Annotated in this window: 42 protein-coding genes and 7 pseudogenes (1 of these 49 running past the window's edge); 20 read left to right on the top strand and 29 right to left on the bottom strand. The window is 42.8% G+C overall.

Annotated features, from left to right (window positions below):
• Positions 1 to 272, bottom strand: the 5' portion of a protein-coding gene (locus ACYRY3_RS08660; RefSeq protein ID WP_460201287.1) for a fasciclin domain-containing protein. It extends 130 nt beyond the left edge of the window; the window shows 272 of its 402 coding nt (coding positions 1-272); its start codon is at positions 270 to 272; the stop codon falls past the left edge of the window.
• A gap of 90 nt (positions 273 to 362) precedes the next feature.
• Here ACYRY3_RS08660 and ACYRY3_RS08655 point away from each other — a divergent pair, with 90 nt between their 5' ends.
• Both ACYRY3_RS08655 and ACYRY3_RS08650 read left to right on the top strand, forming a co-directional pair.
• A complete protein-coding gene (locus ACYRY3_RS08655) occupies positions 363 to 1,304 on the top strand; it encodes a putative 2-dehydropantoate 2-reductase (protein ID WP_460201286.1) in 942 nt (313 codons plus the stop codon).
• Between the two features lie 120 nt (positions 1,305 to 1,424).
• A complete protein-coding gene (locus ACYRY3_RS08650) occupies positions 1,425 to 3,785 on the top strand; it encodes a glycoside hydrolase family 31 protein (RefSeq protein WP_460201285.1) in 2,361 nt (786 codons plus the stop codon).
• A 291-nt stretch (positions 3,786 to 4,076) separates the two neighbouring features.
• On the opposite strand, the pseudogene ACYRY3_RS08645 reads toward ACYRY3_RS08650, so the two are convergent.
• Positions 4,077 to 4,517, bottom strand: a pseudogene (locus ACYRY3_RS08645) (3-isopropylmalate dehydratase small subunit); the annotation flags it as partial.
• A gap of 249 nt (positions 4,518 to 4,766) precedes the next feature.
• Entirely contained in the window at positions 4,767 to 5,312 is a 546-nt protein-coding gene (locus tag ACYRY3_RS08640) for a helix-turn-helix domain-containing protein (RefSeq protein WP_460201284.1), read from the bottom strand.
• A 193-nt stretch (positions 5,313 to 5,505) separates the two neighbouring features.
• Between ACYRY3_RS08640 and ACYRY3_RS08635 the strand changes: the two genes are divergently transcribed.
• Positions 5,506 to 7,806, top strand: a complete 2,301-nt coding sequence (locus ACYRY3_RS08635) for a WD40 repeat domain-containing protein (protein WP_460201283.1) — start codon at positions 5,506 to 5,508, stop codon at positions 7,804 to 7,806.
• 192 nt (positions 7,807 to 7,998) lie between these two features.
• Here ACYRY3_RS08635 and ACYRY3_RS08630 read toward each other — a convergent pair whose 3' ends face one another.
• The 3 genes and pseudogenes from ACYRY3_RS08630 to ACYRY3_RS08620 all read right to left on the bottom strand — a co-directional run bounded on the left by ACYRY3_RS08630 (position 7,999) and on the right by ACYRY3_RS08620 (position 12,687).
• Positions 7,999 to 11,166, bottom strand: a complete 3,168-nt coding sequence (locus ACYRY3_RS08630; RefSeq protein ID WP_460201300.1) for a WD40 repeat domain-containing protein — start codon at positions 11,164 to 11,166, stop codon at positions 7,999 to 8,001.
• A gap of 26 nt (positions 11,167 to 11,192) precedes the next feature.
• Positions 11,193 to 11,972 (bottom strand): annotated as a pseudogene (locus ACYRY3_RS08625) (alpha-amylase family glycosyl hydrolase); the annotation flags it as partial.
• Between the two features lie 346 nt (positions 11,973 to 12,318).
• Complete coding sequence (locus tag ACYRY3_RS08620) at positions 12,319 to 12,687, bottom strand: DUF1823 family protein (RefSeq protein WP_460201299.1); 369 nt, start codon at positions 12,685 to 12,687, stop codon at positions 12,319 to 12,321.
• Between the two features lie 110 nt (positions 12,688 to 12,797).
• On the opposite strand from ACYRY3_RS08620, the gene ACYRY3_RS08615 reads away from it, so the two are divergent.
• Positions 12,798 to 13,094: an acylphosphatase gene (locus ACYRY3_RS08615; protein ID WP_460201282.1), complete on the top strand. Its 297-nt coding sequence runs from the start codon at positions 12,798 to 12,800 to the stop codon at positions 13,092 to 13,094.
• Positions 13,095 to 13,113: 19 nt separating this feature from the next.
• Here the strand turns inward: ACYRY3_RS08615 and ACYRY3_RS08610 are convergent, their stop codons facing one another.
• Positions 13,114 to 14,406, bottom strand: a complete 1,293-nt coding sequence (locus ACYRY3_RS08610) for a proton extrusion protein PcxA (protein ID WP_460201281.1) — start codon at positions 14,404 to 14,406, stop codon at positions 13,114 to 13,116.
• 204 nt (positions 14,407 to 14,610) lie between these two features.
• Between ACYRY3_RS08610 and ACYRY3_RS08605 the strand changes: the two genes are divergently transcribed.
• Positions 14,611 to 16,260 carry an ABC transporter substrate-binding protein gene (locus ACYRY3_RS08605; protein WP_460201280.1) on the top strand — a complete coding sequence of 550 codons (1,650 nt, stop codon included), beginning with the start codon at positions 14,611 to 14,613 and terminating at the stop codon, positions 16,258 to 16,260.
• 82 nt (positions 16,261 to 16,342) lie between these two features.
• Positions 16,343 to 17,368: an ABC transporter permease gene (locus ACYRY3_RS08600; protein WP_460201279.1), complete on the top strand. Its 1,026-nt coding sequence runs from the start codon at positions 16,343 to 16,345 to the stop codon at positions 17,366 to 17,368.
• Between the two features lie 24 nt (positions 17,369 to 17,392).
• On the opposite strand, the gene ACYRY3_RS08595 is transcribed toward ACYRY3_RS08600, so the two are convergent.
• The 7 genes and pseudogenes from ACYRY3_RS08595 to ACYRY3_RS08565 form a co-directional block, all read right to left on the bottom strand.
• The gene (locus tag ACYRY3_RS08595; protein ID WP_460201278.1) at positions 17,393 to 17,557 is read right to left on the bottom strand and encodes a hypothetical protein; all 165 of its coding nucleotides are present in this window, start codon (positions 17,555 to 17,557) and stop codon (positions 17,393 to 17,395) included.
• A 226-nt stretch (positions 17,558 to 17,783) separates the two neighbouring features.
• Positions 17,784 to 20,054 (bottom strand): heavy metal translocating P-type ATPase, encoded by a 2,271-nt coding sequence (locus ACYRY3_RS08590; protein ID WP_460201277.1) that lies wholly within the window; start codon positions 20,052 to 20,054, stop codon positions 17,784 to 17,786.
• A gap of 214 nt (positions 20,055 to 20,268) precedes the next feature.
• Positions 20,269 to 20,391, bottom strand: a pseudogene (locus tag ACYRY3_RS08585) (DUF4351 domain-containing protein); the annotation flags it as partial.
• Positions 20,392 to 20,578: 187 nt separating this feature from the next.
• Positions 20,579 to 21,394 carry a hypothetical protein gene (locus ACYRY3_RS08580; RefSeq protein WP_460201276.1) on the bottom strand — a complete coding sequence of 272 codons (816 nt, stop codon included), beginning with the start codon at positions 21,392 to 21,394 and terminating at the stop codon, positions 20,579 to 20,581.
• Positions 21,395 to 22,048: 654 nt separating this feature from the next.
• A complete protein-coding gene (locus ACYRY3_RS08575) occupies positions 22,049 to 22,837 on the bottom strand; it encodes an SDR family oxidoreductase (protein WP_460201275.1) in 789 nt (262 codons plus the stop codon).
• Positions 22,838 to 22,982: 145 nt separating this feature from the next.
• Entirely contained in the window at positions 22,983 to 23,804 is an 822-nt protein-coding gene (locus ACYRY3_RS08570) for an NADPH-dependent oxidoreductase (protein ID WP_460201274.1), read from the bottom strand.
• Between the two features lie 49 nt (positions 23,805 to 23,853).
• Complete coding sequence (locus tag ACYRY3_RS08565) at positions 23,854 to 24,480, bottom strand: aliphatic sulfonate ABC transporter substrate-binding protein (RefSeq protein ID WP_460201298.1); 627 nt, start codon at positions 24,478 to 24,480, stop codon at positions 23,854 to 23,856.
• Between the two features lie 44 nt (positions 24,481 to 24,524).
• Between ACYRY3_RS08565 and ACYRY3_RS08560 the strand changes: the two genes are divergently transcribed.
• Positions 24,525 to 24,881 carry a hypothetical protein gene (locus ACYRY3_RS08560; RefSeq protein WP_460201273.1) on the top strand — a complete coding sequence of 119 codons (357 nt, stop codon included), beginning with the start codon at positions 24,525 to 24,527 and terminating at the stop codon, positions 24,879 to 24,881.
• Between the two features lie 223 nt (positions 24,882 to 25,104).
• Here ACYRY3_RS08560 and ACYRY3_RS08555 read toward each other — a convergent pair whose 3' ends face one another.
• Positions 25,105 to 26,664, bottom strand: a complete 1,560-nt coding sequence (locus ACYRY3_RS08555; RefSeq protein ID WP_460201272.1) for a phytoene desaturase family protein — start codon at positions 26,662 to 26,664, stop codon at positions 25,105 to 25,107.
• A 76-nt stretch (positions 26,665 to 26,740) separates the two neighbouring features.
• Here ACYRY3_RS08555 and ACYRY3_RS08550 point away from each other — a divergent pair, with 76 nt between their 5' ends.
• Together ACYRY3_RS08550 and ACYRY3_RS08545 are read left to right on the top strand one after the other, a co-directional pair.
• Complete coding sequence (locus tag ACYRY3_RS08550; protein WP_460201271.1) at positions 26,741 to 27,070, top strand: hypothetical protein; 330 nt, start codon at positions 26,741 to 26,743, stop codon at positions 27,068 to 27,070.
• A 41-nt stretch (positions 27,071 to 27,111) separates the two neighbouring features.
• Complete coding sequence (locus tag ACYRY3_RS08545; RefSeq protein WP_460201270.1) at positions 27,112 to 28,008, top strand: phosphodiester glycosidase family protein; 897 nt, start codon at positions 27,112 to 27,114, stop codon at positions 28,006 to 28,008.
• Between the two features lie 233 nt (positions 28,009 to 28,241).
• Here the strand turns inward: ACYRY3_RS08545 and ACYRY3_RS08540 are convergent, their stop codons facing one another.
• Positions 28,242 to 29,876 (bottom strand): alpha-D-glucose phosphate-specific phosphoglucomutase, encoded by a 1,635-nt coding sequence (locus tag ACYRY3_RS08540; protein ID WP_460201269.1) that lies wholly within the window; start codon positions 29,874 to 29,876, stop codon positions 28,242 to 28,244.
• A gap of 108 nt (positions 29,877 to 29,984) precedes the next feature.
• The gene (locus tag ACYRY3_RS08535) at positions 29,985 to 30,920 is read right to left on the bottom strand and encodes a calcium-binding protein (protein WP_460201268.1); all 936 of its coding nucleotides are present in this window, start codon (positions 30,918 to 30,920) and stop codon (positions 29,985 to 29,987) included.
• Between the two features lie 227 nt (positions 30,921 to 31,147).
• On the opposite strand from ACYRY3_RS08535, the gene ACYRY3_RS08530 reads away from it, so the two are divergent.
• Positions 31,148 to 32,170, top strand: coding sequence for a PPC domain-containing protein (locus ACYRY3_RS08530; RefSeq protein WP_460201267.1), 1,023 nt, complete (start codon positions 31,148 to 31,150; stop codon positions 32,168 to 32,170).
• Positions 32,171 to 32,207: 37 nt separating this feature from the next.
• Here ACYRY3_RS08530 and ACYRY3_RS08525 read toward each other — a convergent pair whose 3' ends face one another.
• From ACYRY3_RS08525 to ACYRY3_RS08495, 7 genes and pseudogenes are all read right to left on the bottom strand, one after another.
• A complete protein-coding gene (locus ACYRY3_RS08525; protein WP_460201266.1) occupies positions 32,208 to 33,272 on the bottom strand; it encodes a WD40 repeat domain-containing protein in 1,065 nt (354 codons plus the stop codon).
• A gap of 169 nt (positions 33,273 to 33,441) precedes the next feature.
• On the bottom strand, positions 33,442 to 35,547 hold the full coding sequence (locus ACYRY3_RS08520) for a protein kinase domain-containing protein (RefSeq protein WP_460201297.1): 2,106 nt from the start codon (positions 35,545 to 35,547) through the stop codon (positions 33,442 to 33,444).
• Positions 35,548 to 36,118: 571 nt separating this feature from the next.
• The gene (locus ACYRY3_RS08515; protein WP_460201265.1) at positions 36,119 to 37,168 is read right to left on the bottom strand and encodes a protein kinase domain-containing protein; all 1,050 of its coding nucleotides are present in this window, start codon (positions 37,166 to 37,168) and stop codon (positions 36,119 to 36,121) included.
• A 132-nt stretch (positions 37,169 to 37,300) separates the two neighbouring features.
• Positions 37,301 to 37,819 (bottom strand): annotated as a pseudogene (locus ACYRY3_RS08510) (glycoside hydrolase); the annotation flags it as partial.
• Between the two features lie 80 nt (positions 37,820 to 37,899).
• Complete coding sequence (locus ACYRY3_RS08505) at positions 37,900 to 39,072, bottom strand: CO2 hydration protein (RefSeq protein ID WP_460201264.1); 1,173 nt, start codon at positions 39,070 to 39,072, stop codon at positions 37,900 to 37,902.
• 99 nt (positions 39,073 to 39,171) lie between these two features.
• The gene (locus ACYRY3_RS08500) at positions 39,172 to 40,674 is read right to left on the bottom strand and encodes an NADH-quinone oxidoreductase subunit M (RefSeq protein ID WP_460201263.1); all 1,503 of its coding nucleotides are present in this window, start codon (positions 40,672 to 40,674) and stop codon (positions 39,172 to 39,174) included.
• A gap of 90 nt (positions 40,675 to 40,764) precedes the next feature.
• A complete protein-coding gene (locus ACYRY3_RS08495) occupies positions 40,765 to 42,621 on the bottom strand; it encodes an NAD(P)H-quinone oxidoreductase subunit F (RefSeq protein WP_460201262.1) in 1,857 nt (618 codons plus the stop codon).
• Between the two features lie 627 nt (positions 42,622 to 43,248).
• Between ACYRY3_RS08495 and ACYRY3_RS08490 the strand changes: the two genes are divergently transcribed.
• The 4 genes from ACYRY3_RS08490 to ACYRY3_RS08475 all read left to right on the top strand — a co-directional run bounded on the left by ACYRY3_RS08490 (position 43,249) and on the right by ACYRY3_RS08475 (position 45,303).
• On the top strand, positions 43,249 to 43,557 hold the full coding sequence (locus ACYRY3_RS08490; protein ID WP_460201261.1) for a carbon dioxide-concentrating mechanism protein CcmK: 309 nt from the start codon (positions 43,249 to 43,251) through the stop codon (positions 43,555 to 43,557).
• A gap of 191 nt (positions 43,558 to 43,748) precedes the next feature.
• Positions 43,749 to 44,096, top strand: a complete 348-nt coding sequence (locus tag ACYRY3_RS08485; protein WP_017747342.1) for a carbon dioxide-concentrating mechanism protein CcmK — start codon at positions 43,749 to 43,751, stop codon at positions 44,094 to 44,096.
• Positions 44,097 to 44,102: 6 nt separating this feature from the next.
• Positions 44,103 to 44,405 (top strand): EutN/CcmL family microcompartment protein, encoded by a 303-nt coding sequence (locus ACYRY3_RS08480; protein ID WP_460201260.1) that lies wholly within the window; start codon positions 44,103 to 44,105, stop codon positions 44,403 to 44,405.
• 172 nt (positions 44,406 to 44,577) lie between these two features.
• Entirely contained in the window at positions 44,578 to 45,303 is a 726-nt protein-coding gene (locus tag ACYRY3_RS08475) for a Nif3-like dinuclear metal center hexameric protein (RefSeq protein ID WP_460201259.1), read from the top strand.
• A gap of 46 nt (positions 45,304 to 45,349) precedes the next feature.
• Here ACYRY3_RS08475 and ACYRY3_RS08470 read toward each other — a convergent pair whose 3' ends face one another.
• Together ACYRY3_RS08470 and ACYRY3_RS08465 are read right to left on the bottom strand one after the other, a co-directional pair.
• A complete protein-coding gene (locus ACYRY3_RS08470; protein ID WP_460201258.1) occupies positions 45,350 to 46,279 on the bottom strand; it encodes a tetratricopeptide repeat protein in 930 nt (309 codons plus the stop codon).
• A 406-nt stretch (positions 46,280 to 46,685) separates the two neighbouring features.
• Positions 46,686 to 49,238, bottom strand: a complete 2,553-nt coding sequence (locus ACYRY3_RS08465; RefSeq protein ID WP_460201257.1) for a U32 family peptidase — start codon at positions 49,236 to 49,238, stop codon at positions 46,686 to 46,688.
• A 279-nt stretch (positions 49,239 to 49,517) separates the two neighbouring features.
• Here ACYRY3_RS08465 and ACYRY3_RS08460 point away from each other — a divergent pair, with 279 nt between their 5' ends.
• Positions 49,518 to 49,673, top strand: a complete 156-nt coding sequence (locus ACYRY3_RS08460; RefSeq protein WP_460201256.1) for an MAE_28990/MAE_18760 family HEPN-like nuclease — start codon at positions 49,518 to 49,520, stop codon at positions 49,671 to 49,673.
• Between the two features lie 594 nt (positions 49,674 to 50,267).
• Positions 50,268 to 51,062 (top strand): annotated as a pseudogene (locus ACYRY3_RS08455) (DUF1350 family protein); the annotation flags it as partial.
• Here ACYRY3_RS08455 and ACYRY3_RS08450 read toward each other — a convergent pair.
• Positions 51,061 to 51,267, bottom strand: a pseudogene (locus ACYRY3_RS08450) (hypothetical protein); the annotation flags it as partial. The pseudogenes ACYRY3_RS08455 and ACYRY3_RS08450 sit on opposite strands and share 2 nt — an antisense overlap.
• Before the next feature lie 237 nt (positions 51,268 to 51,504).
• Between ACYRY3_RS08450 and queA the strand changes: the two are divergent.
• Positions 51,505 to 52,686: a tRNA preQ1(34) S-adenosylmethionine ribosyltransferase-isomerase QueA gene (gene queA / locus ACYRY3_RS08445; protein ID WP_460201255.1), complete on the top strand. Its 1,182-nt coding sequence runs from the start codon at positions 51,505 to 51,507 to the stop codon at positions 52,684 to 52,686.
• A 116-nt stretch (positions 52,687 to 52,802) separates the two neighbouring features.
• The gene (locus ACYRY3_RS08440) at positions 52,803 to 53,966 is read left to right on the top strand and encodes a tetratricopeptide repeat protein (RefSeq protein WP_460201254.1); all 1,164 of its coding nucleotides are present in this window, start codon (positions 52,803 to 52,805) and stop codon (positions 53,964 to 53,966) included.
• Positions 53,967 to 54,157: 191 nt separating this feature from the next.
• On the opposite strand, the gene ACYRY3_RS08435 is transcribed toward ACYRY3_RS08440, so the two are convergent.
• Both ACYRY3_RS08435 and ACYRY3_RS08430 read right to left on the bottom strand, forming a co-directional pair.
• Complete coding sequence (locus ACYRY3_RS08435) at positions 54,158 to 54,853, bottom strand: potassium channel family protein (RefSeq protein WP_460201253.1); 696 nt, start codon at positions 54,851 to 54,853, stop codon at positions 54,158 to 54,160.
• A gap of 137 nt (positions 54,854 to 54,990) precedes the next feature.
• Positions 54,991 to 56,325, bottom strand: coding sequence for a TrkH family potassium uptake protein (locus ACYRY3_RS08430; protein ID WP_460201252.1), 1,335 nt, complete (start codon positions 56,323 to 56,325; stop codon positions 54,991 to 54,993).
• 144 nt (positions 56,326 to 56,469) lie between these two features.
• On the opposite strand from ACYRY3_RS08430, the gene ACYRY3_RS08425 reads away from it, so the two are divergent.
• Together ACYRY3_RS08425 and ACYRY3_RS08420 are read left to right on the top strand one after the other, a co-directional pair.
• A complete protein-coding gene (locus ACYRY3_RS08425; RefSeq protein WP_460201251.1) occupies positions 56,470 to 57,312 on the top strand; it encodes a methyltransferase domain-containing protein in 843 nt (280 codons plus the stop codon).
• A 156-nt stretch (positions 57,313 to 57,468) separates the two neighbouring features.
• Positions 57,469 to 57,671, top strand: a pseudogene (locus ACYRY3_RS08420) (homogentisate phytyltransferase); the annotation flags it as partial.

Here is a 57,671-nt window from a genome sequence, read left to right as displayed (position 1 = left end):
ACAGATGTCACAGTACCCAATTTTGCCAAATCAGCCTTCATCAGTTTTCCAGAAACAACATGGTATTTCAAAATTCGTGCTAGCTGAGGGGTATTCTGCACGAGGGTTTGTATGGTTCCTGGTGGTAATTTACTGAAAGCATCGTCATTTGGTGCAAAAACAGTGAAAGGACCAGGACTTTTTAACGTTTCTACTAACCCCGCAACTTGTACGGCGGTTACGAGAGTTTTGAAAGAATCCGCACTAACTGCAATATCAACAATATCAGGCATTTCTTTTTCCATTACCCCAACAGATAAAGATTTTAAACTAAGTGGATAGTGGTTATAAAATTATTGCAGCAAACATCCTTACTGAACTTCATGTCCGAGCTTACATACGCCATTCTAGGAACTGGCGCATTAGGGGGCTTTTACGGAGCCAAACTTCAAAAATCAGGTCAAAACGTCCACTTTTTGTTGAAAAGCGACTGCGAACATGTCAAAAAACATGGTTTAGTCATAGAATCTATAGATGGGAACTTCACCCTACCCCAAGTCAACGCGTATAATGATGTCGAAAAGATACCGCCTTGTGATGTCGTGATTGTTTCACTCAAGACAACGCAAAACCATTTACTACCAAAGTTGTTACCACCTGTTATAAAAGATAATGGCGTTGTGCTGGTGTTACAGAATGGGCTGGGTGTGGAAGAAGAAGTTGCCCAAATTGTTGGCAGCGATCGCGCTATGGGTGGACTGTGCTTTCTGTGTTCAAATAAAGTAGGACCGGGACATATCCATCACTTGGATTACGGGCAAATAACCCTAGGCGAGTATGCTTCTGGCTATCAACCAACTGGGATCACACAACGGATGCGGCAAATTGGTGAGGATTTTGAAACTGCTGGTATCCGGATTGAATTTGCTGAAGATTTGCTGCAAGCGCGTTGGAAAAAACTAGTATGGAATATCCCATACAATGGGCTTTCTGTTATTCTTAACGCCACAACAGCAGAATTAATGGCAAACCTTCACACCCGTAAGTTAGTAGAACAGTTGATGTATGAAGTGCTAGAGGGGGCTAGAAGTTGCGGGCGAGTTATTCTCGATAGCTTTGTTCAAACAATGCTTGACTATACGGTAAAGATGACACCTTATCGCACGAGTATGAAAATCGACTATGATGAATGCCGTCCACTGGAAGTCGAGGCAATTTTGGGCAATCCTTTACGCATGGCACAAGCTGCAGGCGTGAATTTACCGCAGATAGATTGTTTATACTACCAGCTTAAGTTTTTAGATGCCAGGAACATTGGGGGCTAAGCCCGGTTGTCTTTTTGGGTTTTTTACCTGAGAAAATTCCTCCATCAGTAGGGTTATACCAATTGTTCGCTGTACTACAGTTGCAATTGTTGTCAGATACACAACTGCATTGGAGGGTGAATGCCGCAATACTTTGGAAAGCTTCCCACAACTGACCAACCTTGGACTACTATTGGCACGGTGCAAACTGTACAAAACAGCGATCGCGAAATTCACCTTAAGTGCGGTGGCACCCGTGTTAATATTAGTATACTGGCATCCAACTTAATTCGCGTGAGAATGTCACCAAACGGTGAATTTATGCCTCGCCGTCCTTGGGCAGTGACACAGGACGATACAGAATGGGAAGTCACACCCTTCCAGGTACGGGAAACCGACACAACAGTAGAAATTGAAACAGAGCAAATACGTGTGAGCATACACCGGCAAAACTGCCACATCACCTGCTTTGATAAAGCGGGTCGTCCCTTTGCCCAAGATGCACAACAAAACATGGGCTGGCGTTTGGGTGCAGTCGCCGCGTGGAAACAGATAGAAGCCGACGAGCATTTCTACGGCTTTGGGGAACGTACAGGCTTACTTGACAAATTGAGCGAAGTCAAAACCAACTGGACGGTGGATGCCCTAGATTACAGTACCCAAACCGATGAAATGTACCAGGCAATCCCGTTTTTCATTGCCTTGCGTCCCGAAGTTGGCTATGGTATTTTCTTCAACACAACTTTTTGGAGCCAGTTCGACATCGGCGCAGAGCAACCGGGTGTCTGGAAAATGGAAACTCGTGGCGGCGAATTGGACTACTATATTATATATGGTCCGGAACCCGCAGAAATTCTTCGCACCTATACCCAGTTAACAGGTAGAATGCCACTCCCGCCAAAATGGTCGCTTGGCTATCACCAATGTCGTTGGAGTTACGAGTCAGAAACTGTAGTGCGCGAACTAGCCAGAGAATTTCGATCGCGTCAAATTCCCTGCGATGTCATCCACCTTGATATTGATTATATGCGGGGTTATCGCGTGTTTACCTGGAGCCCGAAACGTTTTCCCGACCCTGGCAAACTGATTGGTGACCTAGCAGATGCTGGCTTTAAAACAGTAACAATCGTAGACCCAGGAGTTAAATACGAACCAGAAGCCAATTATCATGTTTTTGACCAAGGCATAGAACATGACTATTTTGTACGTCAAGCTAATGGTCGATTATTCCACGGCTATGTCTGGCCTGAAAAATCCGTGTTTCCTGACTTTTTACGTTCTAACGTCCGTCAGTGGTGGGGAGACTTACACAAAAGCTTAACTGATGTGGGCGTAGCAGGAATATGGAATGATATGAATGAACCTGCCATAGACGATCGCCCCTTTGGCGATGGGGGAAATAAAATTTGGTTTCCTCTAGATGCACCCCAGGGTGGAGACGGGGAAGAAATGACGTCCTTGTCCCCAAATAAGGCGACTCATAGCGAATTGCATAACCTGTACGGTTTGTCAATGGCAAAAGCGAGTGCAGAGGGTTTGCAAAGGTTACGTCCCAACGAACGGTCTTTTGTGCTGACTCGCTCTGGTTTTGCAGGGGTGCAAAGATGGTCATCGGTGTGGATGGGCGATAATCAATCGCTGTGGGATCACTTGGAAATGTCCCTACCAATGCTGTGCAATATGGGGCTTTCTGGCGTAGCCTTTGTAGGTTGTGATATTGGTGGGTTTGCTGGTAATGCGACATCAGAATTGTTTGCTCGGTGGATGCAGGTAGGGATGCTCTACCCTCTGATGCGCGGTCACTCCGCTATGAGTACAGCACGTCATGAACCGTGGGTGTTTGGAGAGCGTACAGAGAAAATCTGTAAGGAATACATAAATCTGCGTTACCAGTTACTCCCATATTTTTATACCCTCTTTTGGGAAGCCGCAACCACAGGTGCTCCCATTTTAAGACCCTTGCTTTACCATTACCCCAACGATCCCAAAACTTACACAATCCACGACCAAGTTTTCCTTGGTCCAAACCTCATGGCTGCACCCATTTACCGTCCTGGAATCGAGCATCGAGCTGTTTATTTACCGGAAGGAACTTGGTATGACTGGTGGACGGGAGAAAGCCACTCGGGTCCGGTTCACGTCCTTGCTCATGCACCACTCGAAAGAATGCCCCTTTATGTTCGTGCTGGAACAATTATACCCATGCAACCTGTGATGCAATACGTAGACGAACATCCCCTAAATCAATTGCGGTTGCGTATTTGGCATGGAGCTGGTGAATTTACTCTTTACGAAGACGACGGACATACATTTGAGTTTCAGAAGGGGGCTTTTGCAACAACGACTTACCGTGTACTTGCGAATGCAGAATACACAATCGTAGAAGTTGGAGAGCGACAGGGAGAATGGGTACCACCATCCCGTGAAGTTGTTGTCGAACTTGTTGGTGTGGGTGAGCAGCAATTTCAAGATGATGGTCAATCACGAACTTTGAAGTTTTAATTTACCCCCTTAGTCTCCCCTTATAAAACAATACGGTTCAGATAACACCAAAATCCCCATCGGCAACACAATGTAGAGACGCACAACCTAGAGACGCACAACCTAGAGACGCACAACCTAGAGACGCACAACCTAGAGACGCACAACCTAGAGACGCGCCATGGCGCGTCTCTACATAAGGTCTGTAGTGCAAATGAGAGGGTAACCCCCTATTCGCCACCTGTATCTTTATAAGAGGAGGGCTAGGGAGGGGTTAACAATACAATTCAGTTAAGGTTAATGTGTAAAAAATTACGTTGGTAAAGACGCGCCGTAGCGCGTCTCTACATTTTGTATGGGGGTGCGCCAGTGGATATAGGGCAGTTTCGCTGCTGTTGCTCGAACTTTGTCACTATTAGCCACTAACTGACCGCAAGCATCCCAAGTACCGGAAAGAAACATATTTCTGGTACTTTCACTCATTGAAATAGAAGCAGAATAGTCACCGCACTGAACCTGCAAAGTTTCCAAATTCAACCATAGAGGTGCTTGAGAATTGGCAGCAAGCAAATCTTGCAGTTGTTTGGCGATCGCAGTATCAACGGTGACACAGGGAATTCCTATGGCAACGCAGTTACCAAAAAAGATTTCACTAAAGCTTTCACCTACGACTGCTTGAATACCCCATTTGGAAAGCGCTTGTGGTGCGTGTTCCCGTGATGAACCACAGCCAAAGTTGCGGTTAACCACCAAGCCCACCACAACTTAGATTTGGTGGGCAGTGCCCACCCTACAAATACTTAGATTTTTTCAATAATCAAACTGGATTCCTATATATGCGCGATCGCTTCTTAATCAAAATAGTAACCTTTACAAAGGAACCTGCTAATTAATTATTTTTAGGTATTAGCAAAAACTCTTCTAAATTATTTTTAGGTATGTTTCTATTACCTAGAAGAATGTCTTTTGTAGAAAAAGCAAGGTACAGCAGTAAGGGAACGCTTATGCAGAACCCTGTACTTTATTTTGAACCAGTTGACAGCGTTGTGCTTCTCTCCAAGCATGGGGGGTAGTGCTATGGTAATTGCGAAACTGACAGTAGAAATGATTGAGATTTTGATAGCCCACTTGTAAAGCAATCTGATTAACAGAGTTGTTAGTTGACAATAGTAACTTGCACGCTTGGGCTATTCGACGCTCAATAATCCAATCATTGACGGGTTTTCCAGTAAGACGTCGTACTAAATCTGTTAAGTAAGCTGAGGAATAACCAACTGCTTGAGCTACTTCTTTTAAACTAATAGGTTGATGATAATTCAATTCAATAAACTCGAAAACCTCACGCAGTCGAGGAATAGAAGGAAATATGGACGTTCCTAGAGTATTTGATTTTTTAGTTTTTTCAGCGATTGGCTGTTTCTGCTGTACTAGCTGAACGCGAACAAGACCATTCTCTATCCCAAGTACCTCAAATCCTCCGATTTCCAAGCATTTCATTAAAGCATTGTGGGTTTGGGTTTCAGCATCAATAACTAAAATGTTGGTCATTTGATATCCTAATATTTAATAAAGTTATTGCTTAGTTGTTAAACATCAGGTGCGTGCTTGTTTGAACCTGATATATTCATCAAACTCCACCGCTTACTGACTTATCGCCTGAGGATGACTGAGTTGTTTCTGAGTTGTGACTGACGTTTAGTGTGTTACTGCTAGAATCGATAATGGCGTCATAAAATGAACTATGCCAAGGTCGCTCAGGGTTTGTCAGGAGTACGTTGGGAAAGTAAAACTAGCTGTCAAGCGTAATGGCTTTCCCAGCCAAAGAGCTTTGGCTGAGGACATAGGGCTGGCTTTAGCTACAGTCAGTAACTTTCTTACAGGTAAACCAGTTGACCATCTCACGTTTGAAGAACTTTGTCGGAAATTGGCACTAGACTGGCGAGAAGTTGCCGATTTAGATTTTGAAGTTCCATCCCAGACCGCAGACAAAGATAACAATACTGGCTTCGGAACCGCTAAAACCTGTCAAGACTGGGGAGAGGCGATTGATGTCTCAGTTTTCTACGGGCGTACTGAAGAAATCGCCACGTTACAGCAATGGATTGTTAACGACTGTTGCCGACTGGTGACTTTAGTGGGCATGGGTGGAATTGGTAAAACTGCTTTGTCTGTGAAATTAGCGCAACTTCTGCAAACCGAATTTGAGTACTTAATTTGGCGAAGTCTGCGGAATGCACCACCAATTCACGAGCTGGTGAGCGAACTCATTCGCTTTTTGTCCGCTCAACAAGCAACAAGTTTACCAGAGAACTTGGACAGTAAAATCTCCTGTTTAATAGAATATCTTCGTGCAAAGCGTTGTTTGTTGGTCTTAGACAATTTAGAATCAATTTTATCAAGTGACGAACGTGCAGGAGGATATCGGCAAGGATACGAAGGATATGGACAGCTCGTAAGATGCTTGGGAGAAACTAACCATCAGAGTTGTTTAGTGTTGACGAGCCGGGAAAAGCCCAGAGGAATTAGTATTAAAGAAGGGGCTAACTCTCCAATTCGTTCGCTGAGATTGCCTGGTTTAACAAAGGTACAAGGTGAAAAAATTTTTACAGAAAAAGGCTTTTCTGTATCAGAAGACGAATGTCAATCGCTGGTGAAGTTTTATGCAGGTAATCCTTTAGCGTTGAAAATTGTCGCAACTACTATTCATGAGTTATTTGACGGCAATGTTGCTGAGTTTCTACAACAAGGTACCATTGTTTTTGGAGATATTTCGGATTTGCTTGACCAACAGTTCTACCGTTTGTCAGCTTTAGAACGACAGGTCATGTACTGGCTGACAATTAATCGAGAATGGCTATCGTTGGCAGAATTACAAAAGGATATTATTCCTGCTGTTTCACTCAAAAATTTATTAGAAACTCTAGAATCTCTACAGTTACGCTCGCTGATTGAGAAGAATTCTGGGAATTTTACTCAACAACCAGTGGTGATGGAGTATGTTAGCGATCGCTTTATCGAAAACATTTGCCAAGAAATTCAAACGGTTGAAATAGCACTATTTGATAGCTGTGCATTAATCAAAGCTCAAGCCAAAAATTACGCAATCAATGCACAAATTCAACTGCTGCTCAAACCCCTTGCAGATAAATTACTCAACCTCTTTGGCACTCAAGAAAATGTGCAAAACTGTTTGAATCAACTTTTATCAAAGCTGAAGTCGTTGACTCCTCGAAAACCAGGATATGCAGGCGGTAATATTCTCAATTTACTCTGGCAGCTTCAGATTGACCTGAGTGGCTATGATTTTTCTAACTTAACAGTTTGGCAAGCCTATCTACAAGGCATGACTTTGCATCGAGTTAATTTTACCAACGCCGATTTGAGCAAGGCAGCTTTGAGGAGAACCTTAGGAGGTGTTCTATCAGCAACTTTCAGCCCAGACGGGAAACTACTGGTAACCAATCTTGATAATGAGATTTGGTTGTGGGAAGTGGCAAACATGAACCAAATTATAACTTGCAATGGTCATACTGCTTGGGTGCGATCGCTTGCTTTTAGTCCAAACGGGCAAATTTTAGCCAGTGGTAGCAACGATCGAACGGTAAGGTTGTGGAATGTTCACACCGGGCAATGCTTAAAAACTCTGCAAGGTCATACAAGTTGGGTGCAATCCCTGGCTTTTAGTCCAGATGGGCAAATTTTAGCCAGTGGTAGCAATGACCAAACAATAAAGTTGTGGAATGTCCGCACCGGGCAATGCTTGCAAACTTTATTAGGGCATAGCGATCGCGTCATTTTTACGACTTTCAGTTCCAATGGACAAACTTTGGTCACTGGCGGCGACGACAAAACTGTGAGACTTTGGGATGTGAACGTAGGAAAATGCCTGCGAGTCCTACCAATCCACATCAATTGGGTACTCTCTATTGCTCTCAGCCCAGATGGGCAAACACTAGCAACAGGAAGTGATGGCACAACAGTAAAGTTTTGGGATTTAGCCAGCGGTGAGTTCATAAAAACATTACCAGACTACAACGCCTAAAAAAACAACGGACAAACAGGTAACAAGTAATACCCATGACGAGACTAAACCCTTAGAAGAAGACAACTCTGAATCTCAGGAAACAGTCACGCCTCCTGAAACAGAAAAAGTAGAATCTGATGAAACTGACAACTCGTCTCCTCGTTCTATAAGAGGAACGTCTTCTCGTTCTCCAGGGAAAGATAGAGATTTTTAGTCTGATTTCCCAGTACCGATACCACTACAAAGATGGCGAGCCTCCTGGCTTTCAGGAACGGCTTCGCTAATACCCTCATTCACCTTGGAGTTGTTTTCAAGATAGTCATGCAAGCGCCTGCACCCCATTATCATCAGTTTATTTAAGTCTCCAAGCTGCCACAACGTCATTGTTCCATCCTCAGCAATGACTGCCAACATATTTCCCTTGGGACTGAAACTGACACTTTGAAGACTAGATGTATTTACTTTCAATTCTCCCATTTTATCTCCTTCCATATACCAAATGCTAACAGTTCCATCGCTTTTAGCAACTGCTGCTAAAGTCCCGTCATTATTAAAATGAATGCTCTTGAAATCACGCAAATATTTATAGAATGAAGTAGCAATTTGTTGGCTGGTTTTTATATCCCACATACGGATACTCTTATCTCTTGAATTCTTATTTTCTTCAACCACAGCCACAAATAGCTTCACTTGATTGCCATCTTGTCGCCAAACCACAGTGCTGAGGGGAATGTTTTCACGCCACGTAAATGGTGTTTCCTTTGTATTGTTGGACAAATTAAAGGTGCGAACAATCCGATTTTTTTCCATCAGCGCTAATTTCTGGCTATCGGGGCTAAAGCGCAGATGAGTAACACCTTCGTATTGTCCTGGTAATTCACCCGCCCGTTGACCCGAAGATGCATCCAAAAAGAGGATTTTACCGTTATCCACAACCGCCAATTGCAAGTCATTCGGGCTCCAGCTTAACTTGCCTTTCGGGTCGTATTCACCTGAAAATTCTTTCAGTGGCTTACCTGACACGTCTACAATGCGAATTTTCCCATCGGTTCCCAGGGTTGCTACTTGTGTGCCGTTTGAGTTAAAGCTAGCACTTGTCACTTTGATAGGAAGTTGTTGGGATAAGCTTAACTGTGGAGGCGGCACGTTCCATAATTTAACTTTACCGTCATTACTTCCAGTCGCTAGCAATTCGCCATCAGACCGAAAATTGATACTGGTAATTTGGCTTTGATGCCCTTGAAATTCTTGCCCTTCCTGTTCGCCAACCCAATTTCTTAACCTGACAGTCCCATCATCAAACCCTGTTGTTGCTAAGAGTTTGCCATCAAGGCTAAAACTGACAAGAACATCGTTCCCTAAAGGATATAGTTTTTTCTCTTGCCAGTTCCACAACCAACTCGAAACACCGTTTTGTTCAGATGTATAAGTAATGGCTATTCGCTTGCCATCAGCACTCACTATTGCCTTTTTAATTGTAGTGGGAGCAGTATATTTTCCTAACTCTCGTCCCGTTGAATCCCACAAGCAGACAATACGATTGCCTCGACCAATTGTGAGTCGTAGAAATTGATTATTTAAGTCAAAACCAACAGCCACAACTTGAGTTTGGGGTTTGTTAAATTCCTGCAACTTGTTACCAAAGCTGTCCCAGATACGGGCAATTCCCGAAGCTGTCAGACTCGCAAAGCGACTGCCATCTGGACTCCAGACAACATTTGTTACCTCAGCTTCGTGTGCTTTCAATTCCCTCGGTGATGGTTCCTTTCTCCAATCCCACAAGAGAATTATCCCATCCTTACGAGCGATCGCTACTCGACTGCCATCTCGACTAAAAGCAACTTTTGTCACTGAGTTGGGCAATCCTTTTACTTCAGCTGGCTGTCCTTTGTGTCTTTCCAAAATCCGGACAGTACCGTTATTTTCTAATGTTACAAGCAATAACTGACCTTTCTTCCAAAATACACTTGCAATCTTACCTTTATTGACAACCAAATGACTGTCTTCACGTACTGTGTAAAATGCTTTTCGCAGAGTCCGGGTAACTTGAATTTGCTGCTGTTCGGTTGGTTTGGCTACTTGCAATAACCAATGATCGAGTAATTTACCTGCTTGTAAACTACTAACTAACGCATCTAGAACTGGCTGATTTGATTGCATGTATGTTTCTGAAGATTGTCGAGCGGCAACCATTTCTTCTTCAAGTGCTTGCCTTTGACCAATCAGAGCTAGAAGCGTGAGCCCACTTAACCCTAACATGACACCAAAGGTAATGCGCCAACGCAAAGCTGAATTCCTGCGTTTTTGTAAAACACTTTGCTGGACAAACTCAGCTTCGACCTGATTAAACCAGTTGTCACTGGACTTGAGTTGCTCATTCAATACATCAAGATAGGGATTGCTATTCCACAAAAACTTTACCGGGTTCTCTCTGGCTCGCTCTTGCTGATGGTGCGATTGTCGCCACGAGCGAACTAACGGGGCAATGTTAAACAAGTTTTTGACGCCGTAGACTGTGCGATCCAACCAATCAATCTTAGTTTGAGAACTAGATGCTTGTTGTCTGCTTTTAACAATTTTCCACTCCATTGCAGACGGAGTCAAACGCCGTTGCAGGATTAAACTCTCCTCATGCTCAAGCTTCCACGCCAGCAGTCTTTGCCATCCCCGCACTAAAGCATCATGGGCTGGTTCTACATAAGGATTCCCTTGAGCATCTTCTCCTTTGACCACTAGGCGGGCATTTGTAAAGCGCTCAATGACTTCTTTCACTAAATAGTTTTTCTGTTGCGGATATTCCAGTTCCGATAGGGGGACTCGCCTGCGGGCTAATTCACCTCCACCCAGAGCAACCATCCGCAGCATCACAGGTTGGATAATCGGGGCATAAGCTGGGTTCTCTTTTACAAGCACCTCATATTCTTCATCAGCCCTTTGAGTCAGTGATTGAATTACTCCTCCCAAATCTTCATAATCTTCTTGAGTGAGCGATCGCTCAATCGTCATACCTCTATTTTGTGCATCTCGTTGTCGCTTTAAATACTTGAGATAAAGTTCGCTCAAGGCAAAAGACAGCAGAGGCAATGCTCCCGGCATATCCGCCACTTCATCAATCAATTGTTCTACTAATTCGTGGGGCTGAAAATACATCACCCGTGTTTCTGCTGGTTTCTCAATGGCTTGGCGCAGTTCGGCTCGTGTCATTGCCGATACAATAAATCGTCCGCTTTGCCAAGGATTTTTCAGTACAGTGTTTCCAACTTTCAGAACTGTAGGAACAAACTGTAAGCCTGCATCTTTAAGTTGGCGTTCAAAGTCAGAACGTAGAGAAAGTACCACCCGCAATCTATGGTTATGGGTATTAATTGCCTTGAGTATCTCTTGCAGAAACTCTTTACGCTCATCCTCGTTTTGACAGAGGGTAACAATTTCTCATAGTTTTCGTAATTAAATTCAGGTCCCCAGCTATTGTCGGGGTCGCGGGGAGAATGGTGATACCAATAATCGTGGTCGATTTGCGTGAGGGGAGAGGATGCTTCTGAATGGTTGTAAATACCATCCATGATGACACGAATGCCTCTAGCATGGCACTCATCAATCAAATTTTTTAACCCCTCTGTAGTGCCATAGCTAGACTCTGTAGCAAAGAAATAACGCGGGTTATAGCCCCAACTATAACTACCAGGGTATTCTTTGATGGGCATTAATTCAATAGCATTAATTCCCAGTTCGCACAGGTAATCTAACTTTTCAATAACGTGCTTGTACTTTCCCCTTGCATAAGGGTCATGTTCACCACCAGAAAAGTCAGCAATGTGCAATTCATAAATCACTAATTCATGGTCTGCTGGCAAAGGTTTATCGTCGTGTTGCCAAACATAAGTATCAACAATACGTTCTCCATCTTTAATTCGCAGAATGCCATTATCATAGCCGCCCCATTCATCAATGTTAGTTGCATAGGGATCGGTTACATCTACCCATTGGTCGGGCTCAAAAAACCAAGATTTTGATTGAACGCGAAACTTATATTTATATACGCCATCCTCTAATTCAACAGTTGTGCGGAAATAACCGTCATCACCCTTTTGCATTGGAATTGGCTCCCAATTAGAAAAAGAACCAATGAGAGCAGCACCTTGATTGTAAGGTGCAAATAAGTTAAATTCAATTGGCTTAGCCATATTAAGTTAGTCGAATTAAAATCCAGTTTACAGGTAAAATAAACACGACCAATATCATCACAGATGACTAAAGAATTAATGACCTAACAGTAATTAATACTTAGCTATCGGTAATCTAAAAGTTATGTTTATTTGGTTACAAACACCATTGATATTGTCTGATTATCAAATGAGTTTGCCAATCGTCCCTAAGAATTAATTAAATAAGTTTTACGCCTATCCAAGGATTGATTTAGATATACAATTAAGATAAAACATTTTTATATAAATATCGCTCGAAAAGTGCAGATGGATAAAAGTTAGCAGTTAGTAGACAGTAGGAACACAACTAACCACTAACCACTATCTATTTGGACTGCTGCTGCATATAACTTAATAACCAGTTTGCAGCCGTTGCCCTGCGAGTCTGCCGAGGTCCAAATTCCCCGATTTTATAACCTTTAAAGCCAAGTTTTTCTTTCAAGAGTTGTTTGTTCTCTGGAGGAATGGAACGAGTCAGCTTGACTGTTGGAGGACGGTTTTCGATAAAATTGGGTGGTTCTGGATACTCATCCCGCCATTCAGGAGCAACTAACGTGTTGTTCCACTGTCCTGTTGAAGAGTCATAGCGGTATCCCAAACAGTGCCATACTAACTGGTTAACTGTGGCATCATCAATTTCCTCATTGAGGATTGCCCAAATGGTTTCTGTTGTAAGTGAAGGCAGGTTAAGCATAGGCATAGCAATTTAATCGGTGCTGTATCCCTAACATTAACTTGGAATTAAGAGTCAGATATTGGATAATAAACAGAGTATGCTGGAAATAGTCAAAACTTAACCAGTTAATGCAGAATACCACACCACAGTCAAAACAAATCCGCGTCCATGTATTCATTTCTGGGAGAGTTCAAGGAGTGGGCTATCGCTACACCACTGTAGAAACTGCCAGCCAACTGGGATTAACAGGTTGGGTGCGGAATCTTTCTGATGGTCGAGTAGAAGCAGTATTTGAAGGTAGCCAGGAAATTATAAACCAGATGATTCGCTGGTGCCATGAAGGTCCACCTGCAGCTATGGTCAAAGATGTGGATGTAAAATACGAGGAACCGGAAGGGCTGCGAGGATTTGAAGTTCGGCGCTAATAGAATGCCAAGCGGTAGTTCATTCGTTTATCTCTTTCAAAGTAGCCAGTGCTGAAGGCGACAGCCGACTCAGATATCGAAATATCCAGTACTTAAATATAGTGTCTAAAATCACGGGAAAGGTGGCAATGAATAGAGAGATAAAGCTTTGATTTGCTGGAAGACCTAAATGTTCTGCCAAGCTATCTAAAATAACTTCCCATCCATGAGGTGAGTGGAAACCTACAAATGTATCTGTGAATAAAATAATCAAAAAAGCTTTAGCACTGTCACTTAAGCCATAAATGATATCATCCATGAAAGCTTTGACAACTACAATTTCCCTTTTGCTTGTGACAATGACTAAAGCAAAAGATATAAGTGATAATAAATCAGCAAAAATATTGCTAATGGCATTATTACTTTTCTCCTGAAATTCTTTAGCGATTTCGTTAGCCCTATGTTTTACTTTTTCCTCAATAACCTCTGGAGCAATCTCTGGTGCTTGGAAAATAAATTTTTCAAATTGAAGTCTTTTTTCATAAGACCTTAATTCTCTGAAAGCTTCTTCTTCCATTTCATGATTGAGGAAAATTGTATTTGGAGATTCACTTCTCATTTTTTCAACAATAATATTTATCAACGGTTGAGAAAAATGCTGAGTTAACATTGGGACAATGACTAACATCAGTAAAAATTTGACCGCGATTCTTGTCCTATTTTGAGAATTTCGGAAATTGCTGACAAAATTTTCTTCTGCCTGTGGAGAAAAATCTGCTTGAATTCTATTAAATGTCCTGCCGATCGACCTGGGAAATAAGCCTGTTTTATTAAAGGCAGATTCAACATTTGTATCATTTTTACGGGGTATATCTAATTCCTGGCTTACTTTCTTAGGATTAACTGGTAATGCTTGGGAACTAGATGTCATATCCTCAAAAATGATTTTTTCCTGCTTGTTATCTTTCTGCCTATACTTATCTATTACTTCATCTATAAACTGTAGTTTTTCTAAATGTTCTGCTTGAAATCTGTTTAGGAAGGAATTGCTTAACTGAAATTCTATTAATCTTAATTTAATAAGAATCAAGGTTTTTTCTAGTTGTACTTGCCAATAAGACATGACACTTTCAGAGTAATTTCCTGATTCTGGGGAAATTTTGTTTCCTGAAAAATGTTCTGTCTCAATATTTTTTATGACTTGAGCGGCTTGGTAGGCTTCTAAAAGAGATCTTTCTGGTGTATCTGAAAACCATTGGTTGCTAAACTTTAAGTATATTTTGATTTTTTCTTGGAGAAAAAGCGTCTTTTTCTTTAAAAGAGAAGCTTTCATAATAAATATCTCTTGATTGGGTATTTAACTGTCGTTTGCCAGTGAATCTACAATTTAGAGTAGCTCACCAGTCATCCATCACGATCGCCGTTCCAAGTCATTTCCGTTCCAGCGATCGCCTATAGACATCATTTTACACATATGGGGCATTTTGCTAAATGTGTAGTAAAATAGCAAACCACTGAGTTTAAAAAGACCAATGTTATGACCTGGTTTTCCTTCTCCACAAGACAGTGGAGTCGAATAGCTAAATTTGTTTCGTTGTTTTGTGTATGTTTACTTCTAGTTGTGAGTTGCGCTAGGGGTTCTGTGACAACCAATTCATCAGGGTCCGGAAATACTGCTAGCCGAGAAGGGCGCATTACTGTTGGTACGACTCAAAAACCCCGTACCCTCGATCCATCTGATGCTTACGAATTGTCATCAATTGGATTGATATATAACATGAGCGATCGCCTCTACTACTACGAACCAGGAACGACCCAAATCAAACCCCAGCTTGCGACTGCCTTACCTAAAGTCAGCCAAGATGGATTGACATATACGATTCCCCTGCGTCAGGGCGTCTTATTTCATGATGGCACGCAGTTTGACGCAAAGGCAATGGCGTTTACTATAGAACGCTTTATCAAAAATGGGGGTAAACCATCATTTTTACTAGCGGATGTAGTAGACACAGTACAAGCCACAGGAGATTATGAGTTAACTATAAAGCTGAAACAACCATTTGCAGCCTTTCCATCGCTGCTTGCATTTCCGGGAGTATGCCCGCTTTCACCAAAATCTTACGAAATAGGTAACGGCAAATTTCAGCCGAATATATTTGTTGGTACTGGGCCTTATAAACTAGCACAATATGGTACAGATTCCATACGATTTGATGTATTTGATAAATATTGGGGAGAAAAGCCACTCAACCAAGGCATTAATTTACAAATTCTCACCAGTCCGGCTAACTTGTTTAATTCCTTCCGTACTGGTGCGGTAGATGTTGCCTACCTGTCATTAGAACCAGACCAAATTCGCAGTTTGGAAGACAGTGCTAAAAAAGGAGACTGGCAAGCAATTACCGCCCAAGGTAGTGTCGTCAGCTATCTGGTGTTAAATCGGAATCAAAAACCTTTGGATAAACCAGAAGTCAGACAGGCGATCGCATTAGTCATTGACCGTCCGGTCATCAACGAGCGAGTTTTGTTTAACCAAGCCGAACCGCTTTACAGCATGGTGCCCACAACATTTGACGTTTCTCAACCGTTATTCAAAGAAAAATACGGTGATGGCAACATAGAAAAAGCCAAACAATTGCTAACAGCAGCTGGCTTCAATGCACAAAATCCGTTACAAGTACAAATTTGGTATCCTTCCAGTTCTCCCACTCGCAGTTTAACAGCAGAGATTCTTAAAGGTTATGCTGACGAAAAGATGGAGGGATTGCTGCAGTTCCAGATTAACACTGTAGAATCAGCTACCTTCTTTAAATCTATCTCCAAAGGGCTGTATCCTGCAGCATTGCTTGACTGGTATCCAGACTTTTTAGACGCAGATAACTACATTCAGCCTTTTTTACAATGCCCCAAAGGATCGGATGCAGCTGGATGCGAACAAGGAGGGAGCCAAACCCAAGGGTCTTTTTACTACAGTGAAAAAATGAACAAGTTGATTGAATTGCAACGCAAAGAACAAAATCCGGAAGCCCGTAAAAAAGTTCTTGCAGACATACAGGCACAGGTAGTCACTGATGTCCCTTACGTTCCCTTATGGCAAACCAAGGATTACGCATTTGCCCGCAAAGGAGTCAACGGCGTACAACTTGACCCCACCCAAAATTTAGTTTACAAAACAATTACAAAATAGTCCATAGTCCTTCGTTCTTTGTCCCGATCTGTTGAAAATGACAAAGGACAAAGGACAAAGGACTTTTGACAAATGACTAACTATGTCTAGATCTAAAGCATTACAGTATTACATTATTGCCCGTCTGCTCCTAGCACCGCTGATGCTGTGGGCAGTAACAACAGTCGTGTTTCTCTTACTGAGAGCAACACCAGGAGACGTAGTAGACGCAATTCTTGGTGGACGTGCGCCGGAAAATGCTAAAGAAACATTGCGAAAAGAATTAGGTTTAGACCTGCCCATATGGTTACAGTACTTAAACTACATGGGACAATTGCTGCGCTTGGATTTGGGAACTTCCCTGACAAGTCGCGGACAATCTGTCTGGGAAGTCATTGGACAATATTTCCCTGCAACTGTGGAATTAGCAGTTTGTAGTATAGTAGTTGCCCTGATAGTCGGAATTGGAATTGGTATTCTTTCCGCTTCTCGTCCCGGCACAGCCTTAGATGCTGGGGGCCGATTGTTCGGTATTATTACTTACTCGCTACCCATGTTTTGGGCTGGGATGGTTCTGCAATTGATTTTTGCAGTACAGTTAGGGTGGTTTCCATTTGGAACTCGTTTCCCCGCCAACTTGCCAACTCCAACACCTATTACTGGTCTGTATACTATTGATAGTCTATTAACCGCAAACTTAGAGCAATTCTTTGCTGCTTTACATTATCTTGCCCTTCCCAGTATTACTTTAGGAGTTTTGCTAAGTGGTATTTTCGAGCGGATTGTGCGAGTCAATTTAAAGCAGACCTTGCAAGCAGATTACGTAGAAGCAGCCAGGGCAAGAGGGATACCTGAAAGAAAAATTTTAGTTTCCCATGCCTTAAGAAATGCTCTCATTCCAGTCATTACAGTTTTGGGATTGACCTTTGCATCTCTATTAGGTGGCGCTATTCTGACTGAGGTAACATTTTCTTGGCCTGGATTGGCAGGTAAATTATATGAAGCAATCTCCTTAAGGGATTATCCCACCGTGCAGGGAGTTCTCGTGTTTTTTGCTGCAATTGTCGTGTTTGCCAGCATTGCGATCGATATCTTGAATGCCTATGTAGATCCAAGAATTAGGTACTAGATATTTTTTTGTGGAACAATTTTGCTAGAACGGTGTCATTCGGTGATAAGATGCTCTACCTATAGCGATCGCGATTCTATGATGGTTTAGAAACGCCTTCATCGGACGGAGTGATGTGTGAGAAGTGAGGGCACGGCACAAGAATGCCGTGCCTAACTTATTTACAGCGCTATTTTGATAATTTAGCATAAAAATCTATCTTACGATAGAGTTATTTTTATTTTTTTTATTTATTACAGTTCAAATCTATTAGTTTTTTGTGTAATCTGCGGCATATTCCTGAAAAAACCGGTGATACTACGGGGGTAAACAAACAGAATTTTTCGTTGGTTTTGTTGATTCCATGGAAGCAGGTGGGGTGAAGGTGACTGATGTACCCGTAGCCATCGGAGGTTCAGACGCAAGTCTCGGTCTTTTAGGACAAGACTTTTTTGGCGACTATGAGATTAGGATTAATCCCAACAGCAATGTTATAGAATTTCGCTGATAGAAAAATATCTAATACCAATTTGAAAAAAGGGTTAAGTAACCAGCCGAAGATGGGGAACAGAATACCGGCTGCGATGGGGATTCCGGCTACGTTATAGATGAAAGCAAAGAATAGATTTTGACGGATATTGCGAATCGTAGCGCGGCTGAGTTGAATTGCAGTCACGATTAAGAGTAGATCTCCAGAAATCAGCGTAATGTCACTGGCTGCAATTGCCACATCTGTCCCAGTACCAATCGCTATTCCCACATCAGCTTGAGCTAGAGCAGGTGCATCATTGATGCCATCACCCACCATAGCGACAGTTTTACCTTCTTTTTGCAGTGCTTGTACTGCAGCAGCTTTTTGGTCGGGAAGGACTTCAGCCAAAACCCGTTTAATACCAACCTCACGAGCAATCGATTCTGCTGTACGGCGATTGTCCCCCGTCAGCATAACAACTTCTAAGCCAAGTTTTTGCAGTGCTTTCACAGCTTGGGTGGAAGTGGGCTTAATAGCATCTGAAATACCCATCAATCCTTGCATTTGTCCGTCAACCGCAATCCAAACTGCAGTTTTGCCCAAATATTCCAATCGTTCTTTATCCTGTTCCAAACCTTGCGTGTGAATCCCCAATTCTTCCATCCAGCGTTGTGTACCGATTTGTATGAGATGGTTAGATACTATACCCCGTACACCACTACCTGCGATCGCCTCAAAATCTTTCACCGACGCTAAATTGACTTCTTGAGATTTGGCATATCTGACAACCGCTTCTGCAAGAGGATGTTCGGAATTGTTTTCCACGGTTGCAGCAAGTTGCAACAGCTTCATTTCATTACCATTAGCTGTGCCATTGACGGTGATAAAATCTGTAACAGTTGGTTGACCTTGGGTAATAGTTCCAGTTTTGTCCAGAACTATGGTTTGAATTTTGTGTGCGAGTTCCAAACTTTCTGCACTCTTAATCAAAATGCCGTTTTCTGCACCTTTACCAGTTCCAACCATGACAGATGTGGGAGTTGCCAAACCCAAGGCACAGGGACAGGCAATAATGAGTACTCCAACCGTTGTTATGAGCGCGAGGGTTAGGTTACCCATAATATTAAACCAAATGATGAACGCCAGCAGTGCAATGGCAATGACCACGGGTACAAACCATCCAGTCACTTGGTCTGCAAGTCTTTGAATTGGGGCTTTGGAACCTTGCGCCTGCTGCACTAACTGGACAATCTGCGCCAGTACAGTATCTTTCCCAACTCGCGTTGCCCGGAACTTGAAACTTCCGGTTTTATTAATAGTAGCTCCAATCACTTCATCGCCCGGTTGTTTTTTGACGGGTATGCTTTCGCCGGTGACCATCGCTTGATCGATAGTGGATGTGCCTTCAATGACCTCACCATCCACGGGTATTTTCTCACCTGGGCGAACTAATATGACATCCCCAATTTGCACTTCCTCAAGTGGTACATCGACTTCGCGCCCGTTGCGAATTAAACGTGCTGTCTTGGCTTGCAAACCAATCAACTTCCGAATAGCTTCTCCTGTTTGGCTTTTGGCGCGATTTTCTAATAGTTTTCCCAGTAAAATTAGCGTCACAATGACTGCGGCGGCTTCATAATAGACATCGGGTTTCAAACCTTGTGCCGTAAACCAACCAGGAAAGAAGGTGGGAAAGAGGGAGTATATATATGCAGTGGTTGTGCCTAAAGCAACCAGTGTGTCCATTGTGGCGGCGTGGCGCTTAAACGCTTTCCAAGCATTTATATAAAACGATGCACCGCACCAAAACAGTATCGGAGACGTCAAAATCAACTGCAACCAGGGGTTGTGCAGCACGGTGGGAATAAATGGCATCTCCAGCCCTGTCATCATTGGTATTGACCCGATCGCAAGCACTGCACTGAAAATTCCCGATACAATCACTTTACGGGTCAAGACTTGGATTTCTTGCGATCGCGCACGTTTTTCTACATCATCTTCTCCCGCCATGATATTCTGTGGCTGGAGGGGATAAGCAGAGAAACCTGCCTCAACGACTGCATTTTGGATAACTTCTAAATTTGTTTCTTTGGGGTCGTATTCTACTGTAGCCTGTTCTGCCCCAAAATTTACGATGCATTCATTCACTCCGGCAACAGTACTAATAGCTTTTTCCACGCTTCTGGCACATGAGGCACAACTCATGCCCCGCAGTTTAAGTGTCGCATTCTCCATAAGACGCCTCCTGACTCTAACTAGCAGCGATCGCAACTAATTTCATCATGAATGCTCCAGTGCGCTGGAGAGTCAAGAGGTCATATGAAAAAATACGATTTTATTTAGAGGTGAGGATTGGAAAGTAGAATTTTACCCGAAGGTGACTGCAAAGATGCGTGTTTTTGCTCAAGAACTATGGAATCCATCTTATCGCGGTGCTGCCAAACACTTATTAAGAATTATCACCCAACCCTGACAACCAAGCATCTAAATCAGCCATACTCGTAAAATCAAGCAACGCTTCTCCCAAATTTTCCAATTGGTCTAAAGAGAGGGATTCAACTTGCTGACGAACTGTCTATTACGTGATGCTATTGAAAGAAAATACTAATTATCCGCATCAAATTCGCATCGAAATTGCATTAAATACCGCATTTTAGGACTTCAGGGGGTTGGAATTTGAGTAGAATTACCACCCAGTCATGTATTATGTTTTATAATTTCTCAATGAAATAACTAAAGGTTTAGGATGGCTCAATTATCTACCACTGAAATCGAGCAATATCGAGAACTTTTGCTAAATGATGCACCTGCACAGCAAGCGTTGACTCAGCTGGAACAACACGATGGGGACATTGACGCTTGTTTAGATGAGATTTTGTTAGAGAAATTTGGTGCTCCTCAAGACTATCAAAATGACAGTCAAAATGAATCACGTGATAAAATCCCGCGCCTTTTTCTTCGAGATGTTTAGATAAAGCTTCATAGGTACCAGGGCGGAGTATCTCCACGTTCACTCGTAACTGACAACTGTCAATCAACTCTAGCAACGGGCGGGAGATGGTACGATAACCAACATCATTTTCTTCATTGGGGCGTGCTGTTACCACCAACAAGTTAATCGTTGGGGATGGTTGCACGTAGGCGGATGTCGGTGTGGGTTGGACAGATTTCCGTACCATTATGCAGTCTACCGCCAAGGGACGCGGTAAGTTTGGATCGCGCATCGCTTCCCAATGCAAGGCATGAAATTCTGGGGTTCTACTAACTATTTCAATTTGTAACTGACTTAAATTACGCCGCAGTTCCCGATATTCGCTGTAAGCTTCTTTATCGGCAAAAATTTGGTTAAATAGCTGTTCGCCGTATGTTTTGATACTGACGGAGGCTCTCTGAGCAATGGTGGTGTCACTCAAGGGAAACCTTATCCACTCTTCAAAATACCACTCCAGTTCTTTTTCTTGTTTGTTCGTGAATGGCTCAGTTATTGCGATAGCGTACTCATTGCCCTCAAACTTAAGAGTTGCCTCAAATCCTGTGTCAGTTTTCTGTTTTTCTGCAATAACAATAACTGGCATGGTGGTACTTTACTATTATGATAGCGCAAACTATTATCAGCTACACATTGGCGGTTTGTCTCTCCGGATGGAAACATGAGTTGAAGAGTCCACATCTTCCGTGAAGACGCCTTATCAGTTACGACGTTGTAAAAAACTCGTTGTTTTACCTGCAATTTCTTGTTGATAACGCTTATCTCAACTAGCTATGCGAAATATCATCATCCCTTCAATACAGTTTGGCTTTGTAGTTGGGAATTTATCCTACTAATAGTGCGATCGCTTTATGACTAATAAGATATAACTTTAGGGCGGAGAGTGTCAAAAAATATCGAGTCTCGACGCATGGAAGATTGGCCTAAACCTTTGAAAAATCTTAGCAGCAAATAGGCGATCCTTTTTGAGGAATTGAAGTTAGAAGCAGGTATCTTATTAGGCTGAGTAATATACGGGTCAAAAAGCCGCATTAAATCCATAAAATACGCGGCTTCTTTGTAGAGACGCGCCATGGCTCGTCTCTACATTCACGAAATATCAAGGATTGCAGTAGAGAGAAAATTTGTGTTTTGCTTCCCTGCTTGACTACTGTACCAGCGTTCTAGGTGGGCAGTGCCCACCCTACTTGGCGGTCTTGGCGTCTTGGCGGTTTTTTATAGGTAATATAGCTGGCGTGGGCTAAAGCACCGCCTGACAAAGCCCCCCATCTACCGGCAGCATTACCCCATTCACAAAGGATGCTGCAGGCGAACAGAGGAAAACAGCAACGTTAGCAAACTCCTCCGGTTTACCCATACGACCTAAAGGCACATCAGAAGTGATATTTGCAATTTCTTCCGCTGGAGATTTCCCATTCCTGGCAGTGCGGGCTGCTATCAGTTCTTCAACTCGCTCTGTATAAGTCCAACCAGGCAATATACTATTAACGCGAATCCTATCCATACCCAGTTCCCGACTTAAACTTTTCGTCAAACCAATCACAGACAACCGAATAGAATTAGACAAAATCAAATTTTGAACTGGTTGTTTAGTTGAAGATGAAGTGATGGTAAGAATAGCTGGGCTATAGGATTGACGTAGATGGGGTAATGCAAGCTGAATCAGCCGAACCGCACTTAACAAAATAGAATTAACCGAGGTTTCCCATTCGGCGAGATTCACATCATCAAAACTGCCAGAAGGGGGACCACCTGTATTAGTGACGAGGATATCCAAACCACCAAATTTTTCTACCGTGGTATGAATTAACCGTTCCACATCTTCTGGTTGAGTTACGTCTGCACGTATTGCCAATACTTCTGCACCCGTTTCGTTTTCAATTTCAGCTGCAGCTTTTTCAACCAACTCGCTGCGGGCACAAATAGCAACCTTTGCACCCTCACGAGCAAATTGCCGTGCTGTCGCTTTACCCAAACCTTTGCTTGCTGCTGTCACTAAAGCAATTTTGCCACTCAGTTGTAAATCCATTTTGATATACGAGCTGATGTTTTTGCGATCGATGGGGGCTGTTAGTGGTTGGTAGTTAGTAGTTAGTGGTTAGTAGTTAGTCATTTTTAACCAATAACCACTAACCAACAACCAATAACCACTCACCACTAACCATTCTCCATTGTTAACGCAGCTCAAAGCCCAAACTTTTCAAAGCTTCACGTAGACGATGGCGACCCGATAACGACTCAGCAAAAGCAACTCGCTTTACAGAATGTTCTGCCCAATCACCAGGAATATCCATCTTTTGGGAGGTGTAAAAAGCTTTCATTACCTCATTATACTGAGAAATAGCCTCATCTTGTTTTGCAAGTTGATAAGTTTCCCTATGCAACACAGCAGACTGAGGCAATCGTGGCTTAATTGCGGCAGCTTGAGCAGGATTTGGATAGCCTACGCACAATCCAAACACAGCAAAGACGTGGGGGGGCAAATTCAGTACCTCTGCGACTTCTTCCGGGTGATTCCGCAATGCTCCAATATAAACTGTTCCCAAGCCGAGGGATTCAACTGCTACTGTTGCATTTTGTGCTGCCAATGCAGCGTCTATTGCTGCCATCACGAACATTTCTAAATAATCCAAACCCTCATGCGGGAACCCACGACTTTCAGCAATGTGAGTCAGACGAGCCAAATCTGCTAACCACACCAGAAATAAAGGACACTGCCGAATGTGGGCTTGATTGCCAGCCAGTTGAGATAACTTTTCCTTACGCTGTGCATCTTCTACTGCTACTACACTCCATGTTTGGAGATTGGAAGAACTAGACGCGGATTGAGCAGCTGCAACTAAAATTTCCAGGGTACCGGGTGGTAAAGGGTCAGGAAGATAAGCACGAATTGAACGGTGAGAAAGCAGATTGGCTATGCTATCGTTCCAAGGAGTATTTGCATTGGCAGTGCTAACACCGTAGCGTTGGTTTAATAGTTCAGTGGGATTCGTCATAAATTACTTGGTGGAAATTAACGTGATTGGGCAAAGCTGTTAGTGGAAATTATACTTTTGGTGACAAAGCAGCGTATTGTTCTGGTTTTAACATAGCCTCTTTCACGTCAATTTTCTTCGGAATCAGTTTCAAGTTGTAGAATGTATCGGCAACTTTTTGTTGTGTAGCAATCAGTTCTTCAGTAATGGGTACAACACCAAAGCGTTTTCTGTTAGTTGCTTTTTTCATTGTATCCAAATCAATGCCCAATACAGGTGAAAGGGTTTCTGCTACAGCATCCCGATTCTTATCAGACCATTCCTCTAATTGTTGAATTTCCTCTAAAATTGCCCTTATTGTTTCTTGGTTTTCATCAGCAAACTTGCGGCTAGCCAAATAATAGCCGCCTTGTTTGTTAACATTTGATCCATCGATTAGGACACGAGCATTGGCGTTTCTTTCAGCAGCTGCATAAAAAGGGTCCCAAATAGACCAGGCGTCTATACTACCCTTGACAAAGGCAGCACGAGCATCAGCAGGTGGTAAATACACGGGTTCAATATCGCTGTATTGCAATTTAGCTTGTTCTATAAGTTGCAACAGCATATAATGAGCGCTTGAACCTTTTTGAAAAGCAACTTTTTTCCCTTTTAACTCAGCCACTGTTTTTATCGGGGAGTTTTGAGGAACAAGAATCGCTGACCCTTGAGGGCTAGGGGCTATTCCAGCAATATAGGTCAGTGCTGCACCAGCCCGCAGTAGATGAAGATATTGTTATCAAGGGTAGCTTGGATGCTTTGGTTTTGAAAGAGCAATTTTGGGTGATGGTGGTTGAATCCAAACAGGTAGCTTTTTCTATAGAAGCTGGACTAGCTCAAATTTTAACTTATATGTTAGCTAACCCTTACCCGGAAAAGCCAAGTTTTGGCATGATTACGACAGGAGGCAGTTTTACATTTCTGAAATTAGTTAAAAGAGAAACCCTACAGTATGCTACCTCTAAAGTTTTTGAACTCCGAAATCCCGACAATGAATTATACGATGTTCTGCGGATTTTAAAACGTCTTAGTCAGTTAGTTATTTCTTCAACTAATTAAAGTTAGATAAATGTCCTTTGTCATTAGTCATTAGTCATTGGTAAAGGTTTTAGGCAAATTGTAGGGGCGAACGACCCTAGGTCTCCTGCGTCGGTATGCTGCGCGTTGGCGAAGCTTGTCCGCAGGGCTTACGTCCTTACAACCCAAGTTCTGTTTATTCCCGCTGACTTAAAAAGCAAATTCTCCCTTACAAATGACCAATGACAGATGACAAAGGACAAAATTAAATTGATGCAAAACAACCAATATCTTTGAGCATATCTAAATGCTTTTGTACTGGGGCAAGAGTATTTGCAGCAATCATCCCACTAGCAGCAACTGCGGGTAAACCAATACCGGGAAAGGTTGAGTCTCCACAGCACAGCAACCCTGCAAGAGGTGTACTCGATCCGGGAAAGAAACCTTTTCCTGCTGGAATTGCCGGACCATAGGAACCTCTATGACGCCGCAGGTAACGTTCGTGGGTTATGGGCGTACCGACGAGTGTGACATCGCAACGGGAGCGAATATCTGGGATAATGCGTTCCAAGGCTTGCCACATGACTTCTGCACGCACCTGTTTTGCTTTTGCATATTCCGCACTTTTTCTATCCATCCCCTGCCATAAGGCATAGGGTTCATTACCGGGAGTATAAGCATGAATAACGTGCTTTCCTGGTGGTGCTAGGGATGGGTCTAAAACTGACGGAATTGATACCAGTACTACGTTTTGAGGGGCAGTAACGCCGATGTCCCAATTATTGACTACGATGTAGTGACAGGCAAGGTCTGGGCGCAATCCCTTTGCGTCAATCCCCAAATGAAGGTGCATGAAACTGTCGCACTCAGGTGTGTTGCCTCGTTGTTCCCGAAACTTTTTTGGTAATGTCCCTTCTGGAAGCAGCTTGAGTGTATCCCACACTGAGGTATTTGACACGACTGCCCGATTTGCCATTATCTTTTTGCCATCGCGCAATCGCACGCCCACCGCCCGATTGTTTTCTACGAGAATTTGCTCAACATGAGCGTTTAACATTAACTCACCCCCCAGTCGTTTCAGTCCCCGTACAAGTGCTTCCACCAGGGCACCACTGCCACCTACTGGGTAGTCAAGCATTACACCGGGTTTGTACCAATCTGCAAACATAAATGCCACTTCTGCTGCACTGGTTCCATTTGCTGGTAGCCCGGAAAGGAGAAAACAAAGCATGTCCAGCCAGTTGCGGGTGAAGGGGTCTTTGATAACACCGTCCATTACCGGGCTAAATGAACCTGTTAGCTTGGGGATAGTTGCAAGGTGCTGGAATAAAGATGGAGCAAATGAACCCACAGTTAGAATCGCACCCAAATCAAAGCGCAGGGCAGCTGGTGACATTGCGGTTGCTGCTGCTGCTAGTGGTTCCATAACTCGCTGCAACTCCCGCCATTCAGCTACAGCCTCAGCACCGCGCAGACGCATGAGTACTTCACAAAATTGGTTGGCTCCTACCGAGGTGTCAAAATCTCCTTCTGGCAGGCAACATCCCCACGTATCGTAGGTTACAAAATCTAAGTTCTCACCAATTGCGTCCAAGACTTGTCTGAGGGGATTGGGTGAGGGGCTGTAAGATAAGCCAGAGTACAGAGAAGGTCCGGAATCAAATTTGTATCCGTTGCGTTCAAAACTGTGTGCTGCTCCTCCGGGTATTGAGTGGCTTTCGCAAACTAGTACATCAAAGCCATATCTTGCTAGGACTGCCCCACAGCTTAATCCGCCAATCCCGCTACCAATGACGATTACATCTGTTTTTTTTTCACTGGTCATTAATATTACCTAAAAAAAAATTGCAAAATGACTCAATATGCGGCTACATTAATGCTAGTTGTTTTGAGGAAAGATCATGCGTAAATTGCCAGTAGCTCCTCTCCTCATCCTGGCGCTAAGTGTATTCTTTACTACTGCAACATGGGCTTCTGATAATCCCCCATTAACGACTTTTGTTATGCGCGATCGCAAGATTACCATCACCAACACCCCAAATGGTCTTGCATATACAGTTAGCTCTATAGACGGTAAAGTACTTGATGATAAACTGAACGATGCCCAACTACAAGCAAAATATCCTGAGGTATATGACGCTGTTCGCCCTGCAATGGCAGACGGTAACCAAACAAACCCAATGATGTCGGGTGGAACTGAGCCAGTTCCTAAAAAGGCTTTATTGAAGTAATCAGTACTATCGGAGGGCGGGCAATATGCCCCCCTAATTCAATGCGTCATAAATACCAACTTTACTTACGACGCTTATTACTTGCAGGGGCAGGTATCCTACTACTGCCAGTCACATTCTATGGGTGGTTGTGTTTCCAACGTCCACCCCAAACAAATTTGGAAAAAGTTCTGTTTAATGGAATTACCTATAAACGTATTTCTCTGTCTACACCACGTCCAGTGATGATGCATATCGTCACAATTGACTTAACAACACCAGGAATAAAAGCGCTTGTAACTCCCAACACCAACCCAGGAGATAGCCGCGAAACTACCGCTCAAACAACATCAGAGTTTGTCAAGAAGTCTAAGCTCCAGTTGGCAATCAACGCCAGCCACTTTCATCATTTCTATGAAAAGAGCCCTTGGGATTATCATCCTCACAGCGGAGATCCATCCTATCCCATAGGTGAAGCAATTTCCAATGGCTTTCGTTATTCTCCACCGGAAAAAAACTGGCCTGTATTGTGCATTTCAGCCACAAATCGCGCCCAAATTTTTAAAAGTGAAAGCTGTCCTAAAGGCACAACCCAAGGCGTTGCAGGTAATCAAGTTTTGGTATACGACGGTCGGTCAGCTATTTCCAATTTAGTTAGCGATAAACCTTATCCGCGTGTTGCAGCTGCTGTTAATCGCGAAGGTACAAAACTTTGGTTAATCGCAGTTGATGGAAAACAACCGCTTTACAGTGACGGTTTGACAATCGCGGAGTTAACAAAGGCGACCTTAGATTTGGGTGCTTACACAGCACTCAACTTAGACGGGGGCGGTTCAACAACACTGGTGATGGCAACAAATGATGAACCAAAAGTATTAAATGCTCCCATTCACACTAGAGTTCCGATGCGAGAGCGTCCTGTAGGCAATCATTTAGGATTCTACGCTAACTCACAGTAATTTCTCAACAACTTCTATGTACACCTGTAGGTGGGACACATCAGTCTTTTATGCATGGGATGAATGCGTTGCACATGGACGGTGCAGTTTATCTTGTTTTTTGATTAGCAATATATTTTTTAATTGTCTCATAGGATGCATCACCAGCAGAATCCCACAGCTTTAAGCCGTGGGAGCGTCAAATTTGCTAAACACAAAGGGCAAATGACTGAGGACAAATGGCTACCAAGTTATCAGGTAATAACAGTTGGCTTATCCATTCCTGTCAAAGTGCGAATTTGAGCAATCTCATCTGCGATAGCAATGAGGTCTGCCAAAGCTTCTTGTGGATCGAGGTTCTGCTTTGCTAGGTTTGTTTCGTAGCTTTCCAGATAAACTCTGACTGTCGCACCCTGGGTACCCGTTCCAGAAAGGCGGAAGACAATCCGCGAACCATCTGTAAAGCCAATGCGAACACCCTGCTTTTGGCTGACGCTGCCATCAACCGGATCGGTGTAGCTGAAGTCATCACCGTATTCCACCTCATAGGAACCAAATCGTTTTCCTTTGAGGTCTGCTACACTGGAACGCAGATTTGTTATCAGGGTGTTAGCGCGATCGCTATCAACTTCTTCATAATCATGGCGGGAGTAGTAATTGCGACCGTAAATTCGCCAGTGTTCCTTAACAATCTCCTCAACTGACTGTTGGCGGGCTGCCAAAATATTGAGCCAGAACAAAACTGCCCAAAGACCATCTTTTTCCCGGATATGGTTGGAACCAGTGCCAAAGCTTTCTTCGCCACAGAGAGTTGCTCGACCTGCGTCCAGTAAATTGCCAAAGAATTTCCAACCTGTGGGAGTTTCATAACAGTCTATGCCAAGATGTTGTGCTACCTTATCTGGTGCTTGACTTGTAGGCATAGAACGGGCAATGCCAGCCAGACCCGATTTATAGCCGGGAACCAATTGAGCATTTGCGGCTAATATTGCTAGACTATCGCTAGGAGTTACAAAGAATCGGCGACCTAAAATCATATTGCGATCGCCATCCCCATCAGAAGCGGCACCAAAGTCAGGAGCGTTTTCTCCAAACAGGATTTCCACTAAGTCATGGGCATAGACTAAGTTGGGATCGGGATGCCCCTGGCCAAAATCCTCCAAAGGCTTGCCATTCATGACAGTTCCTTGGGGTGCCCCCAAATCCCCCTCAAAAATTTTGCGTGCATAGGGACCCGTGACGGCGTGCATTGAGTCCACACACAAACGGAATTGCCCGCTAGTTACAAAAGAGCGAATGCGGTCAAAGTCAAACAGTGACTGCATTAATTCTGTATAATCTGCTACAGAATCAATGATTTGAACCACCATGTCGCCTAATTTCGTTTCTCCTAACGTATCTAAATTTACATCAGAAGCTTCCAAAATTTTATAGCTATCAATCTCTTTAGTACGAGCATAGATAGCTTCTGTTACTTTTTCCGGTGCGGGTCCGCCATTTTCAACGTTATACTTTACACCAAAATCGCCGTCCGGCCCGCCGGGATTGTGGCTGGCAGAGAGAATGATACCACCGAAGGTGTTATACTTCCGAATAATGGCAGAGGTAGCCGGAGTGGAAAGAATACCCCCCTGACCGACCATCACTTGACCAAAACCATTTGCGGCTGCCATTTTGAGGATGGTTTGAATTGCCTGACGATTGTAGTAACGACCATCGCCACCCAAAACCAGGGTTTGACCTTGATATCCTTGTAGACTATCGAAGATAGACTGAACAAAGTTTTCCAAATAATTAGGCTTTTGAAAGACAGAAACCTTCTTTCGCAATCCAGATGTACCTGGTTTCTGGTCGGTAAACGGCTGAGTGGGTGCTGTTTTAATAAACATAGCAATGATTGAGGCAGAACTCACCAAAGAACATGCTTTTAATCGTATCGCTACTTATGCAGTTATCTTACTCGGAATCTTTTCTCAGTGTCGCATCTATCAATAAACTTAAATAAACTGGAAGTAATTACCATCAAGAGTCAAATTTGAGACCCCTTGCACGATCGCAATTAATTCCTGGGACTTATCACCTTGCAGATGAATTGCTACCCCTTCTGGTGAACCAAAAGGAGACGAACCCAAAAAATAGTCAGCCCTTGTTCCCACAAGCCGGATAATATCCTCATTTGGTTGAAAGTCAGCAATCAGGGCATAGTCATTGTAACCAGTACTGGTTTCGTTGAAGTCGTTGTAGTACACAGAATAAGTTCCAGCAGCATTCCGCCCTCCCAAGTGAAATGTATCTTTCCCTTGTCCGCCAACAAGAATATCTATTTCATTGATGCCATAAATACCACCAGTGCCAGAAGGTATGAAGCCAGCAGCCGTCAAGCTATCATCTCCCTTGCCACCAAAAAGGCGATCGTTCCCCTGCCCACTTTCAAGAACATCGTTTCCTTGTCCACCTTCAAGAGTATCATCCCCACTGCCAGTTTTATAACTGCCGTCATATAAGAAGTCATCCCCATCACCGCCCATCAGGGTATCATTGCCAAACCCACCATTTAAAGAGTCATTTCCACTACCACCCTCTAAATAATCATCCCCAGAAAGAGCGAAAATCTTGTCATTCCCACTGTCACCATATAAGAAATCTCTCCCCAAAGAGCCAAACAGTGAGTCGTCTCCTTCACCCCCATACAATGTATTTTCGCCTTGAGGATCTCCCCCATAACCCGGTGCATAGGGTACTTTGCTAAGCCCAGCATAAAGAGTGTCATTGCCATCACCACCCTCTATCCGGTCACGACCTTCTCCACCCTCTAAAAAATTATTACCGGAGAGATCGATGAGAAAATCATCTCCCAAGTCACCAAACATCAAGTCATTATCTGGTGTTCCTTCTAGATAATCGTTTCCCGTAGTACCTTGAATAGTGCTCATAAAATTTCCTATCTATAATCTAACTAAATGTGTATGCAATCTCTATCTAATCGGTGTTTAATTAAAGTTTGTAACGAAGTCTGTTAACTTATAATTCACAGACTCAAGTCACTCATTTCGCCACTCAAGCTTGGCATTTTTTTAGCAGAGATTAATCAATCGATAGATAGTATTTGTTGTCGAATTAGACTTCCTATAGAAGGAAAATGTAGATCGTCCTTCGTCATTTGTCAGACATATTTAAACTTAGGGATTTCCAAGAACCAGCATCTCAACCCTCTAATGCTGGTACAACTTCTACACCACCTGCAAGGAGTGTATCAACTCCAGCATCTCAACCCTCTAATGCTGGTACAACTTCTACACCACCTGCAAGGAGTGTATCAACTCCAGCATCTCAACCTTCTAATGCTGGTACAACTTCTACACCATCATCTACAACAGGTGTTTCCATTCCAGTATCCGCGCCTTCTCGTCGCGCTACTCCTGCACGCCAAGGAAGACCCAAGCCAACAACAGCAGTTTCTTCCTCTGTTTCTTCATTCAAAGCACCTAATTTTAGAGAAATTAATTTTGTAGATATCGCTTTTGGTGTTTTGGCTCCAGGTGACTATCAGTCCCAAGGCAGGTATTATCAGTTCTACCAGTTTGAGGGTAGAGAAAACCAACTGATTCAAATCAGGTTAAGCGGTAGTGTAGATCGGCGTCGCTCAAACAACTTAAGTTTAGACCCCTTTATGTTTCTGCTTGACCCAAACAATCAAGTGCTTGTATCAAGAGGTAGTGGAGAGGCAAATCCTCAAGGAGTTAAGGATGCTTTTATTTTTGTACGACTGCCAGTCAAAGGTACCTACACAATTGCAGTGACTAGCCGCAATCCTGGTGATAAAGGTCGGTATAGTTTGGCGCTTAGAGATGATAGAGCAAGTTACACCCTTGATGCATCTAATGAATTAACTCAGGAAAGCCCAATCCAAAGAAAAAGTGGCAGCCCTTATAATATCTCTAAGTTTCAGGGGAAAAAAGACCAACTCGTGAGCATCCGTGTTGATAGCATTTTTGAGGAGTTTTCCCCCTACATTGTCTTGATGAATTCCCAGGGGCAAATTATCGCTGCAGATAATGACAAGGATGGAAGGTATAGCGCACTTATTGACAGAGCCAAGTTACCGGGCGATGACACTTACTATGTAGTGGTTATCTCAGCCAATGGGAGGGAACGAGGTAGGTATCGGTTGACGGTCTTTTAACAACCTGCGGTGAAAGCAGAGGGCAAATCAATAAGCGTTACAACTTCAGCTTGGCTATCTTCTCGCTTTTGCCTTCTTGCACTAACCGCCAAACCTTAATTGTTTTGTCAAAACTTCCACTCACCAGGGTTTTGCCATCAGGGCTAAAGACAACAGACCAGACTCGATCGCGATGGGCTGTCAGTGTCTTTATAACTTGTCCTGTCGTTAAGTCCCAAAGTTTGATTGTTTTGTCCCAACTGCTGCTAGCAAGGGTAGTGCCATCAGGGCTGATAGCGACAGACCAAACTCGGTTAGTGTGTCCCGTTAAAGTATTGATTTCTCTTTGCGTCCTGAGATCCCAAATTTTGATAGTCCGATCCCAACTCCCACTGATAAGTTGTTGACGATCGGCACTGAAAGTCAGGGAGTAAACAGCATCAGAATGTCCTGTGAGACTACCGATTTCTTTACCTGTTGACGTATCCCACAGATTAATGTTATTGTCAAAATAATTACCACTTGCGAGAATATTGCCAGGACCAAAAGCGACAGAGTTGACCACATCACAGCGACCTTTAAGGGTGCGAATTTTTTCTCCAGTAGTCGCATTCCACAAGTTAATTGACTGATCCCAACTACCACTTGCAATTGTTGAGCCATCAGGACTAATAGCAACAGATTGTACTGCAGCTACGTGTCCTCTCAATGTACGGATTTCTTTTTTAGTGCTCAAGTGCCATAATTTGATGGTTTTGTCAGCACTTCCACTAATGAGGGTTTTACTATCAGGGCTAAAGGTAACAGAATTAACCCAGTCAGAGTGACCTGTGAGAACGCCAATTTCTTCTCCAGTTGCTAAGTTCCACAATTTAATAGTTTTATCGGCACTAACACTGGCTAGGGTCTGTCCGTCAGGACTGATGGCGACAGCCCAAATCGAATCGGAGTGACCTTTTAAGGTAAAGGCTTCCGCGAATTCCGATAATGGTGTTTTTCGAGATTGACTGAGGTGAGATGACACGCTGGTTGCACCGGGGGATGATTGCCAATACCAAACCCCGCCAAATCCCAAAAGCGCGATCGCCACACCTGTCATAACTTTAATTTTCGAGTCGGTCATGGTTACACACGTTAATAAATTCCACGTTAAGGTGCTTTCATAGTGCTACTGCCTAAGTCAGAGTACCGAACTGCTATGTGGGGAATACACTTAGTTACCGATTGGTCGGGGAGCATTCCGGATTTGCGAACTCTGCTCTATAAAGCTTTCGTAAAAAGCATGTAAAAAATTAACGAGAATTCCGCCAAATTTTAATAGTGTTATCCTCACTGCCACTAACAAGAGTTTTTCCGTCTGAACTAAAGGCGATGGAACGGACGCCGTTAGAATGACCAAGCAAAACGCGGATTTGCTGTCCGGTGTCTAAATTCCACAGTTTAATAGTTCTATCAAAACTACTACTAGCCAGAAGTTTGCCATTCGGGCTGATAGCAATGGCAGTGATTTTATCGGAGTGACCCGATAAAGTACGGATTTCTTTACCCGTGTTCAAACTCCACAGTTTAATAGTTCTATCAAAACTACTGCTAGCAAGGACTTTGCCATCAGGGGTTATGGCAATGGAAGTCACTTTTCCTGAATGTCCTTGTAGCGTGCGGATTTGTTCTCCCGTTTCCAAGTTCCACAGTTTAATTGTCTTGTCATAGCTACCACTAGCAAGAGTTTTACCATCGGGACTAAAAACCACAGACCGAACGAAGTCAGAATGTCCTGCTAGGGTGGTGATTTCTTCTCCTGTTACCAAGCTCCATAATTTAATAGTATTGTCATCACTGCCATCAGCCAGAATTTTGCCATCATGACTGAAAGCAAGAGCATGAATTGAGTTAGAGTGCCCTCCTAGTGTACGGACTTCCTGTCCGTTTGCGAGGTTCCAAATTTTGACAGTTTTGTCCTCAGAAGCACTGACAAGAGTTTGTCCATCTTGGCTAATTGCCAAGGAATTCACTCTGTCAGTATGACCGTTCAGGGTAGATATTTCCTGCCCCGTTATCAAACTCAACAGTTTAATACCGTTATCGCTGTTACTGGCAATGGTCATACTATCTGGGCTAATGGCGACTGACAAAACTGGGTTTGAATATCCCGTGACAGTAGATGCTAGAGAAAACCGTCCTGAAAGTGTTTGCGATCGCGGATGAAAAATCACATCTGGATTCGCAACATTGGTGTTTGGCTGACTAATACTAGAGGTTATTTTGACTTCAAGACGGCGAAATTGTTTATACCAAAATTCTCCCGAACCAAACACCAATATGGCAGTACCCGCTAAGAGGGAATTTCTCAGGAAAATATATTGCCTTGGGATAGATGGCTGTTGAGTGGGTGGTACCACTACAGAAGGAGTTGGCGCACCTGCTGGATTTAACGGTGGTGGTATTTGCTGCTTTAATGTCAAATCCACTATTGCTTCATCAGCAGTTTGGTAGCGATTCTGGATATCTTTTTGCAACAGCCTATCCATAACCCGCACCAAATCCTGACTCATCGGGCTTTTGACATATTGCTGCCAATTTTGTACCCAAGCATAACCGTGTTCTGTCCATAACTTAAATGGAGAAATTCCAGTCAGCAGATGAAAGCAAGTCGCTCCCAGGCCAAACAAATCGCTTGCTGGATAAGCCACACCATCTCTGATTTGTTCAATTGGGGAGTAACCCTGCGAGCCAATTGAAGTCCCCATATTCAGCTGTACTTTGGCTGTAAACTGCTTTGCAGATCCAAAATCTATCAGGACTAAGTTTCCGGATGTCTTTCCTTTGGTCGGGGTAAGATGGGGAAACCCTTGTTTTGATGAAGCTTGGGCAGTTCGACGACGGATAATGTTTTGAGGCTTAATATCGCGGTGAATCACTCCTCGCTCATGTATAAATTTAAGGACGGGCAGTAAATCTAGTAAAATTTCTTTAATTTCATGAGAGTGATAAACTCTCCTTTGCTGTAACTCTTTTAACAAATTTTGCCCATCTATAAATTGCTGAACTAAATATAAATAATTATCTTGTTCAAAATAAGCTAAGAGAGTCGGAATTTGGGAATGCTCTCCGAGTTCTTGCAATCGTTCAGCCTCTTTTTGGAACAACTCCATCGCTTTTTTTAGCGCCCAAGCTCCTTGAACCTTTGGTGCTAATTGCTTGATAACACAGCGTTCCTCTAATTTATCAATATCTTCTGCTAAATAAGTTCTACCAAATCCACCCTCATCAGAAAGTACACCTGTAACGCGGAAGCGATTTCGCAACAAATGAACTAGTGGCGTACTGCACGTCTGGCAAAACTTTTTTCCACTATTGTTCAGGGGATTTGGGCAATCAGGATTGAGGCAGCAGATCATCATCAACAGGGCGCGATTGCGTGATAAATTATGCTAAGTGATCCCTGAATTTGTTATTAGGAATAATTATTCTCCATCTTATACGAAATTTAGTTGAAAAAAATTTTAATCTTCTGACATTTGATGAATGGTTAGTTGATAGTGGTTAGTGGTTGGTAGGTGGAAGCAGTCATTATGTAGTTTTGTAAACAAAAAGGAATAAAATGTTCTCTATGAACGGGGAAATCACTAGCTCTCAAATTGTTATTTTAAAGACAGACATTTAGGGAACTTGCTTTTTCTAAAATAATCTAGCTACTAGCTACTAAGAGGTTATTTATAAAGTAACTCTTAAATCTCCAGTGTTTTGTATGGGTTTGGTAGGGTTTAACTATTTGATGAAATGTTGGGTTTGGTTTCTGAATTCATAAATGTTAGGTAGAGTTCCTCAAACGCCACTTGCTTCAATGGGGAAAACCCCCACAACGCAGTGGCTTCCCAACCTACGTTCTTATTTTTTCATCCTTTATCCTTTATCCTTTATCCTTTATCCTTCATACTTGAAATGTTGGGTTTCGTGACTCAACCCAACCTACTGTGTTTTTACTTTTGTTCTCCATTCTCGTATAGCTTTAGCTGTTCTCTCTACAGGTGTTAAGTATTCTTCAAAAATTTCTTTCTTGTGACTTTTATGATTAACTCCCAGTTTTTGAGTTGTTAAACAGTCAGTTAATGCGGGTAGATGATTTTCCATTCCTAAAGCCCAAATGACGTCATCAACTGATTTAAATCGCTCCTCTAATGAAATTTTGAGCATTCTGTCTAAAACTTGGGCAAAATAGGCGCTGACATTAACCTCTTTTTGCCAGCATATCTCACCTGTACTGTTGTCATTCTCAAATTCTAGGGGTAGCTTTTCAGTCAAAAGATAAAGACAAGTTACACCAACTGCGTAAATATCACTTGCAAAAACTGGACGCAAGGCTAGCTGTTCTGGTGGTGCAAATCCCATCGTTCCAATAAAGTTGGTGTTTGGGTTTCCATCTGTTGATGTTTCAGTTTGTAACACCAACTCTTCTTTTACTGCGCCAAAATCAATTAGCACTAACCGTCCATCATCTTGACACCGGAGTAAGTTATGGGGCTTTATATCTCTATGAATGACATGATTTTTATGTACGTACTGTAATACTGGCAGCAATTCTCGCAAAAATTGTTTAACGGCGGCTTCATTATATAGTCCAATTCGCTTGACTTCCTGTGCTAAATGATAACCTCTGATATATTCTTGAACTAAGTAAAACTCTCCATTGACTTCAAAATAGTCTAAAAGCATGGGAATTTGAGAATGGCTGCCTAATTGAGCCAAGGTTTTTGCTTCTTTTTCAAAGCGCTGACACGCACGTTCCCGGCTATTGGGATTATCTACTTTCGGACACAGTTGTTTAATGACACACAGAGGTTTCCCTGGTAACGCTGCATTTCTAGCTAAGAACGTCACACCGAAACCACCTCTTCCTATAATCCTCAGGATTGCATAGCGATCGCGAAATAGCTGTTTAGAACCGCACATCTGACCAAGCTGAGTCCGCTGTAAAAACTCAGCTTGAGACTTAAGTACTTTTGGTGAAGAGCCGTTCATCGAAGGAAAAGGAAGTCAAGGTAAAACACTTATTATATGCCGATTTTAGCAACGGATATTACGGATAAGTTTTTGGTATATTTTACATATAACTTATCCGTACACATCCGCGCTCATGCATAATGCTATTGCCTAAGGTACTTCAATGGGAATCAAAGCATTTTCTGGAAGATACTCGCAGTAACGTCCTTCATCGGAAAGTATGAAAACTAAACGTAAAGGATAATCTGGCGGGATTTGCAAATCTGCCCAGGGGACTGAGACTTCCAAACAGCTGTCCAAACCAACCTTTGCGCGACTGACGCGGGGGTGCCATTGATAATGTTCGGCCGCTTCACGAAAATAAGTTGATTGCGTTAGCAAATCAATTGCTAAATGGTGGTGGTACAGGTAGTTCATGGGAGCAAGATCGGGCACCTCTGCCAGGGGAACAGGGCTGTTGTGCATGGGTTTGTCGGGATAAAACCACAGCAAATTCAATTCTGGTGGCAAATCGTGCCCTGGTTTAATTCCTGTCTTAAAGTCTACCCGTAGGTAAAAGTTTAAGTGATCCACTCCATACCACAGCCGTTGGATTGGACTGCTATTGTGCATCGTACCCCTTGCCCCGCCTATTTCTATGCGTCCGGCTTTGTCCCAGTCTTGCTCTTCTGTGCTCTCAGCACCTTTTCCTCCCTCACTAGTTCATATGTTCGCATTGAAAGGGCTGGCAGTGCCCACCCTACTTAAAATTATTCCTTCTTAGGTAAAGCCACTAAGCAAAAATTAGAGTCGTCGTTAACATTGCCCAAGCGCGAAGTTTTTAGCCTATCAAGCCATTGTTGCAAATAAACTCGATTTGCATTTTGCTCATCTGGATTTTGGGTATCCACAGGATAGGGCATGAGCCCTAAAATTGCCGCAGTGGTCACACAAAACATAGATTTTTGGAAACTCATACAAATTTGCACCCGCAAATCATCTTCTCCCCGACGACTGCGACGATAAACTGCATGCAAATAATCTGGGAGATAGTGACGCATATCCTGCATCAGCAAAGTGGGAGGAATACCCGCACCTCCAGTAGGTAAAGGATCGGCATACAATGCCCCATACTGAAAGCGAGATTGGTCGGGTGAAATTTGGTAGGCTTGGGCGTTATAGGATACTGTTCCCAAAAAAGGCGTTCCCCGGAAGAAAACTGCTTCTACATAAGGTACTGCTGTATCTGTAAGGAATGTCAAACCAACAGAAGCAGGAATAATATCATAAGTTTTATCTCGAATTTTGACTGAGTAGGTAATTGGCTTGTTGGCATCTGCAACCAATCCCGCTTTGACATGGTCTACAACCTGGGGAATGGATGTGATTTTTCCTTCGTCATAACGGTCAGATAAACTCAGGAAAATATCAGCCATGACACGCCAGAATTCGCCCAATCCTTTGTAATAGGAAAAAACGCGCATTTGTTCAAGCAAGAAATCAGGGAATAATTGATTTATTCCCATCATTAAGGGATTATATTTAAATTTTGCTGCAATGACAGCTTGCGCTCTTTCTTGAAATTCTGCTGTATCTAAATATCGATCTAATCCACCACCACCATGCCATAGCATGGCTTTCATACAATACTCGGCATATTCAAAATTAATTCTGTCATGCCACCAATGTTTTAGTAGTTTTTTAAACGAGAAGTCACCGTTAAAGTATTTAAAAAATGGGAAAAAAACTAAAAATTGATTTTCAGCGATGTAGATAAGATTTTTGGAGTAGGCATCCAAAACGACACCATAGCTTTTGAGAATGCCGACAACTTCCAACAAATTTTCTGGTGTATCGGGTAATAATGCTCCTCCTGATTCCAAGCGTTCAATATACTCAAATAATGGATAATTATTAGTAGGTTTGTTTGTAATGCTTACCATTGTGGATTCTCCGTTAGTGGTTATTGGTTAGTGATTAGTGGTTATTAGTTATTGGTTAGTGGTTAGTTGTTCTACTAACTACTAACCACTAACACTCTCTTAACTTTTGCCTTTTGCCTTCACTAACGACACTGTTGCAACGGCACTTGGCACAGCAGCCATTGTCGTTGTCGTTGGTTCAGACCAACGGGCTAACCAATTGGGTTGGATACCAAAGATAACTATCAGCACGGCTAAAATCAAAGCAGGTGCTCGATCTGCCCAAGATACACGAGGTAAGTTTATAACTTGTGGGGACAAGCGTCCGAAAAAGGCGCGGTTTGTCAGAAGTAGGAAGTAAACCGCAGTTAAGCCGGTGCCAATCATGGATAAAAGGGTTTGAACTGGGTAAACTGCGAAACTGCTGCGAAAAACAATGAATTCAGAAATAAACCCAACCATGCCCGGTATTCCTGCGCTTGCCATGACTCCCAAAACCATCAAACTACCAATGACAGGCATTCCCCGTTCTGGATTGAGTAAGCCTCGAAGAATATCTAAATCGCGGCTACCGGCTTTTTTGTACACAATCCCCACAAGCAAAAACAGGAGTGCTGAAATTAACCCGTGGCTGAGCATTTGCAGTGTACTCCCCAATACACTGAGAGGGGTTGCAGCAGCAGCAGCTAGTAGCACGTAGCCCATGTGTCCAATGGAGCTATATGCCACCATTTTCTTCATATCTTTTTGGGCAATAGCGCAAGATGAGCCGTAGAGTACACTCACGACTGCCCAAGTTGCCAAGAAAGGACCTAGGTAATGCCAAGCTTCTGGCAATAGGTTCATCCCAAATCTGAGCAAGCCATAAGTTCCCAATTTCAGCAGGACTCCAGCTAACAGCACGGAAACGGGTGTGGAAGCTTCAACGTGAGCATCTGGCAGCCAAGTATGAAGGGGAACTAAGGGAATCTTGATGCCAAAACCAATCAAAATTCCTATTAGCAAGAGAATTTGAGTTTCCAAAGACAAAGATTTGGTATTTAAGGTGTCTAGTGCAAAGCTAGAAGCACCACTCAGCAAAACTATGCCGAGAAAACTTGCCAAAATGGTAATTCCAGAAACCGCAGTGTATATGAGGAATTTCGTTGCTGCATAGCCCCGGCGTTCACCACCCCAAATAGCAATCAAAAAGTACAGAGGAATGAGTTCTAGCTCGTAAAACAGGAAAAATAGCAGTAGATCTTGTGCGATAAAAGCTCCAACAACTCCAACATTTAGTATTAAGAGTAAGGAGTAGTAAAAGCGAGGACGGGCAACAGAGGTATCGCTACTGTAGATGGCAATACAAGTTAGCAACCCGTTAAGAAGCAATAGGGGTAGTGATAGACCATCTACCCCGAGGTGATAATTTAAACCGATTGTTTCTATCCAAGGCAGAAACTCGGTGAATTGTTGGCTGGCTTCTCCTAAGTTAAACTGACTTGCCAGTACTACCGTCCAAACGAAAGTAATACTTGCAAAAGCTAAAGCCAAGCCACGGGCAACCTTTGGTGTGATGCCAATAGGAAAAAAACCGATTAATGCCGCACCCAGCAACGGCAATAGAATTAAAGCACTGAGCATAGTTTGTCCTTTGTCATTTGTCCTGAGTCATTAGTTATTTGTCATTGGTCATTTGTTTTTCACTCACGACCAATGACTATTGAGGAATCACTAAAAATGCCAGCTATTGAGTAAACCTAACGACCAGCTAATCAGAAAACCTAGAAAACTCACACCAATGACTATGGTCAACAAGTAACCTTGAGATTGACCTGAAACACTATACTTTAAGGTTTGTCCGCTAAAGATTGCCGCAAACCCAACTAAGTTGATGAAACCGTCAACCAGATAGCGATCGCTCCAAGCAGAAATTCTGGAAAGCAATGCGACTGCACCAACAACCGTCACTCGATAAATTCGGTCAATGTAAAAGTCATAACCCAGCAAGTCTTGCACAAATCTCCACGCCAAAACTCTGGATCTTGACCAAGCTTTGTGCAAATAGATATTAGCGCCTATAGTGACTCCTACTAAACTGGACAAAATTAACAGCCCCACAACATACCAATTTAGACTTGCCCAGTCTGGTAGTAAGTACCATTGCTGTAGCATCAGCGGAACTAACAAAGTGGCTATGGTGAGGGTTACCATGGGGAATGCCATTTGCCAACCCACTTCTGGAGCGCGACGGGTTTTTGGTTGCGCCTCTCCCCAAAAGACTAGCCGGAAGACTCTGGTTAAATTCAGTGCTGTCAGTCCATTCACAAGAATTAAAATGCCCACAACCCAAGGGCTAACTAAAGCTAAGCCATCAGCCCATCCTAACATTGCCCAAAAGCTACCCAAGGGTAACAGGGTGATCGTTCCTGCAGCACCCACAACAAAACCAGTCGTAGTTGCTGGCATCCGCGACCACAAGCCACCCATTTCTGTTAAATCTTGTGTACTCGTGGTATATATGACTGCTCCAGAACTCATGAAGAGCAGTGCTTTAGCGATCGCATGAGTGAACAGCAACATGAGAGCTACACCCCCCTGTTCCATGCCAACGGCTAAAAATACCAACCCCATGTATGCACTTGTGGAATGAGCAAGAGCACGCTTGATGTCAATTTGGGCGATCGCCACCAAGGATGCACCCACTGCCGTCACTGTACCCATGATAATCAAGGCATTTAAAGCAATCGGCGACAGTGCTAAAATTGGCTGTAATTTGTACAACACATAAGCTCCACCTGCCACCACCATTGAGTTCCGCATCACTGAGGCTGGGTTGGGACCTTCCATTGCCTCATCCAACCATAGGTGGAGTGGAAACTGAGCGCATTTACCTGCAGGTCCTGCTATCAATGCTAAACCCAACAAAGTTGATGTCAGGGGGCTTAACTCAGCTGTTTGCGCCCATTCATACAAATCTGAGAAATTTAAACTGCCAGCAGTCGTAGCCAGCATGACTACTCCCATCAGTAGCAATATATCTCCCACCCGTTTGGTTAAAAATGCATCTCGTGCAGCTGTTACCACCAGCGGTTGAGCGTACCAGAATCCAACCAACAAGTAGGTGGAAAGAGTGAGCATTTCCAAGAGGGCATAACTGAGAAACAAGGAATTGCTGATAGCTAAGCCATTTAGCGCTGCTTCAAAAAATCCCATCAAGGCAAAGAAACGCGCCAACGCCCAGTCCTTTTCCATGTATCCCAGAGCATAGGTTTGTGCCAGTAGGCTTAACGCCGTGACTAAAACTGTTGCTCCAACACTCACTGGAGAGACTTCTAAAGCAAAGGACAAGTCAAAACCCGCTGCTTTGAACCAGGTAAACATAAAATCTTCTGGTTCTCTATTCCAAATATCTACAAACAAAAACAGGCTGTGAACAAAAGCCAAAATAGTTGTCAACAAATTCAAATAAGCAGCAGGTCTGGGTCCTGTACGCTTAATTAACCCTATTGCCCAAGGTAGGGTTAAAATCGCACCTATTAATCCATAAAAAGGTATCCACCAGCTAGTTGAAAAAAGAAACTGATTCATTTATCATGTATCCCTTTTAAAAATCTATTTTTGTCGTGTTTTTAAAAAACTTTGATTCCCTCCATAAGTTACATGGTTTCTCGCTTATTTGTTAAATAACTTTCTTTTATTACCTACCTCCCCAGACAAAAACAGAGATGATATGTTTATCAAACATAATTTTTTTATTTTGGCTTAGTAAGCGTTCTTCAACTAGAATTTCTAATTAGAAAACCCTAGTTTACAAGCCATATAACAAAAAATTATATATGTTTTTTAGACATTTTTTACGTCGATGACAAAAACGAGGAAAGACAGCAGCATCACTCCTTGAGTTTGTTGTCATTCCTCTTTCAGCGGAAATTAGGGCTTTACCAACGTGTTCTAGCCCATGTAATAAAAGAATTATAAAGCAGAAGTGGCTGCTCTAGGAATTTGTTAAGTTCGCTTGAGTAGAATCACTGCCATGAATTTATGTTAAGATTTTTAAAACTTTTTTATTACAAACTATTATAGTAATTTATATTGCCAGGGGGACCAAGGTTTTCTATGCTTAATTTGGAAATGCTTTTCAGCTCAAGATGAGCATCCCCGTCAAAATTTTCCATAACAGTACATATTGCAATAACTTAATTCAGGAGTTCTGCGATGCCAATTGCAGTTGGAATGATTGAAACAAAGGGTTTTCCGGCAGTAGTGGAAGCGGCTGATGCGATGGTCAAAGCTGCTCGCGTTACTCTGGTAGGATATGAAAAAATCGGCAGTGCTCGGGTTACTGTAATAGTTCGGGGAGATGTTTCTGAAGTACAGGCTTCAGTTGCTGCTGGTGTTGAAGCCGCTAGAAGAGTCAACGGTGGTGAAGTTGTATCCACTCACATCATTGTGCGTCCCCACGAAAACCTAGAATACGTGTTGCCGATTCGCTATACCGAAGCTGTGGAGCAGTTCCGCACCTAAGTGAGGCTGAGTGAAGCCACAATTTTAAATTTTTGAGTGCTCTCGTAATTTCGATCTAAAGGGGCAGCAAGTACGAGAGACTAGATTTTAGATTTGGAAAACCCAATCTAAAATCTAAAACTAGGCGTCGGGGATGCTTTGTTCTAGATAGATCTTTGTGTAAATTTTTTAAGTCCTGAGGAACGGAAGTCATGTCAATAGCAGTAGGAATGGTTGAAACGCTAGGGTTTCCGGCTGTAGTAGAAGCCGCAGACGCAATGGTAAAAGCAGCTCGCGTCACGTTAGTAGGCTATGAGAAAATAGGAAGTGGTCGCGTTACTGTTATTGTTCGGGGAGATGTTTCTGAAGTTCAAGCTTCAGTAAGCGCTGGAGTTGAATCTGTGAAGCGAGTTAATGGCGGACAGGTACTGTCAACACACATCATTGCCCGTCCTCACGAAAATTTGGAGTACGTTTTACCTATTCGATACACCGAAGATGTAGAGCAGTTCCGCGAAAACGTTAACGCAATTCGTCCCTTTGGTGGTAGAAGACCATAACGAGTAATGCAAATTGCAAAAGTTCGCGGCACAGTAGTTAGCACTCAGAAAGACCCAAGTCTGAGAGGCGTCAAACTACTGCTGTTGCAATTGGTAGATGAAGAAGGACGTGTTCTGCCAGAATACGAAGTGGCAGCTGATAGTGTGGGTGCTGGAGTGGATGAGTGGGTACTTATTTCGCGTGGCAGTTCTGCCCGTCAAGTTCTAGGTAACGAACAGCGTCCATTGGATGCGGCGGTAGTAGCAATAATTGATACAATCCACGTAGAAGATCGGTTGATTTACAGCAAAAAAGACCAGTATAGGTAGTTATTAGTCATTGGTCATTTGGTCATTGGTCATTGGTCATTGGTGTTGGGTTTCGTTCCTCAAACGCCACTTGCTTCAATGGGGGGAACCCCCACAACGCAGTGGCTCCCCAACCTACGATTTTTTTTCTTTTGGCTTGCAATATATTTATGTTAGAAAGTTTTTTGAATAGATGACAACGGAGAGCGATTTGATTAGTTTAGAAAAACTGGCAGGATTTCTCGATCGCTTTTTTGCTGTTGAGCGGTACTCTCCAGAAGAAAGAGGCGGTGTTTATTTGCCTTCAACACGTGGTGTCCAAAGGTTGGGCTTGGCATTAGAGTCGTGGGCGCAGTTGCAGGAATGGGTCAGTGCTGAAAATTTAGACGCGCTGTTCTTACACAGACCGTGGAAACTCGAACCAGGACAACTTGCGGCTGATGTAGGTGTAATATCTTACCATCTGCCCTTTGATGAGGGCTTGACACTCTCGTTTAATCCGCGATTGGCAGAAGTTTTGGGTATGTCTTATTTGGAAGTACTGGGTGAGAAAGAAAACAGACCCATTGGTATGATTGGAGAAATTCCAGCGCAAAGCATTGCTGATTTGTGCGATCGCGTCAATCAGATTTTTGCTGGATATGAGGAAGTACGTAAAGTAGATGACGCTGATGAAGTGAGAAAAGTTGCTGTTGTGGGTGCAATGACAGACTTGCTTGTACGAGAAGCAGCAAATCGCGGTGCTGATGTTTACATTACAGGACAGCTAAGAAAGCCTGCCGAGGGGGCATTGGTGGAAACGAAAATTGGTGCGATCGCAGTTGGTCATCGTCGCGGAGAAGCATGGGGTTTGCGGTCACTTAGGGGGTTACTGCAGGAACGCTGGTACGGTCTTGAGGTGGTTTTAAGTGGTAATTAATCATCATTATTGATAAATTACCAGTAAAATAAGGTTCCCAATTCTGCTATACAAATAAGGACTGAAATCGGCTATCCTTACGGATTTTGTCAAAATCAGAGTTATTTTTCAGACCTGGTAAGTATTTTTCCGGGCATAAATTGATTGCTCGTTGCAAGTTTTTAACAGCCTCTTCAGTATTGTTCTCTATAGTGTGGCAGCGAGCCAGGTTGTACCAAATGGTGTCATCATTGGGTTGCAATTCTGAGGCTTGTTTGTAACTTGCAAGAGCTTCTGCATAACGCTGTAATTTTTCCAAAGCTACACCCCGATTGAACCAAGCTCTGTAATAGTCTGGCTGAATTTCCAAAACTCGGTCAAAACTCTTGAGTGCTTTTTCATAACGCCCCCACTCATACAAATTCATGCCTCGATTATGCCAAGCCATAGTATTATTGGGGTCGAATTCAATAGCACGGTCATAGCTGTTGAGAGCTTCCTTGTAAAGCCCCATCTGTTTGAGAGCATTAGCTCTGTTGTTCCATGCCCAGTAAGCATCTGGTTGCGATTGCAAAGTGCGGTCAAAGCTTTTCACTGCCTTGTCATGTTTTCCCCAATCACACAGGGTTAAACCGCGATTGTGCCAGATGCTAGCAGCTTTAGGGTTCAACTCCAGAGCACGGTCAAAGCAGTTAATAGCTTCGGTGTAGCGTTCCAACTTTCCTAAAGCAATTGCTTTGTTGTGCCAAATCCAGCAATCACCCAACCCAGATTTTAATATTTGGTCAAAGCAGTAAATTGCCTCATCATGACGACCCAAGGAGCCCAAAGCAAAACCTTTCTGGGATAAAGCCTCGGGATAATCTGGTTTACACCTAAGGGCTCGATCGAAACTCGCGATCGCTTCTTCAAACTTTGCTGCTTTGCTCCGGCGCAATCCTTGATTGAAAAAGAACTCTGCCTCTAGATTAAGAGTTAACCTCATAAAATTTAGCATCCCACTTTGGATATATTTTTATATTTTATAAATTTCCAAAAAAATAGCACGTCTTAACAACCAAATTCAGAAATTTTACTTACGGTTATCTACAAGCGTGCTAACTTTCTAAGATAGCAATACTTTTTACCAAAAAATCAGTAAAAATAACTAGTACACGGGGCGCGAAAATAAGGCTACCATTGAACTTCAGATAGGTACCTTCATCTGTAAGCAAATTGACATTGCTTGATTATGGTTTATTCCTGCTATTCCTGGCTTGTGTAATAACACCGAGAAGTTTACCGAATTGTTTCGATATCGACTGTATTAGTACTTTTAAGCAAAAAATTGCCTTTCGCATCATTGACTGGAAGAGGGTCAGTTGGCAGAGGATGCCAACGCTACTGCAAGGGTTGAATAACTGTCAGCGAACCGTACTAACACCCATTGGACCGCGAGTCACACCAAGCTGATTTTGCAATTTTAACTCCCGCCAAAGTTGAGCACCTGTTACGTCTCCCTTTAACAGCTGACGGTAGAGATGTATTGTTTGCGTCACCTTCTCTGGTGTCTCATTCACAAACTCAATGCGGAAATTTCGCAATCCTAACTCTAAGAGTCGGTGTACGTATTCTGCTCCCGTTTGGGCTGTACCATTAAATACAGTGTTACGGCAGCCTGCATCCGCCTGAAGGATATGTTCGGTTCCGACCCTATCCCGTAGTTTCACCTCATGCTTTTCACAAGGGCGTCCGCAGTTGGTGTAGTCCGTTCCTTTGGATAAAAAAGCGCAAAATACACAGTGTTCCATATGAAACATGGGCATATGTTGGTGAATTGTTACCTCAAACCAATAAGGTGGGCAACTCGTCAGCAGGTCTTCTAATTGGGTAATGTTCAAATCGTAAGATGCTGTGACTCTTTCTAAACCAAATTGGTTTTTAAAATAGTCTGCTGTTAAAGGATTGGCAACGTTAAGGGAGAAGTCTCCCACACAACGGTCGTTTGCAAAGAAGTGGAAATGGTCATAGTTTCTGACAAGATAACCGTCAGCATTGCAGGAACGCACTTGCTGCAAAATCCAATTTTCTCCCGGTTTGGTTATTCTGGGTGGCGCAACCCAAATTTCCTGTTGCTTCTGTCCTTGTTCGCGCACTATCCTCACGGCTTCTCGATAAGCACGGGGATCTTCAAATTCACAGTAAAGCGTTTCAATTCCTGCTTCGACTGCTGCTTGAAGTTGCTTTAAGTTTCGTACTAAGACGATGAGTGAGGGAGGGAGTGAGGGAGGGAGGGAGGGAGGGAGGGAGGGGAGTAGGTCTGTGAGGTTGGCGTTTGAATGCAATTGCCAGCGTTTGGGTTGAGAACGTAATTCCTCCAACTGTGTGACAATCTCCCGGCGCAGACGGTTTAACTCGCTCACGGGAACCATAACTGCACCCCTCAAATGGTTGGTCACAGTTCCCAAACAAAAGGGAGTATTGCCAAGACGACCAAACTGTTCCTGTAACCTTTCTACAGTCAGGGGTTTAGTGTGGGCTTCCTCAAGGGGCATTGCAGATTCTACTTGGACAATGTGACCTTGTTCGTCCCGTGCGATCGCAATCAGTGATTGACCAACTTCTCCATAGATCTCTAATATAATTGGACGCTGAAATTGCGGCTGTTCGCCAGCAAAACTTTGCCGCAGTTGCTTATCAAGTTCCGGGTCGCTGGTTTTCCAGACCTTATCTCCTACGTGTACCCGTCGCAGGTTTAAATCTCGCCGACCAAAGGTCAGGAGTGCGTCTTTTCCTTTACGTTCCACTGCATAAACCCGACCACCTTCTTCTTGTGCTTCCGGGTGACCGCAGTCAAAAACAACACCATCTCCCGGTTTCACTGGGGCTTGCAACTTTATTGTTACCTTTTCATTGCTAATACGGGTCACTTCCCCCAGGTAAACTCCGCGTTTTTTGCCGAAATTGGCATGAACCAGTTCCTGATTGTTAATTCCGCGAAACCAACCCGTGTACAAACCGCGAGAAAATGCCATTTCTAGGTTGTGATGTTCTTGTTGTGTGGAATGTGGCGACGAGAGGTGGCGTGTCTCTACATTTTCTAAATTCGCCATCACTCTATCCAGTGCTTGCCGATAAACACTGGTAACATTGGCAACGTACTCTGGTGTTTTCAGACGACCTTCAATTTTTAAACTAGAAACGCCGGTTTTAACCAACTCTGGCAAAACCTCTAACCCCGCCAAGTCTTGAGGGCTTAGTAGATACTTGCGGTTCTCTAAGTTAACAACCTTGCCATCAGCAATTAAGTCGTAAGGCATGCGGCAAGCTTGGGCGCATTCACCACGGTTTGCAGAACGTCCCCCCAGGGATTCGCTGGTCAAACACTGTCCTGAATATGCCACACACAGCGCACCGTGAACAAAAACTTCTAAGGGTAGAGTTGGGTGCGACGTCTCTGCGTGCAGATGGTGTTGGATTTTCTCAATTTCTTTTAACGAGCATTCGCGAGCAAGAACCACCAACTGGCAACCAAGGGATTTTGCAAATTCTACCCCTGCAGCACTTGTGATGGTCATCTGAGTGGAAGCATGGATGGGAAAATCAGGGGAAAGGTGACGAATGAGACGGCAAATACCTACATCTTGGACAATTACTGCATCTACCCCTGCAGTAATAATTGAACGGAGGTATTGTTCTGCTTCTTTGAGTTCTTGTGGAAAGATAAGTGTGTTCAGAGTGACATAGCCCTTCACACCTCGCAGGTGCAGAAATTCCATCAACTTGGGCAAGTCTGCTTCTGTGAAGTTTTGCGCCCGCATACGGGCATTAAACCGATCCAACCCAAAATATATGGCATCCGCCCCATTTTCGACAGCAGCTTTGGCGCACTCCCAGTTACCTGCCGGGGCAAGTAGTTCGGGACGCTGAAATTTGGGTGAGGTGTGTTCGGGGGTTGCTTTGCGCGAGGCTTTCATTGAGTTTGAGATGGATAAGAGAGCACCATTGCGATTCTATCGTTTGTACTCGTGGATGGTGGGGGAAGGTGGCGGTCGCTGCGGTTTCTGGCATTCATAACAGAAAGCTAGAATACTACTGTGTTATGACGCGATCGACCAATAATTGTTCAAGGTAAAAAATATGACTTTTTTAGAAGACCTTATAGAGCGTAAGAACGATGAACTTCGTGCGGATACTCTTGATTTAACTTTTGGTGAAATTGCCAATTTATTCAAATTGAGCTGAAAGCTTTAGTTATGAGAAGGAATGAAATTGCTCACGGGCAAAAAATGATAATTAAAGACCTACAGGAATATAAAAAATATGAAGATGCAGCTTTGGAAGTTATGCATGAATTAGCAGTATCAATTGTTGACTGCTTGGAGCAAAAACTTTACCTACAAAGTCCTTAGCTCTAAAATTATCGATTTTTGTATAACTGTTGGTGGGCAGTGCCCAGCCTACGTCTACTGCGTCTACGTCTTTATGTAATCTTCTAGCGAGAAGGGGATAAATGATTTTTGAAAAATTTTTAAGTTAATGTAGGTAGATCTATGATCCAGCAATTGAACAATGGTGGGCAGTGCCCACCCTACGTATGTTTCTTTATCTGGTCTCATCTTCCATAACACGTTTTTGTAAAAAAAAGTTACAATTTCTCCGTAAGTTTATTACATTTTATATACACGCTCGACCTGAAGTTGCAATTGAGACGAAGTCTCACAACATCAGGCTTGGAAGCAGTAAATATAACTTGTAACAAACTTTTCCGAAAAAGCCAGGAAAGGTTTTGAAGTAAATATTCAGGCTTTGGAGAAAACTTTCTAAAGTTAAAAAAGAATTACAAAACAATAAAAGGTGAAAAGTATACTTATCTCAATTTTGAGCTTCAGTATTACTAAACGTTTCATCTTGCTAGAATACATTGCGATTTAATTCAATTCTAATAGGATGTTCTCGGTCATAAAAATATACCCTGTTTTTGCTGTCGTTAAATCACGAATATTATGAATGTAAAATTGAGATTTAAACCAGTTTCTTTTAGTTGGGTTGCTCTACATCCCAAACCTAAAGGGGTCATCCAATTCATTGGTGGAGCTTTTTTCGGTACATTTGGCCCCATGTTTTTTTATCGCTATTTACTCGAATGTTTATTCAAGCAGGGCTATACAATAATTCTCTTGCCATTCAACTTTACTTTCGATCATTATACAGAGGCGGGTTTTCTCATTAGAGAACAGTATAAACTCATGCCAGAATTGGTGAGAATGGCAGAATTAGCAGGTTATGAATATAACACTTACCTAAATGATTCTAACTTTTTTTGGATAGGTCATAGTATTGGCTGTAAATACATTGCACTTTTAGAAGCTTTTAGTGCTCTACCTAAAGAACGAGACCAGCTAGAAACCTTTATTCGGAAAATAGTCAAACAAACTTCTGGTAATTTATCCCTTCAAAAACAAGAAAAAAAAGTTCAAAGTATTGTCAATGATTTAGAAAATCTAATTAATTCCCTTGAAGACAAAAGTTCAGAGGCGAAAAGATTAACTTCCTATTATGTCAATCAAGATGTGGCAAAAAGTCAAGTCACCTTTGATGAATCTGATGTAAAAATTACCAGCATCTTTATTAAAAGTCAACCATCTATACTACTAGCACCCGTCAATACTGGGCTTGACAGTGCAATTAAACCTAAATTCCTGGCAGATTTTATTATCAATCTGGGTTTGAACGTCAAACCAACTCCCAAAGAGACAGAGGCTTTAATTGAAAATAGTAATTTATTTAATTTGCTGGGTAGCTAATTCCTAATTCATTTAAGAAAGCTCGAAAATCGCCATCATCTTGAGGCGAAATCTGACCCTTGAGTTTGATCCTAACCACCCAACCATCAATTTGATGAATTACGGTGACGAAAGAAACGGGCATCCGGGGTTTAGCATGCAAGACTTGGACAACCCTCAAAGTGAGACTGGCATTTGCCAGGTAATACAAGTATTCCATCTTGGTGTTTGGGATCAAAGCCAATCCTACATCTTTATTATTCCTAGAGAACCTCAATGCTTACTAGGGTAGAAGCCCCCGTTTTTCGATGGGGAGGTTTACCCAATTTCCCCTATGGGGTTTACGCGATCCCCGATAGTATCCATTTGAAACCTGAAGAGAAGTTGCGCGATAATGCTTTAGAGTTTTTTATTAAGAAGAGCTAAAATTTACCAGTTTTCAGCAATCCTAATATAAATGCACAATCTACAGAGCAGTAACAATTATAACCTCATATCTAACCCTAAGATAGAAGAAACTCTATTAGATACTTCTCTAGCTAGCTACGACTATGAGTTACCTCAAGAACTTATTGCTCAAAATCCCGCAGTCCCCAGAGACAGTTCTAGGTTACTAGTCGTAAATTCACTCTTCACGGGAATAGAATCCGCGCCTTTACACCATATATTCCGCGAGTTGCCCGATTTGCTGCAAGCGGGAGACTTACTCGTGATGAATGACACACAAGTTATTCCAGCACGATTGTACGGTCATAAAGAAACTGGTGCGGAGATAGAGGTTTTGCTTTTAGAAGAGCGACAGCATAACTGCTGGTTAGCTCTTGTTAAACCAGGAAAACGTTTCAAACCTGGAGCAAAAATTGTTTTTGAAGCAAGGAACTCCCCTCTCAGTCCTGGGAGAAAAGACAATTCTTTGCCCCCCTCTTGTTCCCTAACTGCAACAGTTATAGAAGCAGACGAAGCGACTGGGGGACGTCTACTACAATTTGATTTGCCAGAAGGAACATCCGTAGTCCAATTGTTAGACGTATTCGGTGAGGTTCCTCTGCCACCGTACATTAATGCTTCTGATGCCAAGAGCGAACAATATCAGACGGTTTATGCACAGCATCCCGGCGCAGTCGCTGCACCCACTGCGGGGTTACACTTTACGCCAGAATTGCTAAAAACCTTGCAGCAGCGTGGAATTCATCAAGCTTTTGTGACACTGCACGTTGGAGTTGGAACATTTCGTCCTGTAGAAGTGGACAACGTTAAGACCCACAAAATGCATGAAGAATGGATTGAAGTACCTTCCTCCACAGTAGAACAAATCCGCAAGACTCAAGCATCTGGAGGGCGGATTATTGCTGTTGGTACAACAGTAGTACGAGCTCTCGAAGGAGCAGCAACTCAAGGAGACTTAAAACCATTTTGTGGCAAAACAGACTTGTTTATTTATCCCGGCTATAAATGGCAGGTTGTTGATGGCTTAATTACCAACTTTCATCTACCACGTTCTAGTTTGTTAATGCTGGTAAGTGCTTTAATTGGTCGCGAACGATTATTGAAGATATACCAGGAAGCTGTAGCATCTCGATATCGCTTTTATTCCTTTGGTGATGCAATGTTGATTTTGCCACAGGCGGTTAGTGGTTAGTGGTTGGTGGTTAATAGCCTACTAACTACTATCTACTAACAAACCAAGTTAATTTTCAATTTTGTTCTGGGTACCCTGACTTATAAGTCTATAGCAATAAGTGCAGGTCGCCAGCAATGTCTCAAAAATATCAACTGTATCAGTGGTTTCTCTATTTCTTTAAAAGGGCGCTCTTTCAGAGTTGCGATCGCAGCCAGCAACGATTTGGACTTTTGTGTGTTCTGTCTGCTGTTTTGGTAGTCATACCATCATTGATTGCAGTACCAGAAAACAAGCTGCTAGCTGCCGAACCCTTTGTTCCCTCTCAAAATCTAGAAGCAGCTAGCTTCTTCCAACAAGGTGTCATGCGTTACAAAGAAAACAACTTTCAGGCGGCAGAAAATGCTTTTCGCCAAGCCTTACAGCGCGATCCAAATATAGCTGCAGCACATAATTACCTGGGAAGTATTATGCTACAGCAAAATCGCTTGGATTTAGCAGTGCAAGAGTACGGTGAGGCAATTAGAATTAATCCCAATCTTGGTGAAGCATATTACAATGTAGGGCTAGCACTGCAAAAACAAGGACAGAAAGAGGCGGCGATTACTGCTTATCGCCAAGCTATAGTCATAAATCCAACCATGTCAGCAGCTTATTACAATCAGGGATTGGCGCTGTATGAACTAGGACAACTAGACGAAGCGATTGCTCTATATCAGCAAGCAATTAATTTCGATAGGAACAATGCTAGCGCTTACTCTAACTTAGCAATAGCCCTGCAACAAAAAGGACAATCACAGGATGCGATCGCTGCTTATCGCAAATCTGTAGAAATCGATCCTGAGAATGCTGATGCTTACAATAACATGGCAAGCCTGATGGCGCTTCAAGGTCAAACAATAGAAGCTATTGCTGTTTACAAAGAAGCCATTCGCAAAATTCCTAACAATAATCCTGGGTCTTACTATAACTTAGGAGTCATCTGGTACCAACAGGGCGACTACAAGAACGCTAACACAGCTTTAAAACGCGCCCGAGATCAATACCGCCAACAGGGTAACATGGAGCAGGCAAACAAAATTGAGGAATTAATGCAACAAATCGTCAAGCTAGCAGCATACAAGAAAAATCAGGTTGGGCAAAACCAAACTCCTTCGCCAACGCCAACTCCTACAAGTAATGTAGTCGTTCCCGAACCCGAGACATCCAACCCACAAGCAACTCCTACAGAAACTGAAAGTAACACCAATAATGTGCCTATTCCCGTTGAACAGCCTGCTTTATTTAATACGGGTCAATAAAATTTGGGAGTAAGGGATGAGGATTCAAAATGTTTGTAGAGACGCGCCGAATCAAAGCGTTTCTACAATTAAGTAGGTGGGCGGGAATAAACAGAACTAAATTACAAAATGTCAAAACATCAGCAAGCCCTACCAATGAATTTTGACAAATGACTAGGAATGACCATTCCCAGTTAAGTTTTTTCATTAACTTAAATTGGTAAGCGATCGATATCTTTATTGCAACCAATAACAACCATTGCTGAACCGCGCTCAAGACGCTGATAAGGGTTGGGATTTATTTGAAATTTTCCATCATGACTGACTGCGAGTAAATTCAGCCCATAGCGGTTGCGAAGTTGCAGTTCGGCGATCGTTTTGCCGTGAAATTCATCAGGTACTATCACTTCTACAATACTGTTATCTGGGTCGAGGTCAAAGCGATCTAAGATTGAAGGCTTAGTGAGGGTTCGTGCTAGAGCGCAACCTGCTTCATTTTCTGGAAAAACAACATGATCGGCTCCAACTTTGTACAATAGTTTGTAGTGAACTTCACTAGAGGCTTTTGCTATCACATGGGGTACACCACCCTCTTTTACATTTAATGTTGTAATTATACTTTCCTGAACGTAATTTCCAATTGCCACAATAACTGTATCAAATTCAAAAATCCCAGCTTCTTTAAGTGCAGCTGGTTCTGTTGAGTCGAGTTGCAAAGCATGACCGGTGATTTGCTCTGTCAATGCTTGAGATACCCGCTTTTCATCTATATCTGTAGCTAATACTTCATAGCCAAACTTATGTAAGGTCGAACAGACCGATCTTCCAAAACGACCTAACCCTATTACAGCAAATTGCTGATTATCCCTACGCAGACTGCGAAAAAAACCCAAAGATGACAAATGCACAGTTTTTATCCTTATTAACAATGCTTTTTTCTATTACAAAAAGTCGGCATAACCGACTTTTAAAGGTTCTTATTTTTGCTAATATTTATATGTTATCACTTTAGGTAATGAGTTATTATTCATTCCCATTTTTTTAACTATCCCACCAGCAAGTTTTCTTCAGGATAGTGAACATTGCTGGGTCGGGGATCTCCCAGTATTGCTGACATGAGAAGCAAAATACCAACTCTTCCTATATACATTGTTACTATTAGTATGAGCTTGGCTCCTACAGATACAGTCCCTGTAATTCCTGTAGAAAGACCCACCGTTGCAAAAGCTGACACAACTTCAAATAAAAGTTGAATAAATGATATTGTCGGGTCTGTAAGCGTAATTAATATGGTAGCTAAAATGACAGTACCTATTGAACCAATAAAAACTCCAATTGCTTTTAAAATTAAAGGAATTGCTATTGTGCGATCGTATAATAAAACTTCTTCTTTGCCTTGAAGTATTGCCTTGGTACAACTTGTGAGAACTCTCAATGTTGTTGTTTTCATTCCACCTCCTGTTCCACCAGGGGATGCACCGATAAACATCAATGCAATAGTAATAAATAGACCTGCTGTTGTCATTTTTCCTATATCAATAGTATTAAATCCAGCAGTTCTAGGACTCACTGATTGAAACCAAGCTACTAATAATTTGTCGCGAAAACTGAGATGACTGAATGTTTCGGGGTTTCTTAATTCCACAAAGAAAAAAGCAATTGTTCCCAAAACTAAAAGAACTACAGTTGTGCTGATTGCGACTTTAAAATCTAGAGAAAACCTCAGCTTTAGCTGCCTCTTTTGGAAAGTATCCCGCAGCCAGATAAATGTTTCTAAAATAACTTGATAACCAATCCCACCAAATATAATCAATCCCGTAACAACAAAACAGACCAATGCAGATGATTGATACTTAATCAAGTTATCTGGAAACAAACTAAAACCGGCATTATTCCAAGAGTTGATGCTATGGAAAATAGATAGCCAAAGCCCTTTAGACCATCCATAGTCGGGAACAAAGGCAGGTAGCAGTAAAAATACACCAGTAATTTCAAAAATCAAGGTAGTCGCAATAATTGAGCGAATAATTTGGGCGCTACCTTGGATTCCAGGTCGATCTAAAGCTTGTTGAATGGCAACTTTTTGCCGCAAGTCAAATCTATAACCAATCAGCAAAATCAAAAAAGTTGTGCAAGTCATGTAGCCCAAACCACCAATTTGAACTAACAGCGCCATAACTAATTGACCCCAGAAGGAAAAATAAGTACCAGTATCAACAACTCCTAACCCCGTGACACAAACTGCTGAAGTTGACGTAAACAAAGCCACTATTGGGTCGTTCCACTGACCGCTGCTGGTAGAAAAAGGCATCATTAGCAGGATGGTTCCTACAGTGATGACTGCTAAAAACCCTAAGCAAATTTTTTGAGAAACCGTCATACAGATGTAAAAAAGAGAACACTCCAGGCAGTAGAGTTAGGGCATTGCTTACCTAGATATAAAAACACATTACCCTAATTTAATTAAAAACACACATGGTAGCCTACGAGTATGTTTAAATTTCTGTCTTAATCTGCTTTCTTCATGAGTGCAACACTTTACGAGCAAATTCAGCAGTTTTACGATGCTTCTTCCGGTTTGTGGGAACAAGTATGGGGAGAGCATATGCATCACGGGTACTATGGTGCAGATGGCTTCGAGAACAAAGACCGCCGTCAGGCGCAGATAGACTTGATTGAAGAACTACTAAAATGGGCAGGGGTGCAGAAAGCCGAAAATATACTAGATGTGGGTTGTGGAATTGGTGGGAGTTCCCTGTATTTGGCAGAAAAATTTCACGCTAAGGCAACGGGAATAACGTTAAGCCCAGTACAAGCTTCTAGAGCAACACAACGTGCTCAAGAGTTGGGTTTGAGCGAGAGGGCTCATTTTCAAGTTGCTGATGCTCAAGCAATGCCTTTTGATGACAACTCTTTTGACTTGGTTTGGTCTTTGGAAAGCGGTGAGCACATGCCTGATAAAACCAAGTTTATGCAGGAATGCTATCGGGTACTAAAACCCGGTGGAACGTTGATTATGGTAACTTGGTGTCATCGACCGATTGATAACTCACCACTTACGGTGGATGAAAAAAAGCATTTAGCTGAGATTTATCGAGTCTACTGCTTGCCCTATGTGATTTCTCTACCGGAATATGAGGCTATTGCCCGCCAATTGGGTTTGCAAAATATTCGTACTGCTGATTGGTCAAAGGCTGTTGCGCCGTTTTGGAATGTGGTCATTGATTCTGTCTTTTCACTACAAGCCATTTGGGGTTTACTAGTTTCAGGTTGGAATACAATTCAAGCTGCGCTGTCTTTGGGTTTGATGCGTCAGGGTTATGAGTCTGGGCTAGTTCGGTTTGGTTTGTTATGCGGAAATAAATGAAGGGACTGGGGATCGGGGTGAAGAAATAGACCGCCCATCAAAGACGCGCTTTTCAACCTTACCCACAACATCTAACTTGGTGAGGTTCCACCCCAACCCCGCACCTGGTGACTTCTGTCAATTTAAAATCTCGAATCCAAAGTCTAAAATTCTGATATGAATCAAATTTCCCAACGAGGGTTTAAGGACAGCTGGTTTTACAGTTTTTGGAAATTTTCTCGTCCCCACACAATTATCGGTACAAGTTTGAGTGTCTTGGGACTCTATTTAATTGCAATTTCTACCTATCGCCCCTCTTCCCCTCTCCCTCTCCCCCTTCTAGGAGCATGGATTGCTTGTCTGTGTGGCAATGTTTATAT

This window comes from Scytonema sp. NUACC21, from assembly GCF_054684315.1.
Note: the sequence above shows the minus strand (reverse complement) of the source record. Positions and strands in the feature narration are given on the sequence as shown.

What these genes read in the sequence shown, in the direction of transcription:
- ACYRY3_RS08655 (WP_460201286.1), top strand. Translation starts at nt 363, where the DNA reads ATGTCCGAGCTTACATACGCCATTCTAGGAACTGGCGCATTAGGGGGC.
- ACYRY3_RS08650 (WP_460201285.1), top strand. Translation starts at nt 1,425, where the DNA reads ATGCCGCAATACTTTGGAAAGCTTCCCACAACTGACCAACCTTGGACT.
- ACYRY3_RS08640 (WP_460201284.1), bottom strand. Translation starts at nt 5,312, where the DNA reads ATGACCAACATTTTAGTTATTGATGCTGAAACCCAAACCCACAATGCT.
- ACYRY3_RS08635 (WP_460201283.1), top strand. Translation starts at nt 5,506, where the DNA reads ATGCCAAGGTCGCTCAGGGTTTGTCAGGAGTACGTTGGGAAAGTAAAA.
- ACYRY3_RS08620 (WP_460201299.1), bottom strand. Translation starts at nt 12,687, where the DNA reads ATGCTTAACCTGCCTTCACTTACAACAGAAACCATTTGGGCAATCCTC.
- ACYRY3_RS08615 (WP_460201282.1), top strand. Translation starts at nt 12,798, where the DNA reads ATGCAGAATACCACACCACAGTCAAAACAAATCCGCGTCCATGTATTC.
- ACYRY3_RS08610 (WP_460201281.1), bottom strand. Translation starts at nt 14,406, where the DNA reads ATGAAAGCTTCTCTTTTAAAGAAAAAGACGCTTTTTCTCCAAGAAAAA.
- ACYRY3_RS08605 (WP_460201280.1), top strand. Translation starts at nt 14,611, where the DNA reads ATGACCTGGTTTTCCTTCTCCACAAGACAGTGGAGTCGAATAGCTAAA.
- ACYRY3_RS08600 (WP_460201279.1), top strand. Translation starts at nt 16,343, where the DNA reads ATGTCTAGATCTAAAGCATTACAGTATTACATTATTGCCCGTCTGCTC.
- ACYRY3_RS08595 (WP_460201278.1), bottom strand. Translation starts at nt 17,557, where the DNA reads ATGCTAAATTATCAAAATAGCGCTGTAAATAAGTTAGGCACGGCATTC.
- ACYRY3_RS08590 (WP_460201277.1), bottom strand. Translation starts at nt 20,054, where the DNA reads ATGGAGAATGCGACACTTAAACTGCGGGGCATGAGTTGTGCCTCATGT.
- ACYRY3_RS08580 (WP_460201276.1), bottom strand. Translation starts at nt 21,394, where the DNA reads ATGCCAGTTATTGTTATTGCAGAAAAACAGAAAACTGACACAGGATTT.
- ACYRY3_RS08575 (WP_460201275.1), bottom strand. Translation starts at nt 22,837, where the DNA reads ATGGATTTACAACTGAGTGGCAAAATTGCTTTAGTGACAGCAGCAAGC.
- ACYRY3_RS08570 (WP_460201274.1), bottom strand. Translation starts at nt 23,804, where the DNA reads ATGACGAATCCCACTGAACTATTAAACCAACGCTACGGTGTTAGCACT.
- ACYRY3_RS08555 (WP_460201272.1), bottom strand. Translation starts at nt 26,664, where the DNA reads ATGACCAGTGAAAAAAAAACAGATGTAATCGTCATTGGTAGCGGGATT.
- ACYRY3_RS08550 (WP_460201271.1), top strand. Translation starts at nt 26,741, where the DNA reads ATGCGTAAATTGCCAGTAGCTCCTCTCCTCATCCTGGCGCTAAGTGTA.
- ACYRY3_RS08545 (WP_460201270.1), top strand. Translation starts at nt 27,112, where the DNA reads ATGCGTCATAAATACCAACTTTACTTACGACGCTTATTACTTGCAGGG.
- ACYRY3_RS08540 (WP_460201269.1), bottom strand. Translation starts at nt 29,876, where the DNA reads ATGTTTATTAAAACAGCACCCACTCAGCCGTTTACCGACCAGAAACCA.
- ACYRY3_RS08535 (WP_460201268.1), bottom strand. Translation starts at nt 30,920, where the DNA reads ATGAGCACTATTCAAGGTACTACGGGAAACGATTATCTAGAAGGAACA.
- ACYRY3_RS08525 (WP_460201266.1), bottom strand. Translation starts at nt 33,272, where the DNA reads ATGACCGACTCGAAAATTAAAGTTATGACAGGTGTGGCGATCGCGCTT.
- ACYRY3_RS08520 (WP_460201297.1), bottom strand. Translation starts at nt 35,547, where the DNA reads ATGATCTGCTGCCTCAATCCTGATTGCCCAAATCCCCTGAACAATAGT.
- ACYRY3_RS08515 (WP_460201265.1), bottom strand. Translation starts at nt 37,168, where the DNA reads ATGAACGGCTCTTCACCAAAAGTACTTAAGTCTCAAGCTGAGTTTTTA.
- ACYRY3_RS08505 (WP_460201264.1), bottom strand. Translation starts at nt 39,072, where the DNA reads ATGGTAAGCATTACAAACAAACCTACTAATAATTATCCATTATTTGAG.
- ACYRY3_RS08500 (WP_460201263.1), bottom strand. Translation starts at nt 40,674, where the DNA reads ATGCTCAGTGCTTTAATTCTATTGCCGTTGCTGGGTGCGGCATTAATC.
- ACYRY3_RS08495 (WP_460201262.1), bottom strand. Translation starts at nt 42,621, where the DNA reads ATGAATCAGTTTCTTTTTTCAACTAGCTGGTGGATACCTTTTTATGGA.
- ACYRY3_RS08490 (WP_460201261.1), top strand. Translation starts at nt 43,249, where the DNA reads ATGCCAATTGCAGTTGGAATGATTGAAACAAAGGGTTTTCCGGCAGTA.
- ACYRY3_RS08485 (WP_017747342.1), top strand. Translation starts at nt 43,749, where the DNA reads ATGTCAATAGCAGTAGGAATGGTTGAAACGCTAGGGTTTCCGGCTGTA.
- ACYRY3_RS08480 (WP_460201260.1), top strand. Translation starts at nt 44,103, where the DNA reads ATGCAAATTGCAAAAGTTCGCGGCACAGTAGTTAGCACTCAGAAAGAC.
- ACYRY3_RS08475 (WP_460201259.1), top strand. Translation starts at nt 44,578, where the DNA reads ATGACAACGGAGAGCGATTTGATTAGTTTAGAAAAACTGGCAGGATTT.
- ACYRY3_RS08470 (WP_460201258.1), bottom strand. Translation starts at nt 46,279, where the DNA reads ATGCTAAATTTTATGAGGTTAACTCTTAATCTAGAGGCAGAGTTCTTT.
- ACYRY3_RS08465 (WP_460201257.1), bottom strand. Translation starts at nt 49,238, where the DNA reads ATGAAAGCCTCGCGCAAAGCAACCCCCGAACACACCTCACCCAAATTT.
- ACYRY3_RS08460 (WP_460201256.1), top strand. Translation starts at nt 49,518, where the DNA reads ATGAGAAGGAATGAAATTGCTCACGGGCAAAAAATGATAATTAAAGAC.
- queA (WP_460201255.1), top strand. Translation starts at nt 51,505, where the DNA reads ATGCACAATCTACAGAGCAGTAACAATTATAACCTCATATCTAACCCT.
- ACYRY3_RS08440 (WP_460201254.1), top strand. Translation starts at nt 52,803, where the DNA reads ATGTCTCAAAAATATCAACTGTATCAGTGGTTTCTCTATTTCTTTAAA.
- ACYRY3_RS08430 (WP_460201252.1), bottom strand. Translation starts at nt 56,325, where the DNA reads ATGACGGTTTCTCAAAAAATTTGCTTAGGGTTTTTAGCAGTCATCACT.
- ACYRY3_RS08425 (WP_460201251.1), top strand. Translation starts at nt 56,470, where the DNA reads ATGAGTGCAACACTTTACGAGCAAATTCAGCAGTTTTACGATGCTTCT.